Here is a 57,671-nt window from a genome sequence, read left to right on the forward strand (position 1 = left end):
TTGGCTTTGCTAAAACAGCTGTTAGACAATGGCGATTATCTTCTGGTACTATTATTAATAGATACTTTTAAAAAATAAAAACACTAACAATCAATCAATTATAAATAAAACAAAAAAACAAATAGCAATTCTAGCTTCGAATTCTGTTATAATCATAAATACTAACCAAAGAATTTATGGAGCTGAGCCCCTTCGAAGTAAGTGAATTGATATCTGCAAAAAAGCTTGGAATCTTATCTGATGAAGGTGAGACAAAACTGGATCATTGGCGGTCCTCCTCAGCACAGCATGAAGAATTATTTCAAAGCTTGGTTTCAAATAATACCTACGAACAAGATGTCGATTGGGCTTTTTCTTTACCAGTTCATGAGGTTATTGAAAAAGCAAAAAATAAGATCACATTTGAAAGACCTAACCGCTTTCATCTTATTATTAAAAAATATGGGGTCGCAATTGCTGCCTGTGCAATTGGCACGCTCTTTATCTTCCTTTGGTATCTTCAATTCAATCATACCTCGCTGCGTATTGTTCCGGGCAGTTTTCGCGCTTCCATTCAACTTGAAGACGGTAAATCAATACAACTACCCGTCGAAAAAAAATATTTCAATATTTCCGAAGACTTAAAAAAAATCACGTCAAATAATCCTTTAAAACAGGAAAAAAAACTAATTATAAGTACTCCAAAAGGAGGTCAATATCATATATTGCTTCCTGATGGCAGTGCAGTTAGGTTAAACGCGGCTTCTACGTTGATATTTCCGGAGGAATTTGATCCTAAACAAAGGACGGTAAAACTTACTGGTGAGGCTTTTTTTGAAATCAGCAAAATTAAAAATAGAGATGGTACTGCTGTTCCATTTTTCGTACAATGTAATGAGCAGGAAATCCAGGTGCTGGGCACGAAATTTAATGTGAGCAGCTATAGTGAAGACAAATCCACGATCACAACGCTAATGGAGGGATCCGTAAAAATCAATTATAATAGTACGATCAAAAAAGAAGCTATCATTTTAAAACCAAATGAACAGGCTATATCGACACTTGGTCAAAATACTTACAAACGCGAAGTAGATAATCAATCCGATATTGCCTGGACCAAAGACCAGTTTGAGTTTGTCGCGGAGCCCTTGGAAAGCGTCATGGCTAAACTTGCACGGTGGTATGATTTCGATTTTGAATTTATAGATCAAAAACTAAAGAAAGTAAAAATTGAAGGAATTATTCCACGTTATGCCAGTGCTGAAGATTTATTTAAATTATTATCAAAAGCCAGTAATGCCAATTTTATTGTAGAAAAATCAAAAGTTAAAATAAACTAACACTATTAATCTAATATTACTAAAAGAAAGGAGAACACACCCGTAAATTTATGTCAAATCGATTAAGGAGACGCGCCAACGCCCCCTTAATTAAAGTTAAAGGATCGTAAACTACCATTATTTAAAATCAATTAACCGTAACAAATGTATCATTTTTTTACCAAAAAAGATGTTGGAGGCTTCTTTTGTCTAGTCCCAACAGATGAACAAAGTACAGGTGAAAAATCTGTATCGCGTATATTTACCAATGCGCTTATGAAAATATCTTTATCATCACTATTACTTTTAGGGATGATGGGGGTCCAGGCCAGTACCATGGCACAACGAGTCAATATCAATAAAAAAAATGTTAGTCTGCGAAAGATACTGCAAGAAATTAACATTCAGACGGGTTACCATTATCTATGGGCAGCACCAAATATTGATCCATTGACCTGTACCTCTGTCTCATTTAACAATCTCCCTTTACAAGAGGCCTTAAAAATCCTTGAAAAGAATACGCCTATCTTTTTTGAACTGGAGAAAGATATGATCATGGTGAAACCCCGTCAGCCTGAAATTGGCAGTATTCAATTAAAAGAAACGATTCTACTACTTAACCTTAAAAACCAGTCCAAAATAAGGGGAAAAGTTGTTGACGAAAATGGCAATGTACTTGTTGGGGCCAACGTCATGGTACAAGGAAGAAAAAAAGGTACCGTCACCGACGGTAATGGAGAATTCACTTTAGATAATTCTTCCATAGGAACAAATATCATCATATCTTATATGGGATATGAAAGCATTACCATCCCAGTCACAAACAATCTCGGAGTTATCACATTGGCATTAAAAACAGGGACCTTAAATGAGGCGACAGTAGAAGTCAATACGGGATATCAAAAACTCCCCAAAGATCGTGTCACTGGATCTTTCAGTTATGTTAGTGGTGAAAAACTGGAAAAAAAACTAGCTACGGATCTCAAAAGTGCTCTTGAAGGGCAGACAACGGGATTAACTATAGATAAGGCCGGCAAAATAGAAATTAGAGGCGTCTCGACCTTTAATGCACAAAAAACACCTTTGATTGTCATTGACGGTTATCCCGTCGAAACAACAATAGATGATATCAATCCAATGAATATAGCGAGCATAACCGTACTAAAAGATGGTGTGGCCGCATCAATCTATGGCTCTAGGGCAGCTAATGGGGTCATTGTTGTTACTACAAAGTCCGGACAAAACAGTGAACCTAAAATAAGCTACTCAGGCTTTGTAAATATTATTCAGAAACCACAGTTAAAGTATCTGAATAAAGCGACAACATCAGACTATATTGACGCAGAGATAGATCTTTTCAACCTTAATCCAAATGGCCCCTCAACGATGGATCCATATAATATGAGTCGGGTAACCTATCTATTGATGCAAGAGCGTGAAGGAAAGATTAGCCACCAAGATGCAATGGCCGAGATCGATGGACTTCGTAGTATCAATGCTTTAAATCAAATTCAAGATCTGTTTTTCAGAAATAAAGTAACCCATCAGCATAACATCAATATCGCCGGCGGATCGCCTAAAAGCAGTTATAATTTTTCCGTCAACTATCAACAGACCAAGGATAATCTCATTAACAATGATTCAAAACGATTAATTACCGATTTTAAAAACGAATGGCAGCTTTTCCCATTCCTAACCGCTGGAGCCGCCGCCAATTTCACGTATAATAAAGGCAATAGTACTTCATTTACATATTCTACCATTTACGGTCCAGAATTGGTAGGTGACAATTATCAGTCTTTAGCTGGTTTTTCAGGAGGATCAATGATTATGCCGTATACCAATCTATTGGATGACAATGGCAATCCAGCAGCAATATGGGGTATCAGTCAATATAAGGTAAATACCTACAAAAACACTCCCGGCATGAAGTCCTGGGATTATGTTCCTTTAGAAGACATGGGGAAAATGCCCAGTTACAGCAATAGCTATAATTTTAGGATGAGCGGATTTCTAAGAGCCAATATCGTTGAAGGACTTACAGCAGAAGTCGGAGGTAACTGGGTCAAAGGAACGGCTAATGTTAAAAATATCCAACGAGCAGACTCCTATAATGCTCGTATCGCCTATAACGATGGCACCTCCAAATCAAATCCCGCTAATCACTATATTCCTGACGGAAGCATCTTGGACGAATTCAAAAATATCAATGAAACCTGGACGCTTCGAACACAGCTCAATTATAGCAAAAACTTCTCCGATAACAAACATCTGTTACACGCCTTGGTCGGAAACGAAATCAGAAAAATCACCTCCGACAACAATAGATTGGCCACCCGAGCTGGCTATAATGAAAATGCAGGTTCATTTATCCCTGTCAACATCAAAGATTTTACTGCTGGCATTTACAACGCAGATATGCTCTTCCCTAACGGAAGTGTATCGCTGACCGATGGTTTACTAACTTATGGAGACAATCGCTTTGTATCCTGGTATGCCAATGGATCATACGAATATGACAATAGATTTATCCTAAGCGGAAGTATGCGGCTGGACCTCACCAATTTCTTTGGTACAGATAAGAAATACCGCTACAAACCAATGTGGTCGCTCGGAGGAACTTATAAATTAAGTAATGAGAAATGGTGGGATAAAGCTGTTTTCAGTAAACTTAATATCAGAGGTTCTTATGGTATCAATGGAAATATTTCCCTGAGAAATGGTCCGTTTTTGATTTTGAGTGTAGGCAACTACAGTCCTACAACGGGTGGAGTTTCCTATGGAATCTCCTCGCCTCCCAATAAGCAATTGCGTTGGGAAAAAACGAAGATTGCCAATGTAGGAATAGACTTTGGTTTATTAAACAATGCGATAGAAGGTAGCTTTGATTATTACAACAAGAACAGTTCTGATCTCTTGGCTGCGGACGCCGCGGATCCGACATTAGGTTTTAGCTCGCTAACAAAAAATGTAGGGAAAATGACCAACCACGGATTTGAGCTTGGACTCAATGTCCACGCCATCAAAAACAGTAAATTTAGCTGGGATATTTTGCCCAATATTTCCTTTAACGCAAACAAAGTAAAACACTACAATGTAAACCGTCCGTACACAGGAAGTTACACTACTGCCGGAGGAATCATGGTAGCGGGCTATCCTTCAGACGGTTTGTGGGGGTATCGTTTTGCAGGTCTTAATGAACTTGGTCAAACACAAGTTTATACCAGAGACAATCAGGTTGTATTGGCAAGCAATGCTGAAGTTACCGACTTGGTCTATCAGGGAACTTTTAGGCCGAAATGGGATCTTGCTTTAACAAATCGCTTCAGCTATCAAAATTGGGACCTATCTTTTATGTTTATAGCAAAGCTAGGGCATAAATATAGAAAGGATACGTTTAGTGGATCCAATTATCAAAACCGACACGTAGCCGAAAGATGGCGAAAACCTGGAGACGAAAAAAACACAATATATCCCGTTCTGGAAGAATGGAATATGGATATGTTCTCCTTCCCTTTTGCGGATGTGAATGTAGGTAATGCCAGTTATGCCAAATTAAGGGACATCACGCTTTCCTATAATCTCGAGAAACTAAGCAAAAGAATTGGTCTTACCAACGCAAGGATATTTGTACAGGGCAGAAACCTATTTCGTATCACAGCTAAAGGTGTGGACGTAGATCCCGAAACTACAGAATTCAATGTAAGTGGTGGTACGGGAGCAGGAACAGATCAAGGATTTACTTCACTGCCTCTACCACGCGAGATATTTATTGGTTTACGATTCGGACTCTAACTTAAAAATTAATTGAGATGAAAAAAATAATATACCTATTGCTGGGCCTAGTCTCCATAACGACCTTCTCCTGCAACAAATACCTGGATGTAAAACCCATCGGACAGTTGATTCCTTCAAAAGTTGAAGATCTGGAGAATTTATTGAATAATACAAATACCATTAGCTCATTTTATGCGGACAACAACAGAGGTTGTTTCTATGCTTTTATGGGTGACAATTTAACAATCAGTGAAAATCAGGCTATATATCTATACAAAAGTACACACCCGAATGTAGATCGTTGGGCTGCATTTAAATTTTATTACCCCTATACGAATCCGATAGATCCCCAATACACTTGGGACTGGGCCATCTATCGTGCTGCGGCCATATTCAATATCGCCATTGATGAAGTTTCAAATCTTAAGGGAGAAAATTCAGATCTGGGCAAAATAATTGTTGCACAGGCAAAAGCTGGAAGGGCTTGGTCCTATCTGGTCGGAGGACTGGGGTATGGCCCAATGTACGATCCTGAAGGTAAAAATGATCAAAAGGTACTTCCCTACCGGACAACAGGCTCACCGAACACTCCCAATCCCGATCTCGCCAGCACAAATGAAATTATGGATCTTGCAGAAAAAGATCTGCTTGATGCATTGACCGGCGCTCCAAACACCGTTGGAAACCCAACCCGTGCAAGCAAACCAGCAGTTAATGCCTTGTTAGCACAGCTATACATGTTCAAAAGAGATTGGGCCAAAATGTCCAAATATGCAAATGATGCATGGGCGCAAGCCCTTGCGGCCAAAGGTAATACTGATAATCTTATCTATAATCTAAATAAATTCAGTTATAGACAAGATCCAAATGCATCTCCACCCGCTGGTACCGATGCCGAAGTTGGTCTTGAGCTACTAGGTGAAGATAATTTATTGAAACAGACTTACAACAGGGAACAACTATTTTATCGCCCTACTCCCTACAGTTATGCTCCCTATCCTTCGGAAGAATTTATCAATTTATTTGATAAAAACGCAGATCGGAGATACAAGCTATTTATGCTCAAAACGCTGGGCTACTCGGTGGTTGAAGGTGGTGTAAAACATGATGATGGTGTACGCCTTAAGTATTATCGGGACAACAAAATGATTGCTTCACAGGGAATCACTTATCCCGAGTTGCTATTGATAAAAGCGGAAGCAAATGCAAGGTTAAACCAATTGGGACAAGCGTTAAGCGATCTCAATATGCTGCGCAAATACCGCTATTCAAGTGCAAATACAGATCTTCAAAATGGCGGAGCTTTCAGTCAAGATCAATTACTCGAAGAAATTCTGAAAGAACGCAGACGGGAAATGCAGCTTGGCACCTATCAACGGACATTCGACATCAAGAGATTGGCACTAGATAAAGGAAAACCTTGGTCGAAAACGCAGGTCATCCATACCATAGGTAACAAATCCTACAAAGCGGATGTCATCAGTAAATTTTTCACTTTACAGATCAATAATCCGACCATACTTGCCAATCCAAGCTGGAATTTACAGCCTAATAGCGACCCGTACCTACCTGCTGGATTAAATTAATAACCTATCAAACGTACATTAAAATTTAAACTTTATTGCAATTTATCATGAAATCTAAAAATATTATAATAACAGTGCTTATGGCATTATTTTTCTTCTCATTTAATCCCCTCTTTGCCCAGATCAATCTGAAAATAAAAGGTAAAGTGACTGGCGACACAAAAGGATTTGATAAGATATACATTTTCAAGGGTCAGTTTCAAGATTCCACAGCAATCAGTCCAAATGGCGAATATCAAATAAACATTACATCTGAAGCTCCGGATGTAATGTATTTCTATCTTCAATATGAGAGTAAGGTAAAAGGCTATATCTCTCCGTTTTCGTTATTTATTGAAAAATCAGGAACGTTACAACTTGATTTTGACATTGAGAAAGGCATCTCCTCAGGTCAAATAAATGGACCTACCCGTTCAGTTGCATATTTCGATTATTCCAGCGCCAAGAAGTCTATTCATGAAAGGATCAACAAGGAAGTCACAAGTAAATTCGGTGAAGAAGCACTTAAAGAAGGGACCACTAATTTTGATAAGGCAATGGATTATTTCGAGAAACGTGAGACACAATTAAATGACTCACTATTTGCAAAATATTTTAACCCCAATGGAGCAGATGCACCGTTTATGTTATTAGGAAGGGTCAGCAGTTTATCTCTCGCTCAATTAGAGCATAATTATTCGAAATTATCCGCACCACTCAAAGAAACCAAAGCAGGGAAGCAGTTATATGAAAAAATAACTAGCAAAAAAAGATCCAGTATAGGATCTACGGTAGCGAACTTCGTCCTCCCCGATACCACCGGAAACGATTTTTCGTTCAATAAGCTCAAAGGAAAATATGTACTGATTGACTTCTGGGCTTCTTGGTGCGGTCCATGTCGAATCTCATTTCCTAGGCTCAGATCGGTTTACCAACAGCTAAAGGGTCAGAACTTCGAAATTATCAATATCTCCATTGACGCAAAGCTTGACGACTGGAAGAAAGCGGTCAAAGAAGAAAACAATCCCTGGCCACAACTACACGACAAAACTAATTTATCGAAATCTGCTTTTTTTGTCAGCGGAATTCCTACTGCATATCTAATTGATCCAGACGGAAAAATTGTGTTTAGTAGTGTAGGATCCGACGAAAATGGCGGCGGACCGATGGAGGAAAAACTTGAATCCATATTTGGTATCAAATTAACCAAATAATAGAAAAATGTCATGCCCCACTGTCCAAAATAACGGGGCATGACATTTTCACCAAAAGCTGTCCCCGTTATAGCATTTACGACTTTGCCTATCCCTCGCACCAAACCGATAAGCTCGTCTTCGAAACCTAACGGCTAACGCCTGATCAGGATGAAAAATCCGAATCACTTTCTCACAGCTCTTGCACCACGAATCCATTCTCTCTGAACTAACGGGACTATCCTCCCCTTATATAATAATCTTATAAAACAATAACAGTAAAAAAGAAGTTATAAAATAGAAGATTGGTTTTCACAATTCATTTAGTACGGTCAGATCTCAAATCAATACCAAGTATGTTCAAAAGACTTTTATTTTATTTCCTATTCGCTCATCTATTATGCTCTACAATGCAAGCCCAAGAAAAACTCGCGCTAGATCCGAAACTAGAAGTCGCGGCATCTTTTGGACCCTACCGTCCCATAGGCGTCAGCGCAACTTCAACAAACAGACTATTCGTATCATTTCCTAAGCAGAACAAAGACTATCAATATGCACTCACAGAAATCATTGATGGTAAGCGCATACCCTATCCGAACGAAACATGGAACAAACAAGGGGATGAAGATTCCCATTTTGTAAATGTTCAGGATATCTTTGTCGACGCACAGGACAACTTATGGGTATTAGACTCTAAACCATCAACCTCCGGGTCTATTTTTGGTCCAGATGGTGCAGCTCCTACCGGACAATTCAAACTCCTTAAAATCGACACAAAAAATAATCAAATAGCACGCATCTATACATTTGATGATCTTGACAAAGCGAAATCAGGTTTGAACGATGTACGCATTGACCTCGAAAAAAATCTAGCTTATCTTTCCGATCCTGGTCAGGCCGCAATAATTGTTCTTGATCTTCAATCAGGAAATAGTAGAAAAGTACTGGAAAAAAGCTCCTTCACATTAGCTGATCCACAAGTTGTCATTTCCTATTCCGGCATAGACATGCGCTATAAAGATGGTAAACCCTTCCTCTCTCACGTTAACGGGATAGCGCTAAGTCATGACTTTAATTATTTCTATTTTAAACCAATTAATAAAAAGCACTTATACCGCATCGCTACAAAGTACCTTGCGGATGATAAACTATCCCAATCAGCCCTGCAAGGCAAAGTAGAAGACATGGGAAATGTAGGTGTCACACATGGCTTACTTGCTGATCGGAACGGTAATATTTATCTGACGACCTCAATGGATTACAGTATTAAATACCTGAGTCCAGATGGACAAATTCATTTATTGACACAGGACCCCAGATTGTTATGGCCGGATTCTTTGGGTATAGATGGTAATGGTTATCTTTACTTTTCATGTGCACAGCTATCCAGAGATCCGCAATGGAATAATGGCATAGACCGAGTTGAATTACCCTATCAGGTTTATAAAATAAAGTTGCCAAAGTGATGATGTATACTAAAAAAACACATAAATGAAATCATTGATAAAACAGCTCGCTCTTGTACTGCTCAGTCTCGTCTATTCGTTATCAAATGCGCAGACAGATCGCCCTGTACTGGATATTATGCTCAATAATTATCAATACCCTTATGAAGTACATTACTTAAATTTAAAGAGTCAGGGTGAAGAAATAAAAATGGCCTATATGGATGTCAGCTCGCAACAACCTAATGGTCATACCGTGTTGCTACTCCACGGCAAAAATTTCAACGGAGCATACTGGAAAACAACCATTCAGGCGCTAAATTCGACTGGGTATCGCGTTATAATACCTGATCAGATTGGATTTGGTAAATCTTCAAAACCCACAGCTTATCAGTTTACTTTTCAGCAGCTAGCGCAAAACACAAAATTGCTATTAGACAAGCTGGGGCTTGACAAGGTCGCCTTACTTGGTCACTCCATGGGCGGAATGCTTGCCACGAGGTTTACATTAATGTATCCCGAAACTGTGGAAAAACTTGTTTTAGAAAATCCCATTGGGCTGGAAGACTGGAAACTTGTCGCTCCTTACACTTCCATCGACCAAAATTTTCAAACGGAATTAAAAGCTGGATATGAATCTGCAAAAAAGTACCAAAGCGCATTCTATTACGACAACAAATGGAAGCCGGAATATGATGAATGGGTGTACCTACTTACAGGCTGGACAAAAGCTAAGGATTATTCCATCGTTGCCATGGTAAATGCCAAAACATCAGACATGATCTTTACCCAACCTGTTGTTTATGAATTTCAGCATATAAAAACACCTACTCTGCTCATCATCGGTACGCGAGATAGAACTGCGATCGGTAAAGCCAACGTAAAGGATCCTAAAGTAGCCGCAAAAATGGGACTGTATCAATATTTAGGAAAGGAAACACGACAAAAAATCAAAGGATCAAAACTCGTCGAACTCGACAACGTTGGACACCTGCCCCATATTGAAGCTTTCGACCGATTTTTCACACCCCTTGTTTCATTTCTGAAAAACTGATACCATTATTTCTTCCGTTTAAGTGCTCCTCAAAAGACCCCTTGTATATTATTGTTGAATAATAACAATTATTCCAGCCTCACATTACTTTCCATCCACTTATGCTGGGGTATGTCTACGTTCTACGAAGAATAAGCAGTTGTAAAAACTGCGTTTAGCTCAAAAAAAGAAATTACCCACCAAACCGATAAGCAAAATCCCTTTTATCGTTCATTTTTCATCGATAGAAAAGAAGCCAAAGCGTCCTGGTTTCGACCATCAATATATTTAGCAAAAAAAATAAATAAAATTTTACAAAACTAATATTTTTAGTATATTTGAATATCAATTTTAGACAAGGTCTTTATGGAACAGGCAAAAGAATTTGACAATAAGGAATTACATGTTGGCGATATTGTTCGCTTCCACACCCCCTATCCGGATGAGGATCCCCATACAATCTTTATTGTACTTTGGTCATATTACGATCCTGAAGGTAAATCATCTAGGGCTGAAGTCGTAAAATTTGATCCCGTTCTTAAGCATTATCCTGTGATTCAAAAATGGTTTATTCGGGACTTGGAAAGAGTCCCCGAAGTTAGCCCTGAACTACTCCAACAGATTGCGTTATTTATGAAAAGTAAACTTGGAAACTCGATTATAAGCAAGCTGGTAATTTAAATAAAGTTGATATTCTAAATAAAGTCCGACAAAAAAGGTATAAAAACACGATGGAAAATAAATTCAGAGCAAACAGAGAATTCACATCACGATCGATGTGGTCCGATTGGCGTGAGCAACTTAAAGAAAGTGAAGTAAATGGTTTACTTCAACGACTTGAAGTGATGGATCGGGAGGTACTCGTTGATTGGTTACAATGGCATAACCCAAAAGGCAACTACACTGACCGTAAATGTATGGATAACGGTGTAAAACCTCTTTGCAAATCAAAGGCTGTAGAATATACCTATAGAGAGATCTTGCGCAATCATACAAAAAAGCAGTTTAATAGCATTTCCAATGGTCCAATACAACTTATGTTTAACAATTAATTGCTCAAATTATGGAATCTTTCATCAAACAGATTATCGGTTATCAATTACCAAAAATCATCGCAATGGAGTCGCAACGGAAGGATTGGCGCTATCAGCTGCTTGATTTAAAAGATAAAACACTTTTTGATCGGCTCTCACTTATGAAACGACAAGAGTTGCTCCAATGGCTTCAATGGAATGATTGCAATGGAATTTATACAGACTATGACTGTATCCGAAAAGGCATTCCTTTATTCACTAAGATGCAGGCTCTAGCCACAGTCTATCACCACATAATGCGTGACCATGAAAATTGGGATGGTTATATGGGGAAAGAATATATTCGTGGGAGTATCTTTTGAACAATCCATATATTATAATCTTTTAATATATTCTTCTAATGTTCTGAGATTGGCAATAGCAGCGCCGATGGTATTGTTAAAATAAACATAGACTTCTCTTCCTTCAGCCAACCATCCTTTGATATAACCACTATATACATATAATACGGCATCTTCATAACTTCCCTTATAATCACCTTTTGGTCCATGAAAACGTATATAAATCATATCATTACCGATATATTGTCTGTTTATTCCGCTGCCATCTTTATCGTGTAATACCAAATTCATACCATAAGAATTTAACAGTGCCATTGTTTCCATGCGATACCAGGACTGATGACGAAACTCAATGCATACTTGCCAATCCAAACTCCGTTTATCAGTTGCAATACATCTTAAAAGCTTATCTAAATTGGTCAGCGAGGAAAATTTGGTTGATGGGGGTAATTGTATCAACAAACATCCCTTCTTTTTATCCACAGCACTAATGACATCCAAAAATTTAACAACATCACTATGGTCAAACATTAAATCCTTTTGATGCGTAATTCCCTTCCAAAGCTTAAAAGTAAAACGAAAGTTATCACTCGTTTCCTGAGACCATCGTCCAATAGTTTCCCTGCGGGGGATCTTGTAAAACGTGCTGTTTACCTCCAAAGAATTGAACAACAGACTATATACAGCGAGCCTGCTCCTATCCTTGAAATCTCTAGGGTAATAGCTTTTGTTCCTGTAGGGCAACAGAATTCCGCTTGTGCCTGAAAAATATAGAGCCTTCATAACGTTATAACAATTGAAACTAGAGCAATAGTTCAACCTCCAAATAATATTTTAACATGGTGAGAAATATAAAAATGTTACACTGCAGATTTCTTTAGAAACAAGTCTCATCACACTAACGTTTTGGCCATTAGAAAAACGCTGTCCAAATTTATATTAAATGATTTAGTTTAGCTATATTAGAGATTCCAAGTCTACACTATGGGAATCAATTATTCGCTAAATATCCAAACATTTGAAGGATACTATGATCAATGGAGTCCCAAAGTATACCAATATGCGTTCAATAAAACCAGATCCTCTTATTTAGCCGAAGAGACTGTACAGCGTGTTTTTATTAAGCTTTGGAAAAACTTAAATGAAAAAAATATTGACGCTACTGTAGAATCCCAGATCTTTTGTATTGCAAGAACAACAATTTTGGATCTGATCAAAGAAGAATATAACAGAAAGAAACTTCTTCAGGCAGAAAATGAGCTCATTCAGCGCTATTCCCCACAAGATGATTACTATGCCAAACAGCTTGAAACCACATTACAACATATAATCAATCAATTGCCCGAAAAGCGAAAACAGATCTTTATGTTGAGCCGCTATTCCAATCTATCCCATAAGCAAATCGCAGATAAACTCTCCATTTCATCCAAGACGGTAGAAAACCAAATTGCTCTTGCACTAAAAGCGATCAGAAAAGCATTATTGCTCTCCATACTGATGCTAAATCTTTTTTAATTTTCTTTTGGGGGATACCCTATTTTCAATCGTAATCAATATGTATGAAGATTACGAAAGAACTCGTCGAAAAATATCTCCGCGGAGAAGCAAATACCGAAGAAGTTAAAGCGGTTCAAACTGCACTGGATAATAACCAACTAAATTTGGATGATTGGCTTCCAGTAAGCGAATGGCATAATATAGAAGAACATATAGCTTTTGAACAGCATGACTCAATCAAACAATCCCTGATCAAAAAAATTACGATCAGGGATACAAAACAATGGATCTATACCCTACTGAAGTATGCTGCGATACTTTTACTTGTCGGAACACTAGGCTGGGAATCTTTTCAATATTGGAAGACAACAACAAATATGCCTACGATTACTTCTGTCCAAAAAAAACAAACTCCGAAATTGGAGTCCCCAAGCAACTTCTATTATATTAATTCTGGCAATTCGCCGATGCAGATAGATGTTCCTGACGGATCAAAAATTGAACTTTATCCTAATTCGGAAGTTAAATTTGCAGATAACTTTTCTTCGCTGTCTACCCGTGATATTCATTTAAAAGGAAAGGCAAAGTTTGTTGTTGCCAAAGACAAGTCAAGGCCGTTTAATGTACATACTGCTGGGTTAACAACAACCGCATTAGGTACAATATTCAGCGTCGATGAGCTAAAATCTTCACAAACAAAAGTCAGATTATTTGAAGGGCGTATCCAATTAAAGAGTCTAAAAAATAAAACAGGTTCCCCTCCTCTGCTCCTTGAATTTATACCAAATGAAGAAATAACCATCGATCATGGACAACTTCAAATTATTGCCGAAGAACGGATGAATTCTTCCAAATTCAACAGAAGAGGTTTTTATTCCGAAAAACAAAATACACTAATATTCAAAAATCTAGCCCTTAAAGATCTACTACATATTATAAGTCAAAACTATAATATCAAGCTTGAATTTGATTCCGAAGCTATCAAAGACAAATATTACAGTGGCACCTATGAAGATGATCCGTCCGTGTTCCGAAAAATACTATCAGATATACAAGAACTCCACCACATTATTATAACCATACAGAATAAAATATAATTTACTTATTTAATCCATAAATTATGCACAATTATTTACCTTCCAAACATGGCCTACTAACCATGTTTATGCTAAGAACCAATATCCGTGCTGATGTAAACTGGGGTTTACGTCTTGGACTAATGGGCCTTTTGGCAACCAGTTATCAAATCGTTCATGCACAACAGCAGGCAGCGATCAACGGCGTCATCCGCGACGAAGCGGGTAAGCCCATATACTCCGCAACGGTCACTATCCAAAATGTGACTAACAAATTCAAAAGGGCTACGACCAGCGCTGCAGATGGAACCTTTTCTTTTGATCAGATCCCAGCTGGTCAAGGATACCAAATCACCATTTCCTCCATCGGATTTAAAACCAAGGAACTAACAGATTACAACATCTCTGAAAGAGATAAGCTAGCCATCAATGTTAGTCTGGAATCGGTATCGGAAAATCTACAAGAAGTAGTTGTCACTGCACTAGGTATTAAAAAGGAGAAAAAGGCCCTGGGCTATACGGTTGCGGAGCTAAAAGGAGATGAATTGACACAGGGTAAAGAAACAAATGTCGCCAATGCACTTTCGGGAAAGGTCGCCGGTGTGCAAGTAAGCCGTGCCGCTTCCGGTGCTGGAGGATCTTCAAAAGTCGTTATTCGTGGCAACAACTCACTTGTTGGCAATAGTCAACCGCTTTACGTAGTCGATGGTGTACCGATTGATAATCAAAACATTTCAGCACCAAACCAATCCGGTGGTACAGATTATGGCGACGGTATTGGAAATATTAACCCCGAAGATATAGAGACCATGTCCGTCCTAAAAGGGCCCAATGCCGCAGCGCTATATGGTCAAAGAGGAAGTAACGGTGTCATCCTGATTACAACAAAATCAGGAAAAGCCGGCAAAACACGTTTCAGCTATGGTACCGACTATTCCTTTGGAAACGGTCTGGTACTCCCTGATTTTCAAAATGAATATGGTCAAGGACTTAACGGCACATTTACGCACTTCCGAAAAGACGACGGAACCATCGTTTCCATGAGTGATGCCATAAAAAACGGTTACAGTGGTATCCCAAAAATGAGTGCAGGCCGGGACCGTACAACACGTGCCAGCTGGGGAGCCAAAATGGAGGGGCAAACTTATGAAGATGCCTATGGAAATGTGCTACAGCTAACGCCTAAACCTGATACCTATGCCTCATTTTTCCAAACCGAAAAGCAATTTGTCAATAACTTAAGCGTAGACGGCGGTAATGAAAAAATAAATTACCGTTTTTCTTTTGCCAACACAGATGTGAAGGGATATATCCCGACCAATACTTTAAAAAGGAATAATTTTGGTTTACGCACACAGGCAAAAATTACGGACAAACTTCATATTGATGTAAAAGCAAATTACATCGCTCAGAAAGGAAACAATAGACCAACATTGGCTGATGCAGCCGATAATCCAGCCTATTTATTTATCAGTCAACCACGAAGCCTTGGGAATGATATCATGTCCCAATATAAGTGGACTGCACAGGAGATAAGCAGGCAGCTTGGTTTTTCCGGTTTAACGGAGGGTTTGGAAAAAACTTACGCAACGAATAGTTCCACGGCTAATCCTTTCTGGACAATCCATGAAAATCACAACGAAGATCGCCGCGATCGCATCATTGGATTACTCCGCCTAAGCTATGACTTCGCTCCCTGGCTCAAAGTAGCAGCAACAGGAGGAACCGATTTCTATACCGATCAGCGATTCCGATATAGACCGATCAATACCTATCAGAGCTTAAACAGAAAAGGCGATATCAGAGAAGAAGTTATCCGATCCCGCGAAGATAATTTTGATATCCTTGCCAGCTCTAATTTCACTTTATCGGATAACATTAAGCTCAGCGCTAATATGGGGGCAAGTCATCAAAGTCGATATCTGCGCATGACAGGAAACGCTGGTAATCAGTTTATCGTACCTAATCTTTTTGTCATCAATAATACCACTACGAATACCTATATATTCGATCTTATCGAGTCAAAAATCAATTCGGTATACCTCTCAGGCCAATTTAGCTATAAAGATTATTGGTTTGTCGACTTTTCGGCGCGCAATGACTGGTCTTCTACATTATCCAAAAATAACAATTCATTTTTCTACCCTTCGATAAGTTCCAGTTTTGTGCTATCTGATGCATTCCAATGGCAGTCAGATGCGCTGTCTTTCGCCAAGATCCGAGCTTCTTGGGCACAGGCAGGTAGCTCCGGAAACCCCTACCAATTAACGGGCGCGTATAGTCTGAATCAATATACACACGGTGGTGTACCGATGGCTTCATATACCGAAATTATCCCTGATCCCGACTTAAAGAATGAATTGACCACGTCTATCGAGGCTGGTGCAGATCTCAGGTTTTTAAAAAATAGACTTTCGCTATCCTTTACTTACTATCAGGCAAAAACAAAAAATCAGATTCTAGATGTACCGATAGCACCATCAAGTCTTTACGTAAAAAATCGCATCAATGCCGGAGAAATCAGTAACAGAGGGATCGAATTTGTACTGGGGGCCACTCCCTTCAAAACCGAATCAGGATTTGAATGGAATACAACGTTTAACTTTAATAGAAACCGCAACAAGGTTGAATCGCTTTACCCTGGTGTAGAAAGTTTCCTTTTAGCAACAGATAGAGGAATCAACGTTGTCGCCGAAGTAGGAAAGCCATTTGGTCAGCTTATTGGGACCCAATTTGCATGGATTAAGGATGAAAATGGAAACCGATTAATTGATCCAACGACTGGGCTCCCTTTACGTACTGCAGGAAGAGTGGAAACAGATCTTGGAAATGCGCAGCCAAATTGGATAGGCGGTTTCGGCAACACATTAAAATACAAAGGCTTCAACTTATACGCACTTGTTGATATTCGTCAAGGGGGGGTGATCTTCTCACAGTCCAATCGAGAACAAATAATTTATGGTACGAGCAAAAAAACGTTAGAAGGACGTGAGGGTACCTATGTCGCTGATGGAATGGTTGCACAACAAGATGGCGCAGGCAATTGGATAAGCACCGGAACAAAAAACAGTAAACAGGTGAATGCTCAGGATTATTGGAATATGGTAGCTAGTGACAAAGAAGTCATGGTATCTGAGGAAATGATTAATGATATGAGTTATATTGCAATGCGCGAAATCAGTCTCTCTTATTCATTCCCGAAAAATCTGATGCCACATCGCTTGATCAATTCATTGAAACTGGGCCTATATGGTAGAAACTTATTCTATTTCCAACGAAAAACAGATGGTTTTTCTCCAGAAGCTTCTGCTTTCAATGTAAACAATAGCTCCATAGGTATCGAATCTACTTCCTTACCTATGATGAGAACCTTTGGCATTAACCTTACTGTTGGTCTTTAAAACACTGAATTATGAAAACGAAAATGATAAAAAACAGATTTGTTATCGCTCTTGTCTCCGTAGCAACATTTGGTGCCTGCACGAAAGACTTTGAAAAAATAAATATGCCACCAACATCAGTGACAACAATAGATCCCGCATTGCTTATGGCTAGAATCCTTCGTGATGGTACGTTTCAGGAGTCGGGAGAACTTCCAAACAATAAGTTTGGCTCTTGGATCCAGCATTGGGCGGGTGGGCCTGTAGTACCAGTATCGCGTTATTTTGAAGGACCAGAAAACCTGATATGGTCGCAGCATTTTACCTTGCTCAGAAACATCATTCAGATAAAAAAAGAGCTCAGTGGCAAAGAAGAAAGTCCCGAAGGTAGAAGTAAACTGGCCATAACCGAACTTTATGAAGTTTATCTATACCAACGATTGACTGATCTATTTGGAGACATCCCCTATTCGGAAATTACAAAAGATAGCAGAGAGATTAATCGAACTCCTAAGTTTGACAAACAAGAGGATATCTATCCCGCACTGGTCATAAAGGTTGACGCCGCTTTGGCACGTCTCACCGTTGGCGATCAATCTTATGGCTCCTCTGATTTTTTCTATGGCGGTAATATTGATAAATGGAAAAAATTCGGAAACTCCTTAAAACTGAAATTGGGCATGAGAATGCGTTATGCCAACCTCTCATTAGCGCAAAAAACCGTTACTGAAGCAATGACTTCTCCACTTGGGTTAATCTCAAGTAACAGCGATAATGCTGCTGTTCCTACATTCAATAACGCACAAGCCGAGAATCAAAATCCTATATTACGGCAGATGACTACTGGGAGCGCCGACTTACGGTACTTAGCCAACACATTGGTAAACAAATTGAAGGAGTATAATGATCCCCGTTTAGGTCTACTTGCAGAACCCGTTACTATAGGCGGTGTTACTACTTATCAAGGAATTGGAGTAGCACTAACCGATAATGAACTTTCTCAACTGATCAGAGCAAATTACTCTACGGCCAACAAGTCAACATGGTTTAGCTTGAATTTTGCTCCAATACCAAGTTATGCAATGACCTACTCAGACATTTGTTTTTACAAAGCCGAGGCTGCATTATTAGGTTGGGGCGCGACAAGTACAAATGCACAATCATTTTTTACAGATGGCGTCAAAGCAGCCTTTGCCCTTCCACCATACAATTTAACTTCCATTCCCTCATCCTATGAGCAAAATGTCATTAACTTAAATGGATTGACAGACGAACAAAAGATGGAGAAAATCGCTACTCAAAAATGGATAAGTTTATTTGGCAGAGATATGGAAGCATTTGCCGAATGGCGACGTACAGGTTATCCAAAATTGACACCTGGTCCAAATCCGGGATCCACCAATAGACAGATACCGCGTCGAGCTATTTACTCCAGTGAGGAGGCTGAATTAAATCAAACAAATCTCAAAGACGCTGTTTCCAGAATGCAGAACGGAGATTCCTTTTTGTCCAAAGTATGGTGGGATAAAAAACAATAGAAACAACAATAAAGGTTTGAGCCCACGAAATTATTTCGTGTCGCTCAAACCTAATTACCAAAATTCTGCTGCTCCAGATTCTATCCTCTCACATATTCTGTATAGCTATGCCCGCAACAAGGTCTTCAGGACTACTTTAGTGCAAAACACCTTTCATTGTTTTCGCAATGAATCTTTTTCAGCAATGATTTAGGTTTCTTTTGAAATTATATTTATCTTTCTTTAAGTATAAACAAATCCCACGCTCTTCAAGCTTTACAAAAATGAAAACAAGCTCTTTACTATATTTGCTAACAGTAGCATCTCTTTTTATAGGGTGCGGAGAAAACGGTAAAAAATCCACATCACCGTCTCCAGATAACTTACCAAAAAATACCCCAAGCTTTAGCTTCGAGGGGATTAAACAAGATTATACAACAAATGAAGAATTATCGTTTCAGATTACGAATACTTCTAATTTAAAAATTGATTCCATCCTTTATTATATCAATGATAACCCGATTGCTAAAGTCACAGAAAACAATAAAGTAACATATAGATTATCAGGAGAGAAATTTGGCAAGCAAATCATTAAAGCGGTTGTATTTGATGCTGGAAAATCCGAAGAAAATACAGTCAACATAGACTATCTGCCATCAGACCCACCTCGAATTTTAAAGTACCGAATAGTTAATTCCTACCCACATGATATCAAAGCTTTCACACAAGGACTGGAGTTCTTTGGAGACAACTTGATGGAAAGTACAGGCAATGGCGTTGGGTTAAGTGGAAATAAAGGTAAGTCAAGTATCCGCATTGTCAATCCTACAACAGGACAAGCAATCAAAAAGATCGAATTAGCAGATTCAATATTTGGTGAGGGTGCAACCATATTAAATGGGAAATTATATCAATTGACGTACAAAAGCAATCTTGCCTATGTCTATGATATAGCAACACTAAAGACAATAAAAACACTGCCATATTTCAAAAACATGGAAGGATGGGGACTGACCTCGGATGGTAAAAATTTGTATATGTCTGACGGTTCAGAAAATATCTATCTACTCAATCCCAATGACTTTTCTAAAATTGATTATATCCGTGTTGCCACAAATGAGAAAATCGTTAACCAGATAAACGAAATGGAGTGGGTAAAAGGAAAGATTTATGCTAATTTCTTTATGGAAGATGTTATGGGTATCATCGACCCGAAAACAGGGGCTATCGAAGGTTTAGTCGATCTTTCCAAATTACGGGAAAACGTGACACAACATGTTGATCTGGATGTATTAAACGGAATTGCGTACAATAAAAAATCAAATACCTTTTTTCTTACAGGAAAAAATTGGGACAAAATATTTGAAATACAGCTACTGGATTAACTAATCACTCGTTAGTCTATAATGTACACAATCATAAAGACAGTCTATTCATTAAAGTGCTATTCCCACTCTGGAAATAGCACTTTCTTATTTCAGGCAACAATTATTTCTTAACGATTTTCCCGTCTTCATAGAGTGTATACTCTTCGCCATCGGCCTGTTGCAACACCATTTTTCCGTCGACAAAAATATTGCTAAATGTAAAAACAGGATCGGTCATTATTTTGCTATTGTAATCCATCAATCCCCAATGCTGTGGTGATTCCATATACATGATTCTATTTTTACCCGCAACATCCAAAACCTGATATTTAAAAGGAACCACAATAGCACCGTTATAATCAATAAATCCTTGTTTGCCATCTTTCGCAACTTTGATAATTGTACTATCAATCGCCATAAGACTGGCATCCAAAAAGATAGACTCATACTGAGGCGAAACAACCTCCACGCCTTTCTCATTGATCAACCCTACACGTTGTTTGCTATCTTGTACTTCAAAAAAGCCAAAATGTGGTTTTGTCGTAGTACTGAAATAGTTAGGCTGTACAATAACCTTTCCTGTTTTATCAACTATGCCAACAGTTCCTAAATCGCCATTGGCATCCGTTCGATGGAAAGTCGCTAGACTTTCGCCATCAAATCGTATAAATTGTTCGTAAGCAGTATCTGGATTTTCCCAGATATCTTCTATCGCATTATACTTTCCCTTTAATTGACCGATAGGTAAAACAGTGTCTTCAACACCTCCTTTAGCAGCTTTGGTTGCCTCCTGTCCCCGACAGGAGCTGCCTATAAGTACAATTGTTGCCACTATGCCTACAATTTTATATGGATTGTTTATTCTCATACTATTTCAAAATTATGCTTATTTATCAACTGTTATATAACCCCTATACTTTGAACAGGTACATTTTAAAAACGGAAATCTTCGACTCAACATTATTTTCTTATCTGCTACGGCATTTCTTCAAGCTTGTTAAAACCTGTTGTTATCATCTCCTGCAATTGAGGTGTAAACAAGTTGGTTGAAAGTGGTATTTTCTTGGCTTCGCTATTTAATCTCCATTGTGCACGCTTCTCAAGCAAAAATTGCAATCGCTGTGCTGTTGTCAATCCCGGCAATGTATAATATATACTATTTTCACCTTCTTTTCCTTGCATTTGAATATATCGGCCTGTAGTTACCCTGAATTTATTTCTTTCCTCAAAACTTCGGATAAAAGAGCTATCCTGATCAGCGATATCCCACATGGGATCACGAGGGCAGCAGACAGAACCATAGCTTTCCTTCCAATATACTGTTAATAGGTTTTCGGGCACCGTAGGTTTAGCAAAATCAATCACTGGATTTTCCAATCCCCCAAGCCGAACGCTATCAACTTTTACAATGTCCTCTTCCCGTCTGATATAATAATAAAAATTTGTCGTTTCTGGTTCCACGCACCTTCCACTTTTTGAAGCCGTTTTACTGACTTCATTGTAAAACTTCCAATCAGGAACAATCAGAATAAATTTTTGTAATTCAGGATAAAATGCAGATGATTTCTTAAAAAGTTCTATTGGGATCTTTGCGCTCAAATAAAATACTTCTATTGAATCTGCATTAAACTGCAATGGCAAATCCAATAAATAATTGCCCTCTAATCGTGCTACCTGACGATCTTCAATATTCATTACTCGATCATACTTTTGAGCTAGCCAATCCGGTCGTACAGTTTCCAGTTGATCGGGAGGCCTGATAGCTTGTTTTATGGCTTTACTTTTACAGGAGATAACAAGTAGAAATAAAACCAGCATTAAATAAACTTTATCAATTATTAAGCACGTTCTCATTGGCTAAAAATAATGTTTCATTAATTATCTTATTGCGCATCAGCAACTTTTATCCCCACCTTATTTAAAAACTCAACCTGTTTCTCCAAACAAGTATCTGCCAAGACTTCTATTTTAGCTTTTTCATCAGTAATATCTCTTAACAAGGCCTGTCTGGCACCTTTTTTCTGCTCATCCACATATTTGACCAACAACGTACCATAACCATCTGTAATTCTCGTCATGTAAGCTATTGTCGTCAAATGGAAGCTCTTCGCAGCCTCACTAGGCTTTAATGCATTAACTTCACTCTTTATTCCTTTGATATAGCTGCTCAGCGCCTGTACCTCTTTAAGCTTCATTTCGTAGGATAATTCATCCGTTCTATCCGCATCATATTCTCCTTCCAGCAATTTATTGTAGCTTTCATCCAACTTTTCTTTACAACTATAAAAAAGGCGGGCAATCTTCTCATTATATCCGAAGTCCAAATTACCACCACAGGATGTCAATGCGAATGTACTGATGATTAATGTCAAAATAATAATTCTCATAGCTCAATTTTTCAACAAATAACGCATTTTCAAAACAAGCTCTGTAAGGCAGTTAATATTCGTTACCTGTTTTTTAAGATTCGCTATCATTTGGGTACAATTTTACCCAAACGATACCACCAATAATTACCCGATTAGCAAATACTGTAAAACAAGTCAAGCGCAACAGCTTGTTTCTTAAGGAAGAATTACGGAACTTAGAAAAAGAATATAGACCAAATCAGAAGACCGATAATTTTGGACGAATCAAGAAAATCGATGACGAATCAAAAAACGAAAAGAACTGAATAAAATACGATGAAACCATCATGATTTATTCAAACCGAGTGAAACGAGCTCATTTATACCGATGAGACCAACACTTATAAAGAATTTATACAGATGAAACAATTAGCTTTATTGATCATGTTCATCGGAATGTCGAGCATGGTTTTCGGACAAGAAATTAGCCGTTCAACGACCCAAACAATTACGCAATCAGGAATTGGACTTGGTTCTGTCATTGCCGTCGTCACTTCGTGGGACCGCAATAAATCTATTCTCTGGGCACTGATCCATGGTATCTTGGGGTGGTTTTATGTTATTTATTTTGCATTTACACGGAGCAATAATTAATATTTCTGCAGATCGTATTTTCAATACAACCAACAGTGTTACATCCTTCTGTAAGCCAGAAAACAAAAAGCGGTCAACCAAAATCGAAAGATCATGAGCATGGTACAAAATTTCCTTCGTGTCAATTTGGAAACATTGAATAGTTTTCTCACTGATAGTCGTTCATTAAGAAAAATGGTATATAGCAAAGAAGCTATACATTTGGACAATTTAATAGATATTGATAAAGCTTGGGAAGGTATTTTCTTTTTATTGACAGGAGAATCAATTGGCACATACGATCAGGCTGCTCCACCGTTATCCTGGCTATTAGTTGGTCCCAATGACGTCGATCGCAATCAGGACATGGGCTATGGCCCAGCAACCTATACAGATATAGAACAAACTAAACAGATAGATTTAGCGTTACAGGAAATTTCTATAGATGAACTAACGCAACGTTTTGACTCGGCTACCATGCTTGAAAAAGATATATACCCAGATATCTGGGATGATGAAAATGCATTAGAATATCTGCTTCAATACTTCGAAGACCTAAAAACATTTTATCAGATGGCCGCCCTGCATCATGAAGCAGTCATCCTATTTCTCAATTAAAAAGCAATTATTTCACGTTAATAAAAATGATAAAATAACTATGCATATTTCTGAAAAGAGAAGTATCCACATTGAAGAACTAAAGGAAGTAAATAACAGCGTCGTTTCCGACCTGGTGGCTTTAACATTGGATATTGTCCAAGGAGGGGCCTCTGTAGGCTTTATGCAGGACATAAGCGAAGAAAAAGCGAGTGAATTCTGGAACAATGTCCTGGCAAAGGTCCAGCAAGAAAAAACAGTGCTACTTGTTGCAAAAGACAGCTCTTCGGACCAGATCGTTGGGACCGTGCAATTACAAATTGACCTTCCCCAAAATCAGCCGCATCGGGCGGACGTGGCAAAAATGTTGGTGCATTCCGCTTTTCGACGTCTTGGTATAGCGGAAAATCTATTGCAACATCTTGAATTAATTGCAAAAAAAATGAGAAAATCACTACTGGTACTAGATACTGTAACAGATAGCCCGGCTCATGCTTTGTACTTAAAATGTGGCTGGAAGGTCGTGGGAAACATTCCCAATTATGCACTTTTTCCTAATGGTACCCCCTGTAGTACAACCTACTTTTATAAAAACCTTGAATAGTATCGCTATTCGCAAAAAAACCTCCAATAACTGTTAACTTATTGGAGGTTCTGACGGCAAAAACAATGATATTGCTTCCGGCTATTTTCTATACCACACCGGACCAGGCTTGCTTCCCATTTGGAAAACAAGGGTGGCTCCGGACATGATCTGCTCATGTGTGATATAACTTGTTTCAAGAGGTTTTCCATCCAAAGTAACCGACTGGATGTAAATATTGGTTTTATTTACATGATTTGCTTTAATAGTAAACTTTTTCCCATTCGCAAGTTTAAATTCGCTATGTTCAAACAATGGTGTACCGATTTCATACCTTCCGCTCACTGGATCTACGGGATAAAAACCCAGCGCACTGAATACATACCAAGCAGACATCTGTCCGCAATCATCATTCCCACTTAATCCTGACGGATTATTTAGATAGAGTTTTTCCATCACTTCAGCAGCATATTGCTGTGTTTTCCATGGTTGCCCAATTGCATTAAACAAATATATGGCGTGATGACTTGGTTCATTTCCATGTGCATATTGTCCGATCATGCCCGTACTGAAGATAGGCAGTTTACTGGTATCTGATGGATGGAAGGTAAACATGCTATCCAATTTTTGCCCAAAACGCTCATTTCCGCCGACGAGATCGATCAATCCCGGGATATCGTGTTGAACAGACCAGAAGTATTGCCAAGCATTGCTTTCACAGATATGTGCACTGTATTCTTCCGGATCAAATGGCGTTACAAAAGCTCCATGACTGTCCCGGGGTTGCATAAATGACGTAGCAGGATTATAGACATTTTTATAATTTTTTGCTCTTGCAAAAAAGGTATTTGCCACCGCCTTGTTTCCCATTTTATCCGCCATAACCGCAATACAATGATCATCAAATGCATATTCAAGTGTGCGTGACAAAGACCAGTTCTCCGCATTGTATTTATCCAAAACATCATAAGGTACATAGCCCAGCTTTTTATACAACCCAATACCTCTGTAGCTATCTATGTTTGCTGTTGCCACACAAGCTTCCAGTGCTTTATTGACATCAAAATCACCTATTCCTTTCAGATAAGCATCCACAATAACTGGGATTGCATGATTACCAATCATCATATCGGTTTCACTGCCATAGATATTCCATACCGGCAAGCGACCATGCTGTTCGTAAAACGCAATAAATGATTTCACCATATCATTTACCCGATTTGGATCAAGATAAGTAAATAGAGGATGTGAAGCACGGTAGGTATCCCAAAGCGAAAAAGTACTGTAATTGGTCCAACCTTCGGCCTTATGTACTTTTCTATCCGCGCCAAAATAAGCGCCATCTACATCTCCAAATATGGTAGGGGCCAGCATTGAATGGTACAATGCTGTATAGAACTTTACTCTAGTTTCTTTGTCCGCGGTCTGAATAGCAATCTTACCAAGCTCATTGTTCCAGCTATTTTCAGCTTGGTTTAAATAGTGATCAAAATCATCTGTTGGCACCTCGGCTTTCAGATTTCTGGAAGCACCGTCCATACTTACCCCTGAGAGGGCTGTACTGAGCGTTACTTGTTCACCAGTAGATGTTTTAAAATCAAAACGTGCCTTGAAAGCCGTACCAATACGTTTGGTCATTTTTGTTATGCTGTCAGCACTTGATTGTATTGCCGAGCTGTCTATATGAACTGCTTGGAAAGGCTTTGAAAATCGGGTTTCAAAATAGACACGTTGCCCTCTGGCCCAGCCTTCAGAAAATCGGTAGCCACGTACAGTGACCGAATCGACCACCTCTATATAGGAATCCGTGGTAGCGTCCCAATTCATCGCTTTTTTCAGATCCAAAAAAATAGCTGACTGGGCTTCAGGAAATGTGTAACGCTGGATACCGCATCGTGGGGTTGCCGTTAGCTCCACATCAATATTGTAATCTGTCAGCTTTACTTTATAGTATCCCGCATGTGCTTGTTCATTTTGATGTGAAAACTTGGAATAAATACCCAAAGGCGCCTCAGCCTCATGGTAAGGCAATGTAACTGGCATAAACGATATATCATATAGATCCCCAGCTCCCGTCCCACTTAAATGGGTATGACTAAAGCCTGAAATTGTGCTATCGGGATAAAAATATCCCGAAATACGATCCCAACCGGGCAATCCATTATCCGGACTCAATTGCACCATACCAAAGGGCGATTGTGCTCCAGGATAGGTGTTACCCGTAAAATCTGTTCCAATAAATGGATTAACAGCTTTTACATACGAACCTTCTGCGGAGTCCTTCTGTGACGCACAAGCCAAGATCCCCAATAAACCTGTGCATGCCAGGTATTTCATATATTTCATCGTGTAGATAGCTTCTTTAATTTGCATTGTGGTTTATCTGTCTCCGGTAACAATCAGTATATTTTTGCTACTGACCAAAACTTGATGGCTTATCTTAAAACCTCCTAGTGGCTTTCCATCGACGATAATTTTTTTGATGAATTCTCCATTGCCCTCTTTTTGGCGTCTAATGGTCACACGATCAGACTTAGGGTAATACTTTTTATCAAGCTGAATAGTTACTTTATCAAATACCGGAGTAACGATCGTATAATCTGGTCTGCCGGGACAAAAAGGGTAAATCCCTATCATATTCATTAATGCCCAAGTCGACATTGTTCCTGTATCATCATTGCCTGGTATCCCGCTCGGGCTATTCGTAAAATGCTTATCCAAAATCTGCTTAACCAATTTTTGTGTACGCCATTCTTCGCCTTTTATCTCCGAAAAAACATGTGGATAAAGCATGTCAGGTTCGTTGGTCACATCAAAATACCCCTTATCAAAGGTGGCCTGCAATCTGTTCACAAATTTCTTCTTACCGCCCATCAATTGGACTAAACCAGGGATGTCAAATGGTATCGCAAAGCTATAATTCCAGGCATTCCCTTCATGAAAACCATGGTTAGGCTCAAAATTAGCCCCCATCAATGGATTGAAAGGCGTCAAAAACGATCCATTGGGAAGAATAGGTCTAAAGGTTCCATATTCTGGAGAATAGTAATGTTTGTACCCCTGTGCTCTCTTACTAAAAGTTTGTGCATCTTTAGTTTTTCCCAACGAGTTGGCCAACTGCGCTAAATTCCAATCAGCAACATAGTACTCAATCGCATGAGAAACTGAATTATCAAAAGAATCGCGAAGAGGAACATAACCGTACTTGACATAATCGGCATTGTCCGGACGGATTCGATTCGTCGAATCCGTTGTTGTCGCCGACTTCAAAAAAGCCTCATAAGCCGTATTTATATCATAGTCCCGAATGCCTTTCATCCAGGCATCTACGATCACAGGTACTGCTGGATCACCGTCCATGGTATAGCTTTCACGGCTATAAAGTTCCCACTTAGGCATCCATCCATTTTCTTTATAAATGTCAATCATGGAACGAATCATTCCTACCTGTTTATCTGGATAGACCAGCGACATGAGCGGCTGTACATTTCTGTACGTATCCCATAAAGAGAATACGGTGTAACGATTATGATTTGCGACAAGGGTCTTTCTATTTTCCATAGCCGGATATTCGCCATTCACATCCTGTAAAATATTTGGATGAATCATGGCATGATACATAGCCGTATAAAATACCGTTTTTTGATCTTCAGTACCTCCTTCAACCTGAATTCTTGATAATTCATTATTCCACAGAGATGAAGCTTGTGTCCTGACCCGCTCAAATCCAAAACTAGGTTGCTCGGCTTCCAGATTCTTTCGGGCATTTTCAACACTCACGAAAGACACGGCCAACTGAACCTCCACACTTTCATTTTCCTGGACATCGAAGCTTAAGAACGCGCCAAGGTCATCTCCAGATAATTGGTTCGTATAGTTGGTAAAAATTTTGTATTTACCAGCATCCTTGTTCCAGTCGTTTTCCCATTTTTCGCCCGCACGCTGAAATTTCCAGTATCCTTTCTTTGTAGGCTTTTTATTCACGCGCATCACGAAGAAAATAGGATATACAGCCTGATTATTGGTATAACAGAATGAACCCAATAATTTCGAACCTTCAAGTTCCGTATCACTGACATAACGAACTGTGGCACCGGTTTCATTCGTCAGTCCCTCACCTAAATTAAGCAGAATATTAGCCTGCCCTTTAGGGAAAGTAAATTTAGATAATCCCACACGAGCAGTTGCAGATGTTTCGGTTTTGATACCGTATTTTTTTAACACATTGCTATAATAACCCGGATGGGCCTCTTCCTGTGTATAAGTACTTCCATACTGATGGTAGTCAACTTCTAGTTTTCCGGCAGTTGGCATCAGTAACAAACTTCCCATATCAGGACAACCTACACCACTTAGATTGACATGTGAAAAACCGGTGAAATAGCTATTGCTATGTTCGTAAGGTGTAGACCACCAACGTGCATCCTTATCGAAGGCATTAAGTGATGATCCCATCACATTAAAGGGAGACACATTCATTAAACCATGGGGTACCTGAGCACCGGGATTGGTCGTGCCGTAGTTACTGGTACCAATAAAAGGATTCACATAGTCTGTTGGCAGTTTTTGCGCAGACGCTTGCTCCCAAACAAATAATCCCAAAAGAAAATAACGGATAAACTTGATCATATCATCTTGATAAAGACAATCTACTTTTTTCTGATACAATAAACAGCAGATTGCACATTTTTTAGTGTGGTCACAATACTACAGATAATACCAAAGATTTACAAATATCCGCTAAACTTATATCTATCATTTTACAAATGTTAATAGGATTTAGCAAGAGTAAAAATAGATTCGAATTCATCAAGCTCCTAGTTAGCTTAAGGATAGTAATATGATCAAAACACAGACGCTAATGCGGATTAGATTCAAGGAGAAAGATCATGCAACAAAAAAATCCTGAAGCGGGGAACTTCAGGATTTTTACTAACTAACCAATTATTAACCTAAATTATGAAAACTACATTGATAACGCCATTCCCCGAGCTTTGTTATCCAGTTCTTCTATGTTTAACCAAACTTTAACAATCGGTGCCGTTGGTTGCAGAAAGCTACAATCTGAAGATATAATCTCCCATTAAAGCCCATCTCAGTGATACATGATTAATGTGACAAGCCCCATTGCATATTCGGCTTATCCCCCATTTCCAAAACTAGTTCACCTCCTTTTAGCAATTCCGAAGCGTCAAAATAGAATGTCTGCAGCGGTTTACCGTTTAGAGTTGCGCGCTGCACATACATATTCTTTTTGCTTGCATTTTTAGCTTTAATAGTGAATTGATCTCCGCGCCCATATTGCCGTCCCAGCTTAATTCTAATTTCTTCAAAAGACGGGCTACCAATTTCGTAAATTGGTTTTGTCCGTGTCCCTCCGTCCAGCTGAAATAGTCCTATGGCATTCATGATATACCAAGCGCTCATCTGCCCTTGATCCTCATCTCCCAGGTATGCGTTAGAAATACCCTGTCCGTAATAGCGTTCACCGATAGACCGGCTCCATTTTTGTGTAAGCCATGGTTTGTTCAACCAGTTAAAAATATAAGCAAAATGCATAGACTGTTGATTTCCCTGTACAACCGGATAATCCCAGTATTGATCATTTGGTCCATTATACCGCCATTTTTCACTTTCTCCGAAGCCCCATTCCAAACGCTTTAGAAACACATCCTCACCAATCATTTTAGCCAATGCTGGGATATCCTGAGGTACAAAGAATGTCAACTGCCATGCATTTCCTTCAACATAATGATGATTGGCTCCAGATTTAAATGGATCAAAGTCCTGATACCATTCACCCTTGGCATCTTTCATCCGCGCATAGCCACTTCTAACATCTATCGCATTCTTCCACCAGCTACCTCTATCATTAAAATAATTGTATTCCTTTTCCTTTCCCAAGGATTTTGCAAATTGTCCTACAGTCCAATCGTCAAAACTATACTCCAGGGAATTTGAGAAACGGCCCAGGTCATAAGGCACATACTTATACTTCAGATAAACATCCAGATCCCGGTTACCAGCAAAGCCACCTTCAAATTTCAGCGGACTCGTTGTCTGCATTTTCTGTACCGCTTCAAATGCCTTTGTGACATCGTAATCACGTATTCCCATCTGGTATGCCCCCACGATCAAAGGAATCTCATGTTCAGCAACCATCACTGGAATATATTCCATCCCAGCCGGTCCTTTTGCCAGCCAACCATTGGCATCATACATAGCTAACTGTGATCGCACCCATTTATTTGACCATTCTGGGGTAACCAAGTTCCAAAACTGATTTAAGTTCCAGAATGTATTCCAAAAAGCATCACAGCCCAAGGCCAGATCTTCTGGATGTTTCATCGTTCTGATCTCTTCATCCGAAGACCGCCATTGCCCATTGACGTCGCTAAATGTATTACGACTAGCCAAGGTTCGATACATATTTGTGTAAAACTTCTCTTTTTCCAAATAGTCATTACTCTTTATCTCCAGGCGCCCCAATAATTCATTCCAAACCTGACGTTGGTTGGCGACCACACGTTCAAAAGACCATCCAAATGGATCTGAAAGTTCTGTTTTCAGATTTTCTGCAGCATTGGCGATACTGACATAGGAAATCCCGGTCCGCAATTGTACCTCGTTATCTTTGCGGACATCAAATTCAACATACATACCGGCAAATTGAGCACTGTCAGCAACCAGATCAGACTTAGTTGTTATTTTACCGTCATGCCAAGTTCCGAAATTGATAATTGGTTTATCAAACTCCATGACGAAATAGACTACATAATCTTGCTTTGCATCGGTAGACCAGACATTTTCGGACAACTGGCTACTGTAGCCAATAACCTTATAATCAGAGACCTTTTTAAGGGAAAGATCTTTGATCTTATAATCATATTCCCCGTTTACTTTAAGATCAATCATCACACGTCCGGTATCCGATTTATGATAAGTATATTGCTGAAAACTGGATCGTGTACCCGCGGTTAGCTTTGCGTTAATATCCTGGTCAAGTAAATGAACGGAATAGTACCCCAATGGAGCCTGTTCACTTACCTTATCTATTGCCGAACGGTAACCTGAATGCGTACTATATTGGTCTCCGACACTAGTTTTCAATTGGCCTGCTGTCGGAAATGTCCCTAGTCCAGCCATTGTCCATTCGTGTATATGGCTAAATGTTCCAATAGATTCTATTGAAGGTTCATAACCAGCCTGCCAACCAATATTCTGGTTATCCGGACTGATCTTCACCATTCCAAATGGCATCCATGGACCAGGTGCCAGCATCCATCTAGAATGCGCAGCCCCTATCATGGTGTTGACATAATCCGAAACCCCACCCAATCTTTTGGGAGATCGTTTTATAGAAGATGTTTGAATTAGTTTATCGTTGATATATATCGCATATTTACTTCGTACCTCTTTCGATACATAAGGCATTGGAATCTCAAGCCGAGATAAGCCCTTCTCATGAGTTTTATCATAGATTTTCTTTCCATCCAACAACACTTTTATACGCTCATCATCTTTCAATTTCAAGAGATCAACGAGCATATACTGTATGCGCTCGTTTCCTTTTTTCAGTTCAAAATCCGATTGCCATACCCTTTTGATTATGGAAGTGTAATCTCTTAGCAATTTCACCTGTTGAGGTCCCAATAATTTAAAGGAGTCAAACTCAACCCATCCTCCCTTTATTACAGTAAGCGTAACCTGGTTAAATCCCTCCGAAATTAGATGCTCGGGTAACGCGATCCGTATCGTAGAAGCTCCGGGCTTCGAACCTGTACCTACCGGATCGACAGGCCCGTCCCCATTCTTCAGTTCGTAATTATAAGATTTACCATTGACTGCGATCTGTAGGGTTGGTTTATTTTTGGGATCGTTATTTGCTAATTTTACCTCCAGGGCCCATTTCCCATTTTCAACGTTTCCACTTAAGACACTGTATAAATTCAAAAAGTGGGTTCTTAGACCAGAAGTTCCGCCTGTTCCACCCCATTCATTAGCAGGTCCGGGCAACACATAGGGAAGATCCCGGGATAACCAAGACTGCCCGACAATAAAGTATTTATCCTCATAACCAAAATCATGTCCGAGAAATTCCTTATAATCATGGGGAGCCAAGGCGAATTCCTTACTGGAGCCATCTGGGTTCCCCAGTTGCCAAACAGTATTCTCCTGCCCCAAAACAAATCGCCCTGAGATCAACAACAAGCCCGTGAGAATGGTAATGGGAAAATACTTTTTCATAATTGATGGATTTTAGAATAAAAAATATGCGAGTCTTTTTGTTCAGCCAGTTACTCGTTTCTACTTATTGCTTGTATCAGAATGAAGATGAAAAAAATAAAAACCATCTATCAATAAAGCAGATCATCCTAGAAACAACATTGTATACACATAAAAAACAACTAAAAAAATACTTAGAAACAGAATAAACACCTAAAATATTAGACAAAGTATACAATATTACCATAAATAACAATAATATCAAACAAGAAAAAAACAAAATGTATATACATGAAATAATTAATTAAAAGAGATCAATCAAGTAGTTATCATACTTTTTAATGCCCACAGCATAAAATATAGCATGATCATTTAGCATCAGAAGAAGAGGATTGAAACAATTAGAGTTATTTTGTTACGATTTGGTATCGCATTAAAAATTTCCATTAAAAGCAAAGCCAACCATTGGGTATTTGAATCCAATAGAGTATATTTATATCATATTAATTGCTTTGACAAAATTAAAGATACAAAGTAAAATACAACATTTTATCATGTTGACTAATATTCTACCCATTTGTGTAGAATATTAGTCAACTATTTTACAAGAGTTTAACAAGAAAAATCAGATACTCTTTTACCCAAAGTCCCAAACAGACTTAAGGTAAGAAAAACCTGTTTTTGTTAATTACCTTAGACTGAAAGCTTATTATTGTAATTTACGCGCAAAAATAATATTAGTCTAATGGGAAATTTCGAAGCGACAATAGATCATCTTTGTGATTTACACTATGAAAATAAAAATTGAAGATTTTTTTAAGCCGATACATGTTAAAGACAACTTTAGCAAAGATGATTATGAGATCGTAAACGCATTTATTAATTTCGCAAGATCATTAAGTCGACTAACTTATCAAAGCATCTATTTGATAGATTACTCAAAAAAGAGTTTTTTATTTGTTTCTGACAATCCCATTTTTTTATGCGGAAGTTCCCCCAAGGAAGTCATGAAAGAGGGCTATCGTCATTATGTAAGTAATGTTCCAGAAAATGATCTTCATTTATTAAAGAAAATAAATGATGTTGGCTTTGATTTCTATGATAAATTAGCCGCCGAAGAGCGTTTAAAGTATTCCATCTCATACGATTTTCATCTGAAGCAACCCGGCAGCAAACCATTATTGGTAAACCACAAATTGAAACCTTTACTTTTAGACAACAACGCAAATCCATGGATTGCACTTTGCTTAGTTTCTATATCATCACATCCAAATGCCGGAAACATCAGGTTTAAATCAGATGAAGATGGAAGACAATTTGAATATGATCTGGGTAAAGATATCTGGGTGGAAACACCGCGTGTAAAATTAAAACCGCGAGAAAAGGATATCTTGATTTTTTCGGCACAAGGGCTTACAATGGATCAGATTGCAGACAGGCTCTATGTTTCTATTGACACCGTTAAATTTCATAAAAAACAGATATTTTCAAAGTTAAAGGTAAAGAGCATCACCGAAGCTACCGCTTTAGCAATCGAATTGTCTCTCTTTTAAACGGATTTTTCACAACAAACTATTTTTAGAATCCAATAGCATATCTTTTGACATCGCCATAAATTTCCGAATGTCGATATCATTTCCATTGCTAAATTGTGAAAGCGTATTTTTTTGAATGAAGGCTTCCAGCCACTGTGACCTAATGTATATCGGCAGCGTTTCAGAATAAAAGTAAATGATCGGATCTCCCAGTTGATAAGATTCAATTTCCAACTTACGTAGTGTGTTCACTACTTTTCGGTCACATTCAGCAATTATTAAACCGCTACCCAAGCTATAAGGACCATAAAAAGCATCAAAAAGCATTTTTTTTAGAATATTAATCCGATTTCCAATAATTTTGCCAGAGATAACAAAACGTCCAATGTGCCAAAAATTATCAATACCCGATATCAACAGATCTTCGGTTTTAATATCGAATAATTTTTGAATTGGCAAACAGGTTTCTTTATCCCAATAGGTAATCCGAATTGAAGCATGGATCCCATTATCTTTCCGACTGCGAAGAACATAATAAATAGATTGATCAAAAAAGACCCTATCCTCCCCGATCAAAGACTCATAGTCCATTTGATAATCTTGTTCGGAATATTCATCTAATTTATAGTGTACCTGCGTTGTAACTAAATAAAAATGAATAAGTTCAGGCAGTTCGTCACTATTAAGTTTGGTAAAGTAATAATTTTCGGGCGTCCAGTTCATGTAGTTGAAATTCAAAAATACTTTATTATAGATTTGTTGATTAGATCCTTCCAGAGACGTTGATATTATACAAAAATAGGATAATTATTGCTATTATTAAACGCTATTTTACTCATATATAGACAGGTAATATGATTCGGGAAACACCCTAATCTCTTTATCCGTTGCGATATTAAACACAACCTGGCAAACCATTCCGGCTAGTAAATATAAACCCAATGACAACTGTGGCGGTGGAGATTCCACTGCGATTTTACCATATTCCGAAAGAAAATTCTCCAGCCACTTTGTATCAATATTTTTTTCCTGTAGCCTATCGACAATATATTTCCCTACATTTATCTCAAATGCATTGTGCTCTTTATCCAAAGACCGCAAATTACGGCTTTCGGGTGTAATAACAGTTAAAAAACCCGCCCAGCCCAAATTGTAGGGATGAACAACAGCGATATTTTTTTGTGCCATATATTCATCAAATAAAAAAGGAATATCTGAAGAGAAATCCAGGGCGTTAATAGCTACGTCACAGGTCAAATCGAGGCTATACAAATTGCTGGGATCAAGAAATTCGGGATAAGCCCTGATCTTTGCATCTGGATGAATGGCCATCAATCGGTCTTTTAAAGCAATAGCCTTATTTACCCCGATATCAGCCTCCACATAGTTCTGGCGATTAAGATTTGTCAGTTCGACAATATCGCCGTCAATGATGATCATATTTTCAAATCCCATGCGCAACAAACACTCAGCGATATAACTACCAATACCGCAGCCCCCAATAAGCACCCGAAAATCCTGAATGCGTCGCTGCTCCCCTTCTTTTATATGAATGCTATTACGTTTGTACCTCAAACTCATTTTTTATGACAATTTTGTATCCTATAAAGATAGGACTATAATTTAAAAATTATTACATCATCTTTATCAATTAATATCAAAGATTCTTTCCGATAGACATCTAACGGTAAAGAACTATATTACGCCAACGTTCACTATATTTACTGTTATAATAGAATCAAGCATAGGAGCGATATGAACAAAATCTACACAAGAAGACCTGTTTTAAACGACAAATCACTATAATGAAAAGAAATATACAGCTACTATATATTATTATTACGTTATTACTGAGTATAGATATGCTCGCTTACTACCTGGAAAAGATAAGTTTAATCGGTTATTATAGTGACGTCCTACTTTTCTGGACATGGCTAGGACTGAGTATACTTGTGATTGTCATCTTCTGGAAAAAGATACTGGCAAAGATTATGTTGTCTGGATTAATATTGGGATTAATTTGTAGCATCCTGCCGATGATGCTACCCTTTTATACCCTGATATTGTCCATGTCTCCTTTCGGCCTGCGGATGACAAAAGATTTAGACGAAAATTATCGAGCCCAAATCGTTGGGTATAGTGTTTTATCCGCCCCTTGGTTAGAAATAATTGAAAAAAAGGGAATATTTGAAAAAAAAGTTTTTAGCTGTGCCGACAATGCATTAAATCATAACGGGACAGTGATAAGAATAGGAAACACAAAAGACATCATTTTCAATTCAGAAACGGATACAACACTTCGCATTACACTTTTTTATGGAAGCCCCAACAAAACTATTACTTTTGATAAAAGAACAGGAAAAATTATATTTTAAAGAAACTCTATGCTCAAAAAAACGGTGAATTAGCAAAAACCATCAACGATCATTAAAAGAAAAATGGACAATACTAGAATATATCGCATGTCATTTGCCAGTGTGTATCCACATTATATACAAAAGGCAGAAAAAAAAGGCCGCACAAAGGAAGAAGTTGATGAAATTATATTTTGGCTAACGGGTTATGATATGCCGGCTTTACAACAGCTCATCGCCGACAAAACAGACTTTGAACATTTTTTCAACCGGGCGCCCCGTTTCAATATCAATGCAACAAAGATTACCGGCGTTATTTGCGGCTATCGTATCGAAAATATTGAAGATCCTCTTGTCCAAAAAGTTCGTTATTTAGATAAACTGGTTGATGAACTGGCGAAGGGTAAATCTATGGAAAAAATTTTAAGAAAATAAATCAACGTCAAAATACGATCACACGGCGATTATTCGATGGCATAAACAGCACCGTCTGCAGCTCCAAAATAAAGTGTCCTCTGCTCTATCCAGATTGTGGAAAAAATACTGCCCATTTGTAAATAGTCGGTAAATAACCTATTGATATCATCTGCATATTTCCGTTGCAAATCAGCCCTTAATTTTCCTTTTCCATCCACAAATAGATGGCGATTTCTTTTACTGGATTCTGTCTGAAAAATGGGCATAGTAGTGCCTTTCGCAACATCAAACTTATAAACGATCCCATCCAATGAGCCAAAAAAGGCATTCGAACCGGCAACGGCGGCGCTGCTAAAAGTATTTAGGGTCACCGCCGGTTCAGCCAGTTTTGTACCATGTATTTTTTCCAAAGCCAATATACTGTAGGAGTCTGACATCGTTACGATCACCTTTTCTCCTGATAAGCTGGGCACGCCCGTCCAGCTCCCCGGTTGGTGGTATATCCAATATCCCGTTCCATCGTTGACATTCAATGCATATACATTAAAATCCCTCGCGCCAAAATAGACCGAGCTATCAGCGGTAATGGCATGAAATTGAATTTCTCCTTTTGGAAAATAACGTTCACCAACGGTTTTAAACTTCCAACGCAGCTTACCGTTTTTCTCCAAACAATAAAAGTAACCATCAAAACTTCCGATCATTACCCGATCTTTGGTCAGTGTCGGTGAAGCATGGACAATGCCGCCAGTAGGAAACTTCCAGCTAAGCTCACCCGTCTTACCGTTAATGGCATAAATATGGTTATCTCCAGATCCAAAATAAACAATCCCTTCACTAATCGTCGGTGAGGAATGAAAATAATCCCAGGCATCCTTTTTTCTTTCGCCATTGGTGGCAAAAGTCCAGCGTTTTTGCCCTGTCTCGGTGCTTAAAGCATATAGCAAACCATCTGAGCATACAAAATACAAAAGGCCTGAATCAATAGCTACTGTCGAACGGATTTCCCCACCTGTTTTATATTTCCATATTATTTTACCATTTATTTTATCCAGTGCATAGAGGTTACTATCACAGGAACCCACAATCACTTTATCTTTAAAAACTACAGGGGAAGCATATAGTTGACCTTGAGTCTGAAATTTCCATTTTTCCGTTGGCTGTGAACGAATTTCAGCAGCAGCAATATAATTAAGCCGGTCCGCACTTCGCCCTAGCTGCTGCCCGGAGGCCACGCTCATGTTTGCGATAAGACCAGATAATAACGCAACAAAACAAAAGCAATATCTTCGATCAAACATCATTTATTTTTCAGGGTTAAACAGTAATTTCCAATAAGCGCGCGGTAGGCATGCATCACATTTGAGAGGTAAATATACAACTCCAAGCAAAAGCTTCCGGCATGGATAAATAGGTTAGGGATAAATAAGATACTTCTTTCTCATTTCCTTATAACGCGTTAATCCAGGCTCCCAGCTTTTTCGAATTTCTTCCTCCGAAACACCTTCTGCTATCTGTCGCCGAAAGGAATCAACACCAACCAATTTTTCTATACTGCCAATCTGCTTGGAAAATGACTGATCAAAGAATTTATCTTTTTCAGGAGAATTCCGATAGAGCTCCTGCATCCATGAAAGATTTATTTTCTTACTGTCCACCAGCTTCTGCAAATCATATTCACGCAGATCTAAGCCGTAGCATTCTTCATCCATAAAAACTGGAGTTTCACTCATTCCTTTTTTACTCACTGGTGTAAACGAAAAGCGATATATACCTTTATAAACCGGACTTCCAAAAACTGTAAAGGGATAATCCGTCCCCCTTCCATGATTTATCTTTATACCTTCAAAAAGGCAGGTGCTCGGATAGAGGAGAATACTCTGTTCGGTGTTTAAATTTGGAGAAGGATTAACCGGAAGCTTGTATAACATTTGATGATTATATCCTGCTACGGGTATGATCTTTAGCTTACATTTTTTTGTCGTTGCCATCCAGCCCTCGCCGTTAATCATCTGGGCAAACTCAGCGATTGTCATTCCGTGAGCAATCGGAACCGGAAACTGACCAATACCCGATTTATATTTCGTATCCAAGATAGGACCATCGACCAAATACGCATTTGGATTCGGACGATCTAAAATCAAAAGTTCCTTCTCATTTTCGGCACAGGCTTCCATAATGTCGCGAAGTGTGTTAATATTCGTATAAAATCTTACCCCCATATCCTGTACATCAAAGATGAACACATCAATATCTTTTAGATCATTTTTCGAAGGCTTCTTTTTATTTCCGTAGAGCGAGATCACCGGAATTTTGGTTGCTGGGTCTATTTCATCCCCGACTTTCGTTCCGTTGCTGGAATTCCCGCGAAACCCATGTTCGGGTCCAAATATTTTTACGATTTTAATTCCCCTATTGAGCAGACTGTCTACGAGGTGCCTGTTTTGGATGACTGTAGATGGATTGCCCAAAATTGCAACCCGTTTATCTTTGAGGTAGGGTATATAGCACTCGGTTTGTTCTGCTCCGGTACGGATGCGATCATTACAATAATCCAGTTGGTTTTGGGCGCGAATCGCCCTAAACGAAAAAAACAGTAAGATAAAAACAAATACAATTTTCATAATTCTTTGGGTTACAATAAAAATAGTCATTGAGACACAGACTTTTTTAGCTTTTACTAAAGATTAAAGCTAATGATAAACCACCATTTTTTCAAATCCCATTTAATCAGGCATACCCAGATACAGGATTTTGCACTTACAAATGCTCCATTGTATTTTTCATTGTTCGCAAGGAGTTCTGGAATAATCTCTTGGTTGCTTTTATAGCGATATCTAGCCAATTCCGAAGATAGTCAACCCTTTCATATTGATAATCCTATTTTATCCCGCTAACTTTGGGATATTCTTCTGATATTAGTCAATATCCGTTTACAACAATTCGTAATAACGGAAGAAGATGAAAAGCTTATAGATTTTGACAGCAAAGGTAATGGACAATGGAAAAGCAGGTAAACGCAGGTGAGTTTGTAGATAGATTTATGACTGGTAGTCTGGAACACCTGAGGTACCAGCAGTCCCCAGTTAAAATATTCCAGCTCAGTGAAATTGCCCCTTATATCAAATTCCCCACCCCTCCTATTTTTTTGGGATATAACCTTTTGGTACATATAACAGAAGGCTATTTTAAACACAAGATCGGAGCTAAAGAATATGTCGTAAAAGCACCGGCGATTCTCATTAGCAATTACGGCAATATTTCGACGATCAAATCTGTTGACAAATCGGCAAAGGGACATTGCGTACTGATCAATGACAATGCCATGACTTCCATATTTAGGGAACAGGAGATTCTGAATATTTTTAATATTTCGCCTCTGCTTAACCTATCTACAGAAGATAGTACAGATCTTAACGAACTCTTCAAATTACTTTACAACGAATTACTTTCTGAGTCGCCTTATAAAGAATTGTTTGAAAGTTTGCTAAAATCCCTTTTATTAAAGATTATTAAGCTATCTTCTTCAAATCAGGCGCTCAACCGAAGACAGGAAATTGCAATGATGTTTAAACAGCTTGTGCACAAAAACTTCAAAAAACAAAAGCATATTGCTTTTTATGCGGATAAGCTCGCAGTGTCGACCAATTACCTGAATCGCTGTGTATTTTCAGTGTTCAAAAAATCCTCTAAAGAACTGATCTTAGAAGTACTTATCATGCATAGTCAATTTCTTCTGTTTGAATCAAATAAAAGCATTGCCGACATCTGTTATGAGCTAGATTTTTCTGATCCCTCTTATTTCTCCCGTTTATTCAAAAAAATCGTAGGAATTTCCCCCACTTCTTATCGAAACAAAGCAACTTAATATTTTTTGAATATGCACGATTTGTCCTATCTTTTATACAGAAGTGGACAGACCAATCACAACGATATGGTTTATTTTTGTGTAGCGATTGGGATGTAGGAGAATTCATAGCTGTCTTTTGAGGCTTTATCGTATACATCTACTATTGCAAATGTTTCATCATTTAACTAATATAGCGATGTCTAACGTTTTAGAACACACGAACAAGGCCCAAGATTTCGATTTATTTATCGGAAACTTCAAAGAAAGATTATCAAACTTATTCCATACAGAGTACGACTACAACAACCTGAGTTTAACCCGCGGTTTACCGCCGCAGTTCTTAAGTGAAATTATGGCGATGAGACCATTGTCTGTTGCTATTCCCGAGCATCACGGAGGCCGTGGCCTACATGTAAAAGAATGTTTAGGAGTGCTTGCGGCGGCGTCTTATGAATCACTTTCACTGTCTTTGATCTTCGGTATCAATATCGCTTTATTCCTGGAGCCTTTTGCTAAATACGGTAATACCTTACTTCAGGAAAAAGTATTCCATCAATTTTTAGAAAATAATGCCATGGGCGGATTGATGATCACAGAGCAAGCTTACGGAAGCGATGCCCTCAATATGCGTACCTCCTACCAACAAGCAGGAGATAAATATCATATCAAGGGAGAAAAACATTGGCAAGGCTTGACAGGTGCTGCAGACTTTTGGCTGGTTACTGCCCGAAAGAAAAATGAAAATGGTGAGCTTGTACGGGATATAGATTTTTTTGTGACCGACAATTCCATCGAAGAGCAGAAAATTGAAGTACTGAAAAAGTATAATAGCCTTGGCCTATATGCCATTCCTTACGGCATCAATAAGATAGACATCAAAGTACCGGCAGATTACCGTTTAACACCGGAGAGCACTGGTATAAAACTCATGTTGGACACCTTGCATCGAAGCAGGCTTCAATTTCCGGGCATGGGTATGGGCTTCATAAAGCGCATGTTGGATGAGGCTATGAAACATTGTACCGAAAGACGTGTCAGTGGAATTCCTTTAAATGAATTGGATGCTGTGAAGTTTCAATTGTCCCGTTTACAGGCAGCTTTTACGATATGTTCGGCGATGTGTGCATACAGTAGTTCGATCAGTTCAATTCAGAATGATCTCTCAGGCCACAGTGTAGACGCCAACAGCGTCAAGGCGCTGGTAACAGATCTTATGCACGAATCTGCACAGATCTGCGTACAGTTGTCCGGCGCAAATGGCTATAGACTGGATCATGTTGCCGGACGCGGTTTAGTCGATAGCAGACCTTTCCAGATTTTTGAAGGTTCAAACGAGATGCTCTATTCGCAGGTTGCGGAGGCGATTGCTAAACTGATGCGCAAAAGCAAGGAGAACAATCTACTTTCATTCCTGAAAATAAATCCTGCAACCGAACTTGCGGCTCCGTTTTTCTCCTCCATTTTAAATTTCGACTTCCCGCTTCAACCTAAACAGCGCGAGATGGTCACCTTAGGAAAAATAATTGCCCGTGTCGTTTGCTTCCAATATGTCTTACAAATCAATAATGCTGGTTTTAATGATAAAATGACAGAAATTGCCCGTCAGCATGTTAGTATGGATCTGTACATGTTGGTCGGTCAGCTCTCCAATAACAATAATGCCGAGCCGCTCATGAACTATGACGAAAAGGCTGACTGGATGAATTTCACCTCTTTATAAAAATTGAGAGGGACTGCGAAAAGAATTTTTCTACAGTCCCTCTTTTCTATTACATCTCCGCAATATCCCATTCCCAAACACTATGGTAGTGGCCGAGACTTTCTGCATAAGCAATAAAGTGCTGGTAAAACGAGTGAATCCCTATCGTTGCGCTATCACCAATGACAACCAACTTTTTCTTAGCCCTTGTCATGGCAACATTCATCCGGCGCACATCGGATAAAAATCCAATCTGTTGTTCGGTATTGCTTCGCGTCAAACTGATATAAATAATATCTTTCTCCTGTCCCTGAAAACTATCAATGGTTTGCACTTTAATAAAAGCAGCGTACGGCTGTAATTCTTCATCTTGCTCCAACATTTCCCGTAATATGGACACTTGCTTGCGATAAGGTGCTATAATCCCAACACTAGGCCATTGTTCGATGGAAGAAGACTGTCGCCAACTTGCGATAGCTGTCTTTAAATGAGATTTCAGAAAACGGGCCTCCCCGAGATTACAGATCGCTCCATCATTTTCGGTTTCTTCAAACCCCGCCCCAGCGGTATCGATATATACGATCGGTTCCGAATCGTTTGCTATTGTCCAATGCGCCACCGAACGATCAGCCTTCAACATACCTCCATATAGAGCTGAGGAAGGATAATTCATGATCTGTTCATTCATCCGATATTGGGTATCGAGCAACGAAACTGCTTGGGGATAAAGATTGACAAGCTTCTCAAAAAGTGTATGGCTAAGCTTATTGTCCATACCATTATTTGATTTCACTGTTGGCGAAAGCTGACAATGATCTCCGGCCAACACCAATTTATCGGCCTTTAATATCGGAATCCAACAAGCAGGCTCCAGCGCCTGACCTGCCTCATCAATAACAACCGTCTCATATGAACGACTTCGGATGACATCTTGATTCGCCCCTACCAGCGTCGCCGTTATTACCTGAGAGCGATCGAGAATATCCGTCACGATAAAATCCTGAATCTTATCGACATCTTTACGAATTCTATAAGCCTCGTCAAACAATGCTTTCCTTTGCTCCCGTTCGGCCTTGCCAAAATTACGTTTATATTTTTGAGCCATATCCGTATACGTTCGAACTTGTTTTTGCAAAGACTTTATATCCTTATTTGCGCCGTGGCGATCTATTTTGCTATCAAGCGTCAACTCCTGTAGATGTTCAGATACTTTAACGGGATTACCGATTCGTGTGACGACTATGCCCGCAGCATCCAAACGCTCGGTCAATAGATCAACCGCAGTATTGCTCGGTGCTACGACGAGTATCTGCCTGTTATTGCTCTTTAATAACGTCGCTATCGCCTTTATCAATGTTGTCGTTTTCCCCGTCCCTGGAGGGCCATGTAAAAGTGCTATGTCTGTCGTATCCAAGACCAGCTGAACAGCCTTATTCTGGCAGACATTGAGGTCCGGATGCTCAAAAAATGATTCTTTTTCTTCTGTGCATAACACTTCTCCGCCGATAAGCTTTCTAATCAATTTACCACGTCCTGGATCAGCAGCGAGTTCCTTTGCCTGTCGCAATGCATTGGCCATTTCGCGGTATGAATGTTCGTCAAACAATAAGTCAACACCAAGTTTTCCCCTTCTGCTCCAATCCGGAAGTTCATCTATACGAAATGAAATCCGCATAATTTCCTTATTAACGGAAGATATAACACCATCTATTCTGTCCACCTTTGGGTCATGGTTTGAAAATAGAGAAACAGGCATCCCAAAACGGAACCGATGATCAACATCGAGGTGATTTGTTTTTTTTAAACTAACGGACAGATAATCACCTCGTCCCAGTTCACTGTCGGTGATCTGAATAGGAAACCAGGTCACCCCCTGCATTCTTCTTTCATTTAAACTGCTTTGCAACAATAATGCTTCATGCTGCATCTTATCATATTGCTGTTCTTCGTTTAATAGGGAAATAAGTTCGTCGAAATAATTCATATCAGTACACTCGCTTTGATCAGACACAAAGTAACAGTTTTTTCAAATACTTTACCGATCAGTTTTTAGATGTCATCCGCTTTTTCTCGGATAAATCAGGTTATTTTCTCTTTAACGACAGACGCCGCTCAACAACTTTTCAAGCTGAGCTACAAAAGTCATATTTATTTCCTATCATTGGCAATAGAGATTTGTTGATTAATTTTTTTAAATAAAAGTGATTAAAATGAGTGAGATATTCCTACACGATAAAGCGCAGAGCTGGACCGATCTAGGCGATGGTGTACAACGTAAAATATTAGTCTATAACGATGAATTGATGTTAATGAAAGTACGTTTTCAAAAAGGTGCGATCGGTGCCTTACACCGACACCCCCATACACAAATATCTTATGTCAGCGCCGGAAAGTTCAGGTACCACATTGATGGCACAGATGAGATCTTAGGCGTAGGTGATTCCTGCATTATCTCCCCGGATTTAATCCATGGCTGCGAATGCCTTGAAGAAGGCGAATTGATAGATTCTTTCACGCCACATCGAGAAGATTTCGTTAGATCATTGTAGCTAGAAAAAAGGAATTTTACTGGTCCAACACAACAATATTCGTTCAGAACAATCGTTTATTTACTTATGCTCAAAAATACTATTTCGCTCTTCTCCGCCAAAGTAGCCACGCTACTTCTCGGTCTTTCTTGCTGTGTATTGCCATCTTTGCGCGCACAGGAAAAACCATTATCCATTGAAAAGATCAATTCACAGCTATATCTTTATACGACTTACAATACCTTTGAGGGTAACAAATATGCCGCTAATGCGGTCTATCTAATCACCAAGAAAGGTGTTATTCTATTTGATACGCCTTGGGACTCGACACAATATCAACCGCTTTTGGACAGTATCAAACAAAAGCATCAGCTACCTGTCATTGCCGTATATGCCACACATTGGCACGAGGACCGTGCGGGAGGCTTTGCATATTATAATCATATGGGAATTCCAACCTATGCGACAAAAATGACCAACGATCTGCTTAAGGCAAATCATAAAGCGCAGGCTACACATCTCGTTAAAATCAATAAAACCTATAGGGTCGGTGGTCAGTCCTTCGTTCTGAACTTTTTTGGGGCGGGACATTCGTTGGACAATGTCGTTGTCTGGTTTCCGGACTATCAAATTCTTGATGGGGGTTGCTTCATCAAAAGTTCAGAAGCCAAAAACTTAGGCTTTATCGGTGATGGTGATGTCAAAGCCTGGAAGCCGGCATTGGCAAGATTGTTAGCGAAATATCCACAGGTAAAAATGGTTATCCCGGGACATGATGCATGGAGAGATAATCAACAGATAAAACGTACCGAAGAATTGCTTAATGAGAAGCAATAAATAATAATGCTTAAAAAAATAAAAAAAGCAATTTTGTTTTTACAAAAAAGGTATTATCTTAGCGGCAGAATAAACAGAAGGGGCATTAGCTCATTTGGCTAGAGCGCTTCGCTGGCAGCGAAGAGGTGATCAGTTCGAATCTGATATGCTCCACAAACAAAAGAGGCTACTTTAAAAGTAGCCTCTTTTGTTATTTTATGACCGCTTCATTTCCCCCGGAATGATTTAAATTTGCGACAATGATTTCCTATTTGTAAGAATTGACCGATTTAGAAATTTTCCAAGCGCCGTTTTCCTTCACAAGCGTAATCAAATCAGTCTTGGAGAAACCATCAAATTCCATGGTCACTTTTGCAATGGCATAATCTGGCAATTCCTCAACGATCTGCGTTGTCGTTTTGCAATTCATTTTTATTCCTTTTTGTTTTTTCAAGAACTCAATCATCTCTGAACGGCTATGATTTAAATCCTGTTTACCGCATATTTTTTGACTAAAATCAACGGTAAATAATTTGTCTAAGTTCGCAACTTGACCTTCTGTCATTGCACCTACGTATTCATCAATAGCCAAATCAGCTGTGATTAAATTACGTTCTTCCGGTTTTATCGAAGCCATTGAGCAAGTGGAGATTGCTATCATTGCTGCTGCCACAAATGTTTTTACTAAAGTTTTCATATCTTTTCTATTTATAATGTATTAGTATATTTTCTTATTCTATAGTCGCACGCAACCTAAATTTGTTGCGCTTTTTTTTCATTTATTTTCTGATTCAAATTTAAGACAACTCATGTGTTGATTCCATTACATTTAGATTAACATTACATTAAAATCGGTAAATGCCGTGTTTTTGTAGGTGAATAAAAATTCAGCTTTGCCGACATATCGGTAAAACTCCACAGAAAGAATAATTTATTGCACAGAATATTGCAATTCTGTCCAATTCCTCTTAGATTGCGTGCTTTCATGGCACACTACGACAGACGACATACTTCTTATACTATTTTTACCCTTTTGATGGTTTCGTTGGTGATACACCAATCTAAATTATACGCACAACGACCGGTCAATGAAATAGAGATTACCAAACATGTTGCAGATACAAGTAAACAGCGCGACCTAATCGATATTGGAAAAGCAATCCTTAAAATAAAGCCACCGCAGTCGGTCGATAGCACGGGAAAAAAGTTTTACTTTTCTTTTTTGCCGTTTTCAACAAACGTTCCGGGAGGTGGGCATGCGCTGATCACAAGTACCACAGCCGGATTCTACCTAGGTGAACGTAAGAGTACCTATATGTCGAAAGTCACTTTCACGCCCTATACAAATTTTGGAAAGCGATTTGGACTCCCCATCCGCTCCTATGTCTGGCTAAAAGATAATACCTGGGTGATTGATGGTGATATCAGACTATTAAAATACCCGCATGAAACCTGGGGAATCGGAAAAGAATATCATGGTGACCAGCAGATCAATTTGGACTATAGCTATTTTAGGTTATATCAACACGCCCTGAAAAGAATACATGGGGGACTGTTTATGGGAATTGGTTATGACCTGGATTACCGGATGAATATCAAATCTACCGGTGATATTCCGCTTGCAGACTACACCTCCTATCCCTATGGCACGGATTTAAAAGATCATACTGTTTCTTCGGGGCTGAGTCTCAACCTCATTTATGATACGCGCGCGAATTCTATTAATACCTGGTCCGGCAATTATGCCAATTTACAATTTCGCGTAAATCCGGTTTTTATGGGAAGTGATCAGAATTGGAAGTCTCTATTCGTCGAAATCAGGAGATATCATCGCTTGACCCAGGATCCGAATAAGCAAAATATGATTGCTGTGCGTAGCTTTTTCTGGACTGTTTTCAATAGTAAAGCGCCCTATCTTGATTTACCCAATTTGGGTTGGGATCCCTACAACAGTTCTGGAAGAGGTTTTCCCGTAAGTCGGTTCCGTGGTAAATCGTTGTATTATCTGGAAACAGAATATCGTCGTGACATCAGCAGAAATGGGCTGTTTGGTTTTGTTGCTTTTATGAATTTCACGACTGTGAACGGCCCCAAAAACAGCATGTTTGCAGACTGGAACATCGGTACAGGTGCAGGTGCCCGAATTAAATTCAACAAAAATTCAGGCACCAACATCGGCATAGATTATGGTGTTAGCACCAATCACCGTGGGGTAAGACTGACTTTGGGTGAAGTATTTTAATGCTTAACTCAAGTGATAACTTTGGTTTTTAAACTCCATGGAGGCGTAATATCTATACTTTTCTTTGTTTAATGGATAATCCCAACACCCCATACGATGATAGATTTCACCTCCAAATCCAGTTTTAAATCTATAAAGTCCGTATAGGGGATGTGATGGGTCAGCTTGGGGAGATACACCAAAGAAATCATATTCGGTACATCCCTTTTCCTTTGCAACCTGCATCGCACGCCATTGCAAAGCATAAGTCGCCATATAATTGCGATTTTCGGAAGCGGAGGCACCATAAAGATAGGTTCCCCGATTTGCTGCAATTACTAGAAACATTGCAGCCAAAGGTTGATTGTCCACCTCGGCAACCAATAAATAAACATCTGCTGGCGACAACGTATCATTTGCCTTGGCAGATAGTACAATCTTGAAATAGTTGATATCGTGCAAGAAAAAATTATTGCGAAGCGCAGTCTGCCGATACAACTCATACCAGATCTCCAGACTCTCTAAACCAAGAGAACGAACCTTTACGCCTTTCCTTTCAGCCAAATGAATATTGTAACGCGTCTTTGATTTCATATTGGCCAACAGGAGATCTTCCTCTTTTCTAAGGTTCATAAAAATGGTATTAGAAGGAAGAATATCCGTATTTGCCTTATGAAAATTCCAATGTTCCGTATTAAAATTAAAACGCATTTCCTGAATCCGTTTTTCCGGAACACCCAACCAATTTCCATAAAGGTCATAACAATCATCATCCTTCGCCCAATGTGATTCCCAGGACAGATCATAACGTATCATAATACAGTTTTGAGGTAGATACCCACGTAAACTCTCGGAAAGTTGCTCTAAAAAATGGCCTTGATTTTCTTCTGATGGTTCAATTTCAGGTCCATACGGTACATAAGCTATGCTATGCTCGTGATCTATCGTCTGGATTATAATCAACAGATCCCCCACGAAGTAAGTATCTTCTTCAACTCCTATATAAAGATCCGAACGTTTGGATTTAAAATTAAACGCTTTAGACGCTATCCCCTGCATCTTTTTCACAGCGGACCAATAGGCTGTCTGCTGAATAATACCTGTTTTGTAAAGGCCGCTGACCTCTTTGTCACTTATATCTGCTATCATACACACTAAATTGTTATCGGATACTTCAAAAAAACAATATTCTCTATCGATTTCAATACCCAAAAACAGCAAACTTAGCCAAAATGCCCGGTTATATAAGCATTCATTTGTCACTTTGTTGTTAATTTAATAAAACAGGTTACTATTCCAATAAAAAACAGCTTTTTCACATTATTTAACGGGATTATATTGCCAACTTCGTTGGTATTTTGGCTCAAAATTTAGGATATTTGTAGCCTAACAACTCACCACGATGATGGACAATAAAGCGATCTCTAAAATTTTTAAATTGTGCAGTCAATTAATGGAGCTTCACAACGAAAATCCATTCCGAACAAAGGCTATGGCTAGTGCATCTTTTAAATTGGATAAATTGCCCTTTCGCATTGATGACGCCTCGCTTGAAGAATTGAGCGCACAGCCGGGCATAGGAAAAAGTACCGCCGAAAAAGCGAAAGAGGTCGCACAAACCGGAACGTTTAGGGAACTCCAGGACCTATTAGCGAATACGCCATCAGGAGTTGTTGAAATGTTAACCATAAAGGGCCTGGGGCCAAAAAAGGTTCAGATTATCTGGCAAGACCTTGGGATTGAAAGTGTAGGTGAACTACTGTATGCCTGCAATGAAAACCGTCTGGTTGAAGCCAAAGGATTTGGCTTAAAAACGCAGGAAGAAATAAAGAAGTCCATCGAATTCTCAATATCCAATCAGGGATGGTTCCTATACGCCAAAGTACTGTCACAAGCTGATACATTTTACGCTATTTTAAAAACACATTTCCCCGCATCTCTTCTATCCTTTACCGGAGATTTTAGAAGAAAATGCGAGGTGTTAAGCACAGTGGACCTACTCATTTCCGAAAGTATAGAAGCGGTGGAGAAATTCCTCGCTGATTATACATTGGTGGAGAAAACAGAGAATTCACTGGAAATCACCGATGAATTAGGTTTTACTTTCAAGGTTTTCAGTACGAATATCAATGATTTTTATCGGGACCTTATTCTCAGTACAGGATCGACCGCACATTTGGATCTTTTATTCAATATTCTTCCTGACTTACCTTCACTTTCCAGTGAAGAAGCTATCTATCGTAACTTAAGGCTTGATTATATTGAACCTGAATTGCGCGAGGGTCTCGACGAAATTGAACGCGCACAGAACCATACTTTACCTCAATTAATCCAATTTAAGGATCTCAAAGGGACACTGCACAACCACTCAACTTATAGTGATGGCGTTCATACCTTGGAGCAAATGGCTCTTCATTGTAAAGATGCTTTAAGTCTCGCATATCTCGGAATATGTGATCACTCCAGAACGGCAGTTTATGCAAATGGTCTTTCCATCGAAAGATTGGAAGATCAATGGAAAGAAATTGCCAGCTTAAATGAAAAACTAGCCCCTTTTAAAATCTTTAAAGGAATAGAATCCGATATCCTAAGCGACGGATCACTGGACTACCCCGATGAGGTACTAGCACAATTTGACTTTGTTGTCGCCTCTGTCCACTCCAACTTAAAGATGGACGAGGAAAAAGCAACTGCTAGATTGATTAAAGCAATTGAAAACCCATATACAACAATTTTGGGGCATCCAACAGGCCGCCTTTTATTAAGTCGATCGGGCTATCCACTCGACTTTAAAAAAATAATTGATGCCTGCGCCGCGAATAAGGTCGTCATCGAAATTAATGCAAATCCTTTAAGGCTAGATTTAGATTGGAGATGGCATCGCTATGCTGTGGAAAAGGGCGTATTGTTGTCCATTAACCCTGATGCGCATCGCACGGAAGGGCTGTTGGACATGCAATATGGTATTTTTGTCGCACAGAAAGGTGGTCTGGAAGCAAAAAATTGTCTGAATACATATTCCTTGACAGAGATTACAAACTATTTTTCGAATCGTAGATCTTAAAAAAGCTTATTATGTCGCATAAAACCAATGCAGTCCGCTTGTTGGATACGGCAAAAGTAAACTATGAATTAAGAGAGTATGAGGTAGATGATCATGACGTCAGCGCGGAGAATGTTGCCTTGTCCTTGGGTCTATTACCTGAAACACTTTATAAAACTTTAGTATTGAAAGGAAATATAGATCCTTACATCGTTGCTGTAATTCCCGGAAATGCCCAACTTGACTTAAAAAAGATCGCTAAAGTATCAGGTAATAAAAATTGTGAAATGCTCCCCATGAAGGAGCTGTTAGCTGTAACTGGCTATATCCGTGGGGGCTGCTCACCTATTGGCATGAAAAAACTATTTCCAACATTTATTGAGGAAGCAGCTCAATTGGAAACAGAAATTTCTGTGAGCGCAGGAAAACGAGGCCTTCAAATGATATTAAATCCCAACGATTTAGCTACGCTGACCAAAGCGATCTGGTCCGATTTGATCAGCATTTAATACGAACATCCTCGCCCGATTTCAGCTCTTTCGCCCATACAACAAAATACGTTTAAATGGATATATCGCAGGGAATCTGGAAAAATGCTGTTTAATACGTGTCTTAAAAGCCTCAATAAAAACAGGTCGTTTATCTTCGTCCAGTCGCTCAATATAAGGGATCAATGCCGATCCGGAAATAAAGTCATAAAGTACTTCCGCTTCGGCGGCAATAATTGGGTAGATACGAAGTGAGAGGTCCAATTCCTCCAAGCCCGAATGAAACAAAATCTGTGCATAGTCATCTATACTTAGCACCGATGAAGCCCTATTCCAACCATCCAAATAGCTTCGGTAAGGTTCTTCACCAGCAAGCTCAGATAGCAGTTTATTTAAGACATTTTCAGGCTGGTAAGGCATCTGAACGGCCAATTGCCCACCGCTACTCAATTTGGAAATGAGATGCGGAAAAAGCAGTTGGTGACCATTCAGCCATTGCAATGCAGCATTACTGAATATCAAATCCCAGGAACCCGTTGTCTCCAGAAATTTTTCGACACTACTATTTTCAAATTTTAGGTGTTCATGTTCAAGTTTACGGCTCATCGATAACATTTCTGGAGATGCATCTATTCCAAGGAATGTAGCCTGTGGAAATTTATCGCTTAAAATAGCTGTTTGCTCTCCGGTTCCACATCCAAGATCCACCGCTTTCATCGTTGCTTCCGAAGCTATTAGTTCGGATAGATCAAAAAAAGGTTTGAAACGGATGTCTTTAAACTTATTATAGATATCTGGATTCCAAGGCATAATATTTTTTATTTAAGTCCCAATGGGATAATACAATAGCTATTATTTAAATAGCTCCAAAATTTCAGCTACATCAACTTTTCCAAAATACGAAGTTAGATCTATGGCTTCCAACAGCGCTCTGATTTCTTCCAATTGATGTTTTTTTCCAATCAATAGCTGCTCCAGTTCATGAATAGATTCAGAAGCAAAAAAATCCCCGAAAATCTTAGCATGCTCAATAGAACCTTTATGTACATCTAAATGTATTTCTATAAAACCGGCGGGGATCTTGATTGCTTTTTTAAAATTATAATTCGGAGAGAAACCGAAATTCCAGTCCCAGGTTTCATATTTTTCCTTCACAAGATGTTGGATATGCTGGATATCAGTTGCAGAGAAATTAATGATCTCCGCATCAGGATTTTCACGCTGCATTTCTGCGATCAATAGTTCCTTAAATTTTACCGTTGTAAAACCCTGAGGTAAATAACCGATCAGATTTGTCACCCTCGCACGGTTGGACTTGACAGCTTTATCGACAAATTTAAGCGGGTTTACCTTCAATGCATCGCTCAATATCTGCATCTGTGAATCAATTAAAATAGTCCCATGCTGAACCATTTTACCATTTTTTGCGAGCTTAGCATTTCCACTAAACTTCTTTCCATCCACCAGCAGGTCATTCCTTCCTTCCAGTTTTGCCGGAATATTCAATTTATTCAAAACAGAAACAATAGGTTGCGTGAAAGTCGAAAAATCCATAAAATCAAGATTTCCCAATAAGGTGTGAAAGGAAAAATTGAGATTTCCTAAATCATGATATACGGCACCACCGCCAGACATTCTCCTAACGACCTTAATCTTATGATCATTCACATAATCAAGGTTGATTTCCGCCAAAGTATTCTGAAATTTACCGATAATAATTGACGGATCATTCATGTACAATAAGAAAATGGGTTCTTTCGGATATTTCGTGAGCAGGTATTCCTCAGAAGCAATATTGAAATAAGCATCGTGGGAAGGCGAATCAATAATAAACATCGTATTTTTATATTTTCTTAAAATTAACAAGAATTTAAATGCCTTGATTCATCTCAAACTCATAATTTCCATCAATCCCGCGTTTTGTCAGCTTCTCACTACAACAATCCTAAAAGAATTAAAATGACGCCAAAAAACAACTTATTTCTCAAGATCAGGTATGCTTTTAGAAAGCCCAGTCAATTATTGATCTTTGCCCCCTTATTATAAAACCAATTACATATAATCGCCTTATTAAACACCCGATGAACTTCTAGCAGACCCTATTTTTTCTTCAAGATTTTTGATAATCAATGCGGAAAAATCTTCTTTTACAATCTCTTCTGTTTGGCATAAAGCTCCCGGACTAAAAACATTTATCTCCATAATACGATCGCCCACAATATCCAAACCGACAAAATACATTCCATCCTGTATCAATTTGTCTTTGATTTTATCAACCATAAGTAGCAGCTCCGGCGAGATTATCGCGGCTTGGGTTTTTGCCCCTTGGTGCACATTGCTCCGGATCTCATTCCCTTGTTGCACACGATGAACAGCAGCATATTTTCCATTGATAGAGACGGGTTCACCGTTCAACAGAAAAAAACGGATATCACCGGCAGCTGCTTCGGGCAGATACTCCTGTCCAATCACATAGCCATCCCTGGCAATAGCCTCTACTGTTTGTTTTAGATTCTGTTGATTATCTTTATTGATCAAGAACACATTTTTTCCACCAGACCCCTTTAAAGGTTTTAAAATAATCAGTTTATTTTGCTGCTCAAAAAACTCGACAACATCAGCATAATTTCTGGTTACAATTGTTTTGGGTCGGATAGACTCGTCAAAACCCTCGAGATACAATTTGTTACTTGCCCGGCCCAAACTATCGGGATCGTTAATGACCTGTACACCTTTTTCTTTTAATAAGGAAGCGAACTGCAGCGCAGATGAAGCTGCCCAGGGTCGATTCACCATATCCAAAACAGGATCGAATCTAAGCCAGATCACATCCATCTTCTCCAATTCCATTTTTGTCTTTGCTGTAGCTCTCAACACCTCCATCAACTGTTTTGCAGAGCTAATCTGCTGTGTAGGAAGCACCTCCCGTACATGGGCGGCAATAAGGGCAGATTCATAATAAAAATCGGCCAGTCCGATGTAATAAATCGCATGCCCTAGCTGATGTGCTTTCAATGCGAGCAGGGTTGTTGTGAAACGCTCGGTTTCTTTATGGGTCTGATTAATAACAAATGCTATCTTCATATATTGTCGCTGATTATTGTATCATCTGAAATATTCCTTTACTTTTCTTGAGATTGGTTAATGCATCTTTATAGGGTGATGTCAAGTATTTGGGTGTCAAAACCGGAGCATTTAGAATCCCCTTAAGCATTAATTCTTCGACTATCGGGATATAATCTTCCCTGATCTTGCCCATAGTCAGCAAGGTGAGATCCCGACCGCTTTTTATATAATTTATCAATTCGATCAAACCACTGAGATACAACGCATCTTTTGTGAGCCCTCCGCTTCTAAAAACACGCATGGTCATCTGAAAAGCCGTCTCTGGCAGAAACTGATATTTATCCACCAACAGCGCGAATGTATCTAAAAAAGTGTTTCCCTGCTGCATGTGATATACCGCTACCACCCTACCGGCTAATATGCGTAATCGATTATTCGTCAAGCCGCCAACCAAATATTCGGCGAGTACGGCCAATCCCTCCTGAAGCTTCTCATATCCCGGAACTCCCAATCTAAAAAGACTGAAGGGCTGTTGTTTACCATTATAGTAGGTGACGATATGAGTCCCAACTTCGTGTTGGATCAATGCCTGTACCCGATGTCGGGGCAGACTATATTGTTTACTGATATTTAAGACCCCTTGATTCACCATCACGCCATAGATATCATCCCGAAGCCGTACAGTCGTACCAAAATTAGGATCCTGGCTTTTTAAATAATCCAGTTCTTCCTGTGCTAGTTTCGCAAACTCTTCTGCATAGACGATATCCTCTTCCTTTGTCCGATGCTCCCTGTCAGTCGCTGTAATTGTTAATATGGCTTGCGCTTTCTCCAACAGCTTTTCGTTTACGGTACCAAACACTTGCATGCTGCCCAGTAAAAAGCCCTCTTTCCCCCTTTCGCTCAGCATGCTCATCATCTGATCGAGCTCTTTGCGCTTATCCCGAAACAAGTAAGCTATGGAAGGGTCATAAAGATCTTCAATATGCAGATTATAGAGGTTACGTTTAATAATATCGGGATCAATGGGCATGGGTCTATAATGAAAAACAGGGACTCTACGATAGTTTCCATTTTTGAACTGCAGCCAGGCGTCATAGGAATTTGTCGGCGTCACCAACAATAGAAAATCAAACCGCTGGCTTTCGCGGGCCAATTTTTGATCGATTTCCCAAGCCAAGGGAAGCATCTTTTTGGGATGACTAATTTTAAATGATGTTGGTTTTGACAGGGTATGTATGCGAATAAATTCAAAAAATGTTTTGGATAAACTTCGGGATATAGCCTCACGAAAATGGCGAAGATCAATGGGAAGTATCTGTTGGTTGGCCCCCAGCAGATACTTCGGTTTGATTTCTAATCCCATATACAAGATATTACTATTTAGTTTATCCAATTGTATACTCGCCGGAGAGAGACTCTGTGTCGCATTGGTTTTCGTGTCGGTCACAATTTCGACTTTTGCAATAGATTCCTCCGTTTCCAATTGCTTTCCAAGATATTGTGCAATGGATTGTACGTTTTTCCGGGCAATATGGATCTGAATATCTTCTTCCTGCCCCGGGCTTGCGGTCCAAGCTTCTATAATTAGACATGCACCAAATTCTTCGACGAACTGGTTAAGTATCGGTGCGATCCAGTCCGATACATTCATTTCCGGATCCTTAACTCTAAAATACGCGGGTTCGGATTTTACCAGTTCCGCCAGCATCGGATCCGGACTAAAAAACTGTCGATACAAAAATAAATAAGGCACAACCTGATTGAATACCATTTTATTTTTTGGTGGTATTTGCGTATGAAAAACCTCCTTATTTTTGATTTTTTTTAGGATACCCGCTAACTGTTTTGCATTATCTTTCATAGGCAAAATAGGATTCGAGGGTGTCAGTGGTTTGCATTAAAAGTTGCTTATATTCCTGTAACTTTTGAGGGTAAACCTCTCCTGTCCATTCATTCATAAAATCCTTGCGAAACTCAATAGAAAGCACACAACCCTTATCGCCAAATTGCTCATTTAAATAAGATGACAAAAAGCCGCCCTTAAATTTAACATTCTCACGCACGTCGTAGACCTGCCCATCTTTACCCGTACGAAGCACATCCATCAATGCGCTGGTCAATTCCTGCCATTTGCCGTGATTGTTTGCCGTTCCAATATTAATCTGTGGATTGTTTACTTTGTCGATCATAACCGTCGGCCCATCCCGGAGCGCATTATAACTATGAATATCATAAATAACAAAATAACCATAGCGGTCAATGGTGTTTTGAATCTGCTGCGTTATCTTCCGGTACAACATGTCATATGATTCGTAAAGTTGATCTTTTATTTGTTGCGGCAACGCTGACCGCCAGACCTGAATTCCCCAGGACTGTTCGGGAGTCAGATAAATCGCGCCATCCTTACTCCGATTTAAATCCAGTTGGAACCTCGATGTGCCACAAACCAGGCGGTTAAAGGGCAATTCTGCCAAAATTGCTGTATACGGATCCTCCTCACGTAAACGATCTTCGGGAGCAATATGCAAATACGGTTCTAAATCCGCATCGATATGATGACCATCGTGGATAGCAAAAGCCCAAAAAGGGCTTCTATAATTTTCGAATTGATAAAGATAGGATAAGGACATGTACTTTATATTAAACAATTTCACTGATTATTTGCTCACTCTGCTTAAGTAAACATTTACAAGCGATAAAAGGTTTGAAAAATAAAATACGACAGCCTTGGTACAATGGGG

General features: G+C 39.1%; 47 protein-coding genes and 1 tRNA gene (1 of these 48 running past the window's edge). 29 read left to right on the forward strand and 19 right to left on the reverse strand.

Going from position 1 to position 57,671, the window contains the following annotated elements:
• The 10 genes from ABTV71_RS19660 to ABTV71_RS19705 form a co-directional block, all read left to right on the forward strand.
• On the forward strand, nucleotides 1-78 hold the end of the coding sequence (locus ABTV71_RS19660; protein ID WP_121123847.1) for an RNA polymerase sigma factor. 510 nt of this gene lie to the left of the window's left edge; the window shows 78 of its 588 coding nt (coding positions 511-588); its start codon lies off the left edge, out of view; it ends in the stop codon at nucleotides 76-78.
• Nucleotides 79-176: 98 nt separating this feature from the next.
• Nucleotides 177-1,319: a FecR family protein gene (locus tag ABTV71_RS19665; RefSeq protein ID WP_433900780.1), complete on the forward strand. Its 1,143-nt coding sequence runs from the start codon at nucleotides 177-179 to the stop codon at nucleotides 1,317-1,319.
• 255 nt (nucleotides 1,320-1,574) lie between these two features.
• Entirely contained in the window at nucleotides 1,575-5,093 is a 3,519-nt protein-coding gene (locus ABTV71_RS19670) for a SusC/RagA family TonB-linked outer membrane protein (RefSeq protein ID WP_433900781.1), read from the forward strand.
• Between the two features lie 17 nt (nucleotides 5,094-5,110).
• The gene (locus ABTV71_RS19675) at nucleotides 5,111-6,661 is read left to right on the forward strand and encodes a RagB/SusD family nutrient uptake outer membrane protein (RefSeq protein WP_433900782.1); all 1,551 of its coding nucleotides are present in this window, start codon (nucleotides 5,111-5,113) and stop codon (nucleotides 6,659-6,661) included.
• An 80-nt stretch (nucleotides 6,662-6,741) separates the two neighbouring features.
• The gene (locus tag ABTV71_RS19680) at nucleotides 6,742-7,854 is read left to right on the forward strand and encodes a TlpA family protein disulfide reductase (protein ID WP_433900783.1); all 1,113 of its coding nucleotides are present in this window, start codon (nucleotides 6,742-6,744) and stop codon (nucleotides 7,852-7,854) included.
• A gap of 389 nt (nucleotides 7,855-8,243) precedes the next feature.
• A complete protein-coding gene (locus tag ABTV71_RS19685; RefSeq protein WP_433900784.1) occupies nucleotides 8,244-9,299 on the forward strand; it encodes an L-dopachrome tautomerase-related protein in 1,056 nt (351 codons plus the stop codon).
• A 25-nt stretch (nucleotides 9,300-9,324) separates the two neighbouring features.
• Nucleotides 9,325-10,332: an alpha/beta fold hydrolase gene (locus ABTV71_RS19690; RefSeq protein WP_433900785.1), complete on the forward strand. Its 1,008-nt coding sequence runs from the start codon at nucleotides 9,325-9,327 to the stop codon at nucleotides 10,330-10,332.
• 345 nt (nucleotides 10,333-10,677) lie between these two features.
• Nucleotides 10,678-10,992, forward strand: coding sequence for a hypothetical protein (locus tag ABTV71_RS19695; RefSeq protein ID WP_121123860.1), 315 nt, complete (start codon nucleotides 10,678-10,680; stop codon nucleotides 10,990-10,992).
• Nucleotides 10,993-11,042: 50 nt separating this feature from the next.
• A complete protein-coding gene (locus ABTV71_RS19700) occupies nucleotides 11,043-11,363 on the forward strand; it encodes a hypothetical protein (RefSeq protein ID WP_433900786.1) in 321 nt (106 codons plus the stop codon).
• An 11-nt stretch (nucleotides 11,364-11,374) separates the two neighbouring features.
• Nucleotides 11,375-11,707 (forward strand): hypothetical protein, encoded by a 333-nt coding sequence (locus ABTV71_RS19705; RefSeq protein ID WP_121123864.1) that lies wholly within the window; start codon nucleotides 11,375-11,377, stop codon nucleotides 11,705-11,707.
• Between the two features lie 12 nt (nucleotides 11,708-11,719).
• Here ABTV71_RS19705 and ABTV71_RS19710 read toward each other — a convergent pair whose 3' ends face one another.
• On the reverse strand, nucleotides 11,720-12,469 hold the full coding sequence (locus tag ABTV71_RS19710; protein WP_433900787.1) for a DUF72 domain-containing protein: 750 nt from the start codon (nucleotides 12,467-12,469) through the stop codon (nucleotides 11,720-11,722).
• Between the two features lie 201 nt (nucleotides 12,470-12,670).
• Here ABTV71_RS19710 and ABTV71_RS19715 point away from each other — a divergent pair, with 201 nt between their 5' ends.
• The 5 genes from ABTV71_RS19715 (at nucleotide 12,671) to ABTV71_RS19735 (ending at nucleotide 20,541) form a co-directional block, all read left to right on the forward strand.
• Nucleotides 12,671-13,201 carry a sigma-70 family RNA polymerase sigma factor gene (locus tag ABTV71_RS19715; RefSeq protein WP_433900788.1) on the forward strand — a complete coding sequence of 177 codons (531 nt, stop codon included), beginning with the start codon at nucleotides 12,671-12,673 and terminating at the stop codon, nucleotides 13,199-13,201.
• A 44-nt stretch (nucleotides 13,202-13,245) separates the two neighbouring features.
• Nucleotides 13,246-14,280: a FecR family protein gene (locus tag ABTV71_RS19720; protein WP_433900789.1), complete on the forward strand. Its 1,035-nt coding sequence runs from the start codon at nucleotides 13,246-13,248 to the stop codon at nucleotides 14,278-14,280.
• 23 nt (nucleotides 14,281-14,303) lie between these two features.
• The gene (locus tag ABTV71_RS19725; protein ID WP_433900790.1) at nucleotides 14,304-17,660 is read left to right on the forward strand and encodes a SusC/RagA family TonB-linked outer membrane protein; all 3,357 of its coding nucleotides are present in this window, start codon (nucleotides 14,304-14,306) and stop codon (nucleotides 17,658-17,660) included.
• A gap of 11 nt (nucleotides 17,661-17,671) precedes the next feature.
• Nucleotides 17,672-19,177 carry a SusD/RagB family nutrient-binding outer membrane lipoprotein gene (locus tag ABTV71_RS19730; protein ID WP_433900791.1) on the forward strand — a complete coding sequence of 502 codons (1,506 nt, stop codon included), beginning with the start codon at nucleotides 17,672-17,674 and terminating at the stop codon, nucleotides 19,175-19,177.
• A gap of 263 nt (nucleotides 19,178-19,440) precedes the next feature.
• Nucleotides 19,441-20,541: a glutaminyl-peptide cyclotransferase gene (locus ABTV71_RS19735; RefSeq protein ID WP_433900792.1), complete on the forward strand. Its 1,101-nt coding sequence runs from the start codon at nucleotides 19,441-19,443 to the stop codon at nucleotides 20,539-20,541.
• A gap of 103 nt (nucleotides 20,542-20,644) precedes the next feature.
• On the opposite strand, the gene ABTV71_RS19740 is transcribed toward ABTV71_RS19735, so the two are convergent.
• The 3 genes from ABTV71_RS19740 to ABTV71_RS19750 all read right to left on the reverse strand — a co-directional run bounded on the left by ABTV71_RS19740 (nucleotide 20,645) and on the right by ABTV71_RS19750 (nucleotide 22,910).
• The gene (locus tag ABTV71_RS19740) at nucleotides 20,645-21,391 is read right to left on the reverse strand and encodes a WG repeat-containing protein (protein ID WP_433900793.1); all 747 of its coding nucleotides are present in this window, start codon (nucleotides 21,389-21,391) and stop codon (nucleotides 20,645-20,647) included.
• 107 nt (nucleotides 21,392-21,498) lie between these two features.
• Complete coding sequence (locus tag ABTV71_RS19745) at nucleotides 21,499-22,341, reverse strand: hypothetical protein (RefSeq protein ID WP_433900794.1); 843 nt, start codon at nucleotides 22,339-22,341, stop codon at nucleotides 21,499-21,501.
• A gap of 65 nt (nucleotides 22,342-22,406) precedes the next feature.
• The gene (locus ABTV71_RS19750; RefSeq protein WP_433900795.1) at nucleotides 22,407-22,910 is read right to left on the reverse strand and encodes a hypothetical protein; all 504 of its coding nucleotides are present in this window, start codon (nucleotides 22,908-22,910) and stop codon (nucleotides 22,407-22,409) included.
• Nucleotides 22,911-23,291: 381 nt separating this feature from the next.
• On the opposite strand from ABTV71_RS19750, the gene ABTV71_RS19755 reads away from it, so the two are divergent.
• From ABTV71_RS19755 to ABTV71_RS19765, 3 genes are all read left to right on the forward strand, one after another.
• On the forward strand, nucleotides 23,292-23,525 hold the full coding sequence (locus ABTV71_RS19755) for a hypothetical protein (protein WP_223582379.1): 234 nt from the start codon (nucleotides 23,292-23,294) through the stop codon (nucleotides 23,523-23,525).
• Nucleotides 23,526-23,618: 93 nt separating this feature from the next.
• Entirely contained in the window at nucleotides 23,619-24,122 is a 504-nt protein-coding gene (locus ABTV71_RS19760) for a YfbM family protein (protein WP_121123884.1), read from the forward strand.
• Between the two features lie 40 nt (nucleotides 24,123-24,162).
• Nucleotides 24,163-24,705 carry a GNAT family N-acetyltransferase gene (locus ABTV71_RS19765; RefSeq protein WP_433900796.1) on the forward strand — a complete coding sequence of 181 codons (543 nt, stop codon included), beginning with the start codon at nucleotides 24,163-24,165 and terminating at the stop codon, nucleotides 24,703-24,705.
• Nucleotides 24,706-24,786: 81 nt separating this feature from the next.
• On the opposite strand, the gene ABTV71_RS19770 is transcribed toward ABTV71_RS19765, so the two are convergent.
• From ABTV71_RS19770 to ABTV71_RS19780, 3 genes are all read right to left on the reverse strand, one after another.
• The gene (locus ABTV71_RS19770; protein ID WP_433900797.1) at nucleotides 24,787-27,057 is read right to left on the reverse strand and encodes a GH92 family glycosyl hydrolase; all 2,271 of its coding nucleotides are present in this window, start codon (nucleotides 27,055-27,057) and stop codon (nucleotides 24,787-24,789) included.
• A 6-nt stretch (nucleotides 27,058-27,063) separates the two neighbouring features.
• Nucleotides 27,064-29,313, reverse strand: a complete 2,250-nt coding sequence (locus ABTV71_RS19775; RefSeq protein WP_433900798.1) for a GH92 family glycosyl hydrolase — start codon at nucleotides 29,311-29,313, stop codon at nucleotides 27,064-27,066.
• Between the two features lie 480 nt (nucleotides 29,314-29,793).
• Nucleotides 29,794-32,931, reverse strand: coding sequence for a GH92 family glycosyl hydrolase (locus ABTV71_RS19780; protein WP_433900799.1), 3,138 nt, complete (start codon nucleotides 32,929-32,931; stop codon nucleotides 29,794-29,796).
• 770 nt (nucleotides 32,932-33,701) lie between these two features.
• On the opposite strand from ABTV71_RS19780, the gene ABTV71_RS19785 reads away from it, so the two are divergent.
• Nucleotides 33,702-34,463, forward strand: a complete 762-nt coding sequence (locus ABTV71_RS19785) for a response regulator transcription factor (RefSeq protein WP_121123890.1) — start codon at nucleotides 33,702-33,704, stop codon at nucleotides 34,461-34,463.
• Between the two features lie 9 nt (nucleotides 34,464-34,472).
• Here ABTV71_RS19785 and ABTV71_RS19790 read toward each other — a convergent pair whose 3' ends face one another.
• Nucleotides 34,473-35,183 carry a hypothetical protein gene (locus tag ABTV71_RS19790; RefSeq protein ID WP_433900800.1) on the reverse strand — a complete coding sequence of 237 codons (711 nt, stop codon included), beginning with the start codon at nucleotides 35,181-35,183 and terminating at the stop codon, nucleotides 34,473-34,475.
• A gap of 93 nt (nucleotides 35,184-35,276) precedes the next feature.
• The gene (locus tag ABTV71_RS19795; RefSeq protein ID WP_433900801.1) at nucleotides 35,277-36,026 is read right to left on the reverse strand and encodes a HesA/MoeB/ThiF family protein; all 750 of its coding nucleotides are present in this window, start codon (nucleotides 36,024-36,026) and stop codon (nucleotides 35,277-35,279) included.
• 224 nt (nucleotides 36,027-36,250) lie between these two features.
• On the opposite strand from ABTV71_RS19795, the gene ABTV71_RS19800 reads away from it, so the two are divergent.
• A complete protein-coding gene (locus tag ABTV71_RS19800) occupies nucleotides 36,251-36,820 on the forward strand; it encodes a hypothetical protein (protein WP_433900802.1) in 570 nt (189 codons plus the stop codon).
• A 63-nt stretch (nucleotides 36,821-36,883) separates the two neighbouring features.
• Nucleotides 36,884-37,234: a DUF2200 domain-containing protein gene (locus ABTV71_RS19805; RefSeq protein WP_121123898.1), complete on the forward strand. Its 351-nt coding sequence runs from the start codon at nucleotides 36,884-36,886 to the stop codon at nucleotides 37,232-37,234.
• Nucleotides 37,235-37,263: 29 nt separating this feature from the next.
• Here ABTV71_RS19805 and ABTV71_RS19810 read toward each other — a convergent pair whose 3' ends face one another.
• Complete coding sequence (locus tag ABTV71_RS19810) at nucleotides 37,264-38,520, reverse strand: PQQ-binding-like beta-propeller repeat protein (RefSeq protein WP_121123900.1); 1,257 nt, start codon at nucleotides 38,518-38,520, stop codon at nucleotides 37,264-37,266.
• Nucleotides 38,521-38,631: 111 nt separating this feature from the next.
• On the reverse strand, nucleotides 38,632-39,840 hold the full coding sequence (locus tag ABTV71_RS19815) for an exo-beta-N-acetylmuramidase NamZ family protein (RefSeq protein WP_433900803.1): 1,209 nt from the start codon (nucleotides 39,838-39,840) through the stop codon (nucleotides 38,632-38,634).
• Between the two features lie 377 nt (nucleotides 39,841-40,217).
• Between ABTV71_RS19815 and ABTV71_RS19820 the strand changes: the two genes are divergently transcribed.
• Both ABTV71_RS19820 and ABTV71_RS19825 read left to right on the forward strand, forming a co-directional pair.
• On the forward strand, nucleotides 40,218-41,084 hold the full coding sequence (locus ABTV71_RS19820; RefSeq protein WP_433900804.1) for a helix-turn-helix domain-containing protein: 867 nt from the start codon (nucleotides 40,218-40,220) through the stop codon (nucleotides 41,082-41,084).
• A gap of 178 nt (nucleotides 41,085-41,262) precedes the next feature.
• Nucleotides 41,263-42,786 (forward strand): acyl-CoA dehydrogenase family protein, encoded by a 1,524-nt coding sequence (locus ABTV71_RS19825; protein ID WP_433900805.1) that lies wholly within the window; start codon nucleotides 41,263-41,265, stop codon nucleotides 42,784-42,786.
• 49 nt (nucleotides 42,787-42,835) lie between these two features.
• On the opposite strand, the gene ABTV71_RS19830 is transcribed toward ABTV71_RS19825, so the two are convergent.
• Nucleotides 42,836-44,749 carry an AAA domain-containing protein gene (locus ABTV71_RS19830; RefSeq protein ID WP_433900806.1) on the reverse strand — a complete coding sequence of 638 codons (1,914 nt, stop codon included), beginning with the start codon at nucleotides 44,747-44,749 and terminating at the stop codon, nucleotides 42,836-42,838.
• 226 nt (nucleotides 44,750-44,975) lie between these two features.
• On the opposite strand from ABTV71_RS19830, the gene ABTV71_RS19835 reads away from it, so the two are divergent.
• The 3 genes from ABTV71_RS19835 (at nucleotide 44,976) to ABTV71_RS19845 (ending at nucleotide 46,283) form a co-directional block, all read left to right on the forward strand.
• Entirely contained in the window at nucleotides 44,976-45,314 is a 339-nt protein-coding gene (locus ABTV71_RS19835; RefSeq protein ID WP_183078665.1) for a cupin domain-containing protein, read from the forward strand.
• Between the two features lie 66 nt (nucleotides 45,315-45,380).
• Nucleotides 45,381-46,130: a BlaB/IND/MUS family subclass B1 metallo-beta-lactamase gene (bla, locus tag ABTV71_RS19840; protein WP_433900807.1), complete on the forward strand. Its 750-nt coding sequence runs from the start codon at nucleotides 45,381-45,383 to the stop codon at nucleotides 46,128-46,130.
• Nucleotides 46,131-46,209: 79 nt separating this feature from the next.
• A tRNA-Ala gene (locus ABTV71_RS19845) sits at nucleotides 46,210-46,283 on the forward strand.
• A 94-nt stretch (nucleotides 46,284-46,377) separates the two neighbouring features.
• Here ABTV71_RS19845 and ABTV71_RS19850 read toward each other — a convergent pair.
• The gene (locus ABTV71_RS19850) at nucleotides 46,378-46,806 is read right to left on the reverse strand and encodes a nuclear transport factor 2 family protein (protein WP_121123914.1); all 429 of its coding nucleotides are present in this window, start codon (nucleotides 46,804-46,806) and stop codon (nucleotides 46,378-46,380) included.
• A 288-nt stretch (nucleotides 46,807-47,094) separates the two neighbouring features.
• On the opposite strand from ABTV71_RS19850, the gene ABTV71_RS19855 reads away from it, so the two are divergent.
• Nucleotides 47,095-48,351, forward strand: a complete 1,257-nt coding sequence (locus ABTV71_RS19855) for a hypothetical protein (RefSeq protein ID WP_433900808.1) — start codon at nucleotides 47,095-47,097, stop codon at nucleotides 48,349-48,351.
• Between the two features lie 3 nt (nucleotides 48,352-48,354).
• On the opposite strand, the gene ABTV71_RS19860 is transcribed toward ABTV71_RS19855, so the two are convergent.
• Nucleotides 48,355-49,479: a lipid II:glycine glycyltransferase FemX gene (locus ABTV71_RS19860; RefSeq protein WP_433900809.1), complete on the reverse strand. Its 1,125-nt coding sequence runs from the start codon at nucleotides 49,477-49,479 to the stop codon at nucleotides 48,355-48,357.
• 256 nt (nucleotides 49,480-49,735) lie between these two features.
• Between ABTV71_RS19860 and ABTV71_RS19865 the strand changes: the two genes are divergently transcribed.
• Entirely contained in the window at nucleotides 49,736-51,394 is a 1,659-nt protein-coding gene (locus ABTV71_RS19865; RefSeq protein ID WP_433903723.1) for a helix-hairpin-helix domain-containing protein, read from the forward strand.
• Nucleotides 51,395-51,405: 11 nt separating this feature from the next.
• Nucleotides 51,406-51,882 carry a Cys-tRNA(Pro) deacylase gene (gene ybaK, locus ABTV71_RS19870; RefSeq protein WP_433900810.1) on the forward strand — a complete coding sequence of 159 codons (477 nt, stop codon included), beginning with the start codon at nucleotides 51,406-51,408 and terminating at the stop codon, nucleotides 51,880-51,882.
• 21 nt (nucleotides 51,883-51,903) lie between these two features.
• Here the strand turns inward: ybaK and ABTV71_RS19875 are convergent, their stop codons facing one another.
• From ABTV71_RS19875 to ABTV71_RS19895, 5 genes are all read right to left on the reverse strand, one after another.
• Entirely contained in the window at nucleotides 51,904-52,671 is a 768-nt protein-coding gene (locus ABTV71_RS19875; RefSeq protein ID WP_433900811.1) for a methyltransferase domain-containing protein, read from the reverse strand.
• Between the two features lie 42 nt (nucleotides 52,672-52,713).
• On the reverse strand, nucleotides 52,714-53,697 hold the full coding sequence (locus tag ABTV71_RS19880; RefSeq protein WP_433900812.1) for a lipoate--protein ligase: 984 nt from the start codon (nucleotides 53,695-53,697) through the stop codon (nucleotides 52,714-52,716).
• Nucleotides 53,698-53,931: 234 nt separating this feature from the next.
• A complete protein-coding gene (locus tag ABTV71_RS19885) occupies nucleotides 53,932-54,945 on the reverse strand; it encodes a glutathione synthase (protein ID WP_121123923.1) in 1,014 nt (337 codons plus the stop codon).
• 13 nt (nucleotides 54,946-54,958) lie between these two features.
• Nucleotides 54,959-56,791, reverse strand: coding sequence for a flavohemoglobin expression-modulating QEGLA motif protein (locus ABTV71_RS19890; protein ID WP_121123925.1), 1,833 nt, complete (start codon nucleotides 56,789-56,791; stop codon nucleotides 54,959-54,961).
• Nucleotides 56,781-57,560: an N-formylglutamate amidohydrolase gene (locus ABTV71_RS19895; protein ID WP_433900813.1), complete on the reverse strand. Its 780-nt coding sequence runs from the start codon at nucleotides 57,558-57,560 to the stop codon at nucleotides 56,781-56,783. Before ABTV71_RS19895 ends, ABTV71_RS19890 begins: the two co-directional genes overlap by 11 nt.
• Nucleotides 57,561-57,671: the final 111 nt, after the last annotated feature.

Origin of the sequence: Sphingobacterium puteale (assembly GCF_050986225.1) — a bacterium.
Taxonomy (GTDB): Bacteria; Bacteroidota; Bacteroidia; order Sphingobacteriales; family Sphingobacteriaceae; genus Sphingobacterium; species Sphingobacterium puteale.

Excerpts from the sequence above, each read along its gene's own strand:
- ABTV71_RS19715 (WP_433900788.1), top strand. The coding sequence starts at position 12,671 with ATGGGAATCAATTATTCGCTAAATATCCAAACATTTGAAGGATACTAT.
- ABTV71_RS19675 (WP_433900782.1), top strand. The coding sequence starts at position 5,111 with ATGAAAAAAATAATATACCTATTGCTGGGCCTAGTCTCCATAACGACC.
- ABTV71_RS19775 (WP_433900798.1), bottom strand. The coding sequence starts at position 29,313 with ATGATCAAGTTTATCCGTTATTTTCTTTTGGGATTATTTGTTTGGGAG.
- ABTV71_RS19855 (WP_433900808.1), top strand. The coding sequence starts at position 47,095 with ATGGCACACTACGACAGACGACATACTTCTTATACTATTTTTACCCTT.
- ABTV71_RS19695 (WP_121123860.1), top strand. The coding sequence starts at position 10,678 with ATGGAACAGGCAAAAGAATTTGACAATAAGGAATTACATGTTGGCGAT.
- ABTV71_RS19780 (WP_433900799.1), bottom strand. The coding sequence starts at position 32,931 with ATGAAAAAGTATTTTCCCATTACCATTCTCACGGGCTTGTTGTTGATC.
- ABTV71_RS19810 (WP_121123900.1), bottom strand. The coding sequence starts at position 38,520 with ATGATGTTTGATCGAAGATATTGCTTTTGTTTTGTTGCGTTATTATCT.
- ABTV71_RS19735 (WP_433900792.1), top strand. The coding sequence starts at position 19,441 with ATGAAAACAAGCTCTTTACTATATTTGCTAACAGTAGCATCTCTTTTT.
- ABTV71_RS19665 (WP_433900780.1), top strand. The coding sequence starts at position 177 with ATGGAGCTGAGCCCCTTCGAAGTAAGTGAATTGATATCTGCAAAAAAG.
- ABTV71_RS19770 (WP_433900797.1), bottom strand. The coding sequence starts at position 27,057 with ATGCAAATTAAAGAAGCTATCTACACGATGAAATATATGAAATACCTG.
- ABTV71_RS19730 (WP_433900791.1), top strand. The coding sequence starts at position 17,672 with ATGAAAACGAAAATGATAAAAAACAGATTTGTTATCGCTCTTGTCTCC.
- ABTV71_RS19700 (WP_433900786.1), top strand. The coding sequence starts at position 11,043 with ATGGAAAATAAATTCAGAGCAAACAGAGAATTCACATCACGATCGATG.
- ybaK (WP_433900810.1), top strand. The coding sequence starts at position 51,406 with ATGTCGCATAAAACCAATGCAGTCCGCTTGTTGGATACGGCAAAAGTA.
- ABTV71_RS19765 (WP_433900796.1), top strand. The coding sequence starts at position 24,163 with ATGCATATTTCTGAAAAGAGAAGTATCCACATTGAAGAACTAAAGGAA.
- ABTV71_RS19710 (WP_433900787.1), bottom strand. The coding sequence starts at position 12,469 with ATGAAGGCTCTATATTTTTCAGGCACAAGCGGAATTCTGTTGCCCTAC.
- ABTV71_RS19725 (WP_433900790.1), top strand. The coding sequence starts at position 14,304 with ATGCACAATTATTTACCTTCCAAACATGGCCTACTAACCATGTTTATG.
- ABTV71_RS19805 (WP_121123898.1), top strand. The coding sequence starts at position 36,884 with ATGGACAATACTAGAATATATCGCATGTCATTTGCCAGTGTGTATCCA.
- ABTV71_RS19815 (WP_433900803.1), bottom strand. The coding sequence starts at position 39,840 with ATGAAAATTGTATTTGTTTTTATCTTACTGTTTTTTTCGTTTAGGGCG.
- ABTV71_RS19685 (WP_433900784.1), top strand. The coding sequence starts at position 8,244 with ATGCAAGCCCAAGAAAAACTCGCGCTAGATCCGAAACTAGAAGTCGCG.
- ABTV71_RS19755 (WP_223582379.1), top strand. The coding sequence starts at position 23,292 with ATGAAACAATTAGCTTTATTGATCATGTTCATCGGAATGTCGAGCATG.
- ABTV71_RS19895 (WP_433900813.1), bottom strand. The coding sequence starts at position 57,560 with ATGTCCTTATCCTATCTTTATCAATTCGAAAATTATAGAAGCCCTTTT.
- ABTV71_RS19720 (WP_433900789.1), top strand. The coding sequence starts at position 13,246 with ATGAAGATTACGAAAGAACTCGTCGAAAAATATCTCCGCGGAGAAGCA.
- ABTV71_RS19760 (WP_121123884.1), top strand. The coding sequence starts at position 23,619 with ATGAGCATGGTACAAAATTTCCTTCGTGTCAATTTGGAAACATTGAAT.
- ABTV71_RS19795 (WP_433900801.1), bottom strand. The coding sequence starts at position 36,026 with ATGAGTTTGAGGTACAAACGTAATAGCATTCATATAAAAGAAGGGGAG.
- ABTV71_RS19750 (WP_433900795.1), bottom strand. The coding sequence starts at position 22,910 with ATGAGAATTATTATTTTGACATTAATCATCAGTACATTCGCATTGACA.
- ABTV71_RS19800 (WP_433900802.1), top strand. The coding sequence starts at position 36,251 with ATGAAAAGAAATATACAGCTACTATATATTATTATTACGTTATTACTG.
- ABTV71_RS19740 (WP_433900793.1), bottom strand. The coding sequence starts at position 21,391 with ATGAGAATAAACAATCCATATAAAATTGTAGGCATAGTGGCAACAATT.
- ABTV71_RS19885 (WP_121123923.1), bottom strand. The coding sequence starts at position 54,945 with ATGAAGATAGCATTTGTTATTAATCAGACCCATAAAGAAACCGAGCGT.
- ABTV71_RS19820 (WP_433900804.1), top strand. The coding sequence starts at position 40,218 with ATGGAAAAGCAGGTAAACGCAGGTGAGTTTGTAGATAGATTTATGACT.
- ABTV71_RS19745 (WP_433900794.1), bottom strand. The coding sequence starts at position 22,341 with ATGCTGGTTTTATTTCTACTTGTTATCTCCTGTAAAAGTAAAGCCATA.
- ABTV71_RS19785 (WP_121123890.1), top strand. The coding sequence starts at position 33,702 with ATGAAAATAAAAATTGAAGATTTTTTTAAGCCGATACATGTTAAAGAC.
- ABTV71_RS19680 (WP_433900783.1), top strand. The coding sequence starts at position 6,742 with ATGGCATTATTTTTCTTCTCATTTAATCCCCTCTTTGCCCAGATCAAT.
- ABTV71_RS19850 (WP_121123914.1), bottom strand. The coding sequence starts at position 46,806 with ATGAAAACTTTAGTAAAAACATTTGTGGCAGCAGCAATGATAGCAATC.
- ABTV71_RS19705 (WP_121123864.1), top strand. The coding sequence starts at position 11,375 with ATGGAATCTTTCATCAAACAGATTATCGGTTATCAATTACCAAAAATC.
- ABTV71_RS19860 (WP_433900809.1), bottom strand. The coding sequence starts at position 49,479 with ATGATAGCAGATATAAGTGACAAAGAGGTCAGCGGCCTTTACAAAACA.
- ABTV71_RS19865 (WP_433903723.1), top strand. The coding sequence starts at position 49,736 with ATGGACAATAAAGCGATCTCTAAAATTTTTAAATTGTGCAGTCAATTA.
- ABTV71_RS19880 (WP_433900812.1), bottom strand. The coding sequence starts at position 53,697 with ATGTTTATTATTGATTCGCCTTCCCACGATGCTTATTTCAATATTGCT.
- ABTV71_RS19835 (WP_183078665.1), top strand. The coding sequence starts at position 44,976 with ATGAGTGAGATATTCCTACACGATAAAGCGCAGAGCTGGACCGATCTA.
- ABTV71_RS19890 (WP_121123925.1), bottom strand. The coding sequence starts at position 56,791 with ATGAAAGATAATGCAAAACAGTTAGCGGGTATCCTAAAAAAAATCAAA.
- ABTV71_RS19825 (WP_433900805.1), top strand. The coding sequence starts at position 41,263 with ATGTCTAACGTTTTAGAACACACGAACAAGGCCCAAGATTTCGATTTA.
- ABTV71_RS19830 (WP_433900806.1), bottom strand. The coding sequence starts at position 44,749 with ATGAATTATTTCGACGAACTTATTTCCCTATTAAACGAAGAACAGCAA.
- ABTV71_RS19690 (WP_433900785.1), top strand. The coding sequence starts at position 9,325 with ATGAAATCATTGATAAAACAGCTCGCTCTTGTACTGCTCAGTCTCGTC.
- ABTV71_RS19670 (WP_433900781.1), top strand. The coding sequence starts at position 1,575 with ATGAAAATATCTTTATCATCACTATTACTTTTAGGGATGATGGGGGTC.
- ABTV71_RS19875 (WP_433900811.1), bottom strand. The coding sequence starts at position 52,671 with ATGCCTTGGAATCCAGATATCTATAATAAGTTTAAAGACATCCGTTTC.
- bla (WP_433900807.1), top strand. The coding sequence starts at position 45,381 with ATGCTCAAAAATACTATTTCGCTCTTCTCCGCCAAAGTAGCCACGCTA.